Origin of the sequence: Burkholderia sp. MS389 (assembly GCF_016899425.1) — a bacterium.
GTDB classification, from domain to species: domain Bacteria; phylum Pseudomonadota; class Gammaproteobacteria; order Burkholderiales; family Burkholderiaceae; genus Burkholderia; species Burkholderia sola.
Map to the genome: position 1 here is coordinate 3,250,127 of NZ_CP045994.1, position 56,603 is coordinate 3,306,729.

Genomic DNA, 56,603 nt, shown 5'->3' on the forward strand with positions numbered 1-56,603 from the left:
TTCTGGCGCCCGAACCCTTTCACCTCCGTCACCGTGATGCCGGAGACGCCAAGCGCCGACAGCGCCTCGCGCGTCTCATCGAGCTTGAACGGCTTGATGATTGCGGTAATGAGTTTCATGAAGTCCTCTCGCTGGGTTGTCCCGTCGAATAGAGTTGGAATGTTGTAACGGACTCTTCTCAGCAACTCGCATGCCATGTTGGCCCGAACACCGTCTCGAAGGGCTCCGGAACGGGGTCATATCCCGCGGTGTAAGGCGCCGAAGCCCGGCCGAATGGCCAACATCGGCCGGTTTGCTGGCGCGGCGAAAGGATCGTTGCTAGAGTGCACGCACGTCCCGGATCGCCGGGCCATTCACCCATGCGGGCGCCATGCCCGGAATTCGCGCCCCGCGCGCACCATTTCCGGTCATGCGTGCATCATGGGCACGTACGCAACTGAAGATGCACATTTTTTGTGCAAGGAAGGGGAATCACATGAAGCAACCCAGCGACGTTTTCAACGATCTGCAGTCGCGCGTCAGCGATTTGCTGAAAAACTCGCCGGCCAAGGACGTCGAGCGCAACGTGAAGGCCATGCTGTCGCAAGGCTTCTCGAAGCTCGACCTCGTCACGCGCGAGGAATTCGACACCCAAGCACAGGTGCTCGCCCGCACCCGCGTGCGGCTCGAGGAACTCGAAAAGCGCGTCGCGGAACTCGAGCAGAGGCTCGCCGCCCCGCAGGCCTGACGCCCCACCCGGCCGCAAGGTCCGGGCGCGGGCCGCGTCGTGCGGCCTGCGCCCGCCACCCGAAGCCGTTCCGCCCCGCTTCGTCGTCCGTCGTTCTTCGCTGCACCCTCCGCTCTTCGTAGTCCATCGCTCTTCGCAGTCCATCGCTGTTCGTCGTTCGCAACACCTCGTTCTTTCCCCGCGCCACGCCGGCAAGCGCGCACCGATTTCTCCGATTCCCGCGGCATGCGGCCCCGAACGGCCGTCGCCGCCTGTCATGCAGGAGCCTCGCCATGTCGCTCGCCGTGGTGCGCAGTCGCGCGCCCGCTTCCGGCCGCGCGCCGGACGTCACCGTCGAAGTCCATCTCGCCAACGGGTTGCCGTCGTTCTCGATCGTCGGGCTGCCCGATCTCGAAGTCCGCGAAAGCCGCGAGCGCGTACGCGCCGCGCTGCAGAACTGCGGATTCGAATTCCCGGTGCGCCGTATCACCGTCAATCTCGCGCCGGCCGACCTGCCGAAGGAATCCGGCCGCTTCGACCTGCCGATCGCGCTCGGCATCCTCGCCGCGAACGGCCAGATCCCGGCCGACGCGCTGGCCGGCCGCGAATTCGCGGGCGAGCTGTCGCTGACCGGCGCGCTGCGGCCGATGCGCGGCGCGTTCGCGATGGCGTGCGGCGCCGCGCGGGACTGGCGGGCGGACGCATGCGGCGCGGGCGTCGTCGGCGGCGCGGGCCTGAATGCCGGCGCACCGCGCGAGTCCGTCGCGGCATCGCGTCCGCCCGAGCTGTACCTGCCGCTCGACAGCGCCGCCGAGGCCGCGCTCGTGCCGGGCGTGACCGTATTCGGTGCGCGCGACCTGCCCGCGCTGTGCGCGCACCTCGCCGATGCGCCGGACGGACGGCTCACGCCGGTCGCGGCGCCCTGTCTCGACGGCTTGCCGGCGCCCGCCGCGCCCGACCTCGTGGACGTCGTCGGCCAGCGCGGCGCGCGGCGTGCGCTGGAAGTCGCGGCCGCGGGCGGGCATCACATGCTGATGGTCGGCCCACCCGGGGCCGGCAAGTCGATGCTGGCCGCGCGCCTCGCCGGGCTGCTGCCGCCGCTGACCGATGACGAGGCGCTGACCTCGGCCGCGCTGCTGTCCGCGAGCCGGCTCGGCTTCTCGCCCGCGCAGTGGCGCCGCCGGCCGTTCCGTTCGCCGCATCACTCGTCGAGCGCCGCCGCGTTGGTGGGCGGCCGCAATCCGCCGCAGCCGGGCGAAATCACGCTCGCGCACCTCGGCGTACTGTTTCTCGACGAACTGCCGGAATTCGACCGGCACGTGCTGGAAATGCTGCGTGAGCCGCTCGAAGCCGGCCGCATCACGATCTCGCGCGCGGCGCAGCAGGCCGACTTCCCTGCCGCGTGCCAGCTGATCGCCGCGATGAACCCGTGCCCGTGCGGCTGGCACGGCGATCCGTCCGGGCGCTGCCGCTGCTCGCCGGACGTGGCCGCGCGCTATCTGCGCAAGCTGTCGGGGCCGCTGCTCGACCGCATCGACATCCAGATCGACCTGCCCGCGCTGTCGCCGGCCGAACTCGCGACCCGCGCGACGGCGCCCGGCGAGCCGAGCGCGGCGGTCGCCGCCCGCGTCGCACAGGCGCGGGCGCTGCAACTCGAGCGGCAGGGCAAGACGAATCACATGCTGAGCGGCCGCGAAACCGACGACCTGTGCCGGCCGACCGACGAGGGCGAGCGGCTGCTGCGCGAGGCCGGCGAGCGCTTCGGCTGGTCGGCGCGCGCGTATTTCCGCGTGCTGAAAGTCGCTCGGACGATCGCCGACCTGGCCGGCGACCCGCTGCCGACGGCCGCGCAGATCGCCGAGGCGATCCGCTACCGGCGCGCGCTGACGGCACTGTGAGCGCGCGAGGAGGACAAAATCAGGCTGTCAAGACTTGACTTATACACAATTCCACTCATCCGGCCCCGGATCGCGGCTCGCCGCGGCCTTTGCCGGACCGAATTCGTATCCTGTTGTTTTAATTGATTTTTCTCAAACGTCGAACGGGCGACCAAACGAGCCGGAAGGCCGTCCGGCGCGGCTTTGCGGGAAATACGCGCGACTTTTCAACAAAGTTATCCACATGCGCTGTGGATAGTCGAAAAACTCTCGCAAAATCCGGCGATTAGCGTCGAAAGCTGCGAATGAACTTTCAGTTGTCACCGCGTGTCTGAGCGCCCTCGCCGGCCACCGTCAATCGAGTTTGAACGAGCCGAAAAACTGGTCGAGCTGCTCCTGCGCGAGCGGCCCGTCGGCGATCACGACGGCCTGGTACGCGTGCCGGCCGCGCACGGCAAGCCGCGCGACGATCGTCTTGCGCGCGCGATCGCCGCCGGCGGCCGCGCCCGCGATGCGCAGTTCGAGCCCGTTCACCGCGCCGCCGGCGGCGAGCGGCACCGGCACCGACGCCGTCTGCGGCGTGCCTTCGAGGTTGCGCGACAGTCCCGCGCGCAGGAAGTCGAGCGCCGCGCGCCGTGTGTCGTCGCGATCGTCCGGCAACGTCAGCGTGCCGACCGCGAATACCGCGCCGTCGACGTGCGCGGCCTGCATCCGCATCGGCATCGACTTGCCGCCGAGCGCGACCGGCTGCTCCTCGACGGTCGGCTTCGCCGGCAGGTCGATCGTGTAGCCGGCGTCGTTGTGCAGCGTGCGCCAGTCGTACGACGGCGAGCACGCGGCCAGCGCGGCGCTCACGCAGGCGAGCGCGGCGAAGTGCCGCAGCGGGCGAAAAAGGGGGCGCAACGAATCGGTGACGTCCTTCGGCATGGCATGGATCGCGGCAGGCAAAACGGCGATTATCCACCGAACCTGAAACGGGGATGCGCGGCCGCCGCCGATGCACACGCCGCATTCGCGCTAAAATAAGCGCCGAATTTCGACGTCCTTTGCATCGATCCGCGTCATCGACCCCGAGAGCACCAAGATGAACACCACGCCTCCCGCCCGCCGCAGCACCGGCCCCGTTCGCTACCTCGTCGCGGCCGCCGTCGTCGCGGCGATCGCCGTCGCCGGCTTCTTCGCGTTCAACGGCAAGTCCAGCGTGCCGGACGCGACCTTCACGCTGCTGTCGGGCCAGAAGGTCTCGACCGGCGGCGACCTGAAAGGCAAGGTCTATCTCGTGAACTTCTGGGCGACGAGCTGCGCGACCTGCATGCAGGAAATGCCGCAGATGGTCGATACCTACAATCGCTTCAAGGGTCAGGGGCTCGAATTCGTCGCGGTCGCGATGAACTACGATCCGCCGATGTACGTCGCGAACTACGCGCAGACGCGTCAGTTGCCGTTCAAGGTCGCGCTCGACGACGGCAGCGTCGCGAAGCAGTTCGGCAACGTGCAGCTCACGCCGACGACCTTCGTCGTCGACAAGGACGGCAAGATCCTGAAGCGCTACGTCGGCGCGCCGCAATTCGCGGAACTCGACGCGCTGCTCAAGAAGGCGCTCGACGGCAACGCGGCCTGAGCGCCGCACGACAGGACTCGCAGGGCCGCACACCGCGCCCTGCTCCGCGAAACGGACCGCACTGCGGTCCGTTTGCTTTTCAGCGCTCGGTTTCGCCTTTCGCCGACAGCCCGTAGCGCTTCATCTTCTCGTACAGCGTCGCCTTGCCGACGTGCAGCCGGTCGGCCGTCGCGGCGACCGCGCCGCCCGTCTGGTTCAGCGCCTCGGCGATCACCGCGCGCTCGAACTGCTCGATGCGCTCCTTCAGCGTCTGGTCGTTGTCGGCGTCGTCGCCCGCGCCCGTTTCCGGCGGCATGTCGGCCACGCCGAGCACGAAGCGGTCGGCCGCGTTGCGCAGCTCGCGCACGTTGCCCGGCCAGTCGCGCTGCATCAGGCTCGCGCGCTGCCGGTCGGTGAGCACCGGCGCGGGCCGCCCGTAGCGCACGGCCGCATCGAGCATGAAGTGCTCGAACAGCGGCACGATGTCCTCGCGGCGCTCGGCGAGCGGCGGCAGCGCGATCGTCACGACGTTGAGCCGGTACAGCAGGTCGCGCCGGAACGTGCCGGCCGCGACGAGCTCGCTCATGTCGCCCTTCGCGGCTGCGACCACGCGGCAGTTCACGCGGATCGGCTGGTTCGAGCCGAGCCGCTCGAGCACGCCGTCCTGCAGCACGCGCAAGAGCTTCACCTGCAGCGCGAGCGGCATGCTTTCGATTTCGTCGAGGAACAGCGTGCCGCCGGACGCGTATTCGAGCTTGCCGACGCGCCGCTTCGCGGCGCCGGTAAACGCACCGGGCTCGTAGCCGAACATCTCCGATTCGAACATCGGCTCGGGCAGCGCGCCGCAATTCACCGCAATGAACGGCTTGTCGTGGCGCGGCGACAGCTCGTGCAGGCTGCGCGCGATCAGCTCCTTGCCGGCGCCCGTGTCGCCGTTGATCAGCACCGACGCGTCGGTCGGCGCGACGTTCGCGATCAGCTTGCGCACCTGCTCGATCGCGGGGCTGCGGCCGATGATGCGCGGCGCGACGACGTTCTGTCCAGCCAGCTCGCGCCGCAGCGCGTGGTTCTCGAGCACGAGCTCGCGGCGTTCGAGCGCACGGCGCACCGTCTCGATCAGGCGCTCGGCCGCGAACGGCTTTTCGATGAAGTCGTACGCGCCGTCGCGCATCGCCTGCACGGCCATCGAGATGTCGCCGTGCCCGGTGACGAGGATCACCGGCACGTCCGGCACGCGCTCGCGGCACTGCGCGAGCACGTCGAGCCCGCTCGCGCCGGGCAGCCGGATGTCGCTGACGATCGCGCCGGCGGTACCCGCGACGATCGCCTTCTCGGCCGCCTCGGCCGATTCGAAGCCGGCGACGTCGAAGCCCGCCAGTTGAAGGCTCTGCACGCTCGCCCGGCGCACGAGCGCATCGTCCTCGATATAGATCACTTGCAGCCGGTTGGCCATCTTGGTCACTTGCTCCTGACAGGCGCAGCGCTCGCGCGCGGCGCTCGTTGATGCCGGTCGTTCGCCGACCGGGTCTGCGGCCTACGGCGGGCTCGCGCTAATGCGAGCCCGCCGGCTCGGACACGGAGTCCGGATGATGCGTGCGGGCGCGACGCAGCGTCAAGACGAACAGCGCGCCGCCCGACGGGGCGTTGCGTGCGGTCAGCGCGCCGCCCGCGTCGCTCGCGATCGACGACGAGATCGCAAGGCCCAGCCCGAGCCCGCGCCCCATTTCCTTGGTCGTGAAGAACGGCTCGAACAGGCGCGGCAGCAGATCGGGCGCGATGCCGGAGCCGTTGTCGCGCACCTCGACCGCGAGCGTCGCGGCCGACACCGCGATCGTCACCTCGATGGCCGGCGCCGCGACGCCGGCGACCGCGTCGAGCGCGTTGCCGAGCAGGTTGATCAGCACCTGTTCGAGGCGCAGGTCCTCGCAGCGCGCGACGAGTTCCGGATAGTCGCGCGCCAGATCGAGCGACGCGTCCTGCGCGGGCGACACGGTCGCGTCCTGCAGCGTCAGCGTGAGCGCGACGCCGCGCAGGCGCTCGTCGAGCAGCGACAGCACGCTGCGCAGCGCGCGCACGACGAGCGCCTGCTCGTTGCGCGGCTTCGCGCGGCCGACGAACAGCTTCAACTGGTTCGTGATCTTGCCCATCCGCTCGGTGAGCGCGGCGATCGCCTCGAGATTCTCGCGCGCGGCGGCCTGTTCGCCGCGATCGAGCAGCACGCGCGTGTTGTCCGAGAAGCTGCGCAGCGCCGCGAGCGGCTGGTTCAGTTCATGCGTGATGCCGGCCGCCATCTGGCCGAGCGCGGCGAGCTTGCTCGCCTGGATCAGTTCGTCGTGCGCGGCGCGCAGCTCCTGCTCCGCGCGGATCCGGTCGCCGACTTCCTTCTGCAACTGCTCGTTCGCTTCAGACAAATCGGCCGTACGCTCCTCGACGCGCCGGTTCAGCTCCGCGTACGCCTGTTGCAGCAGCGCACGGCCGCGGATCATCTCGCGCACGCGGGCGCGGCGCATCCGCCAGTAGAACGCGAGCAGCGCGACCGACACGAAGCCGAAGCCGGTGACGATCGTCGCGTTGCGCGCATCGGCATCGATCGGCGCGATCGGCGCGAGCGTGACGAGCTGCCAGTCGGGCTCGCCGATCCGACGCTTGCTGGCGAGAAAGCGCGGCGCGCGCCGGCCGGCGCCCAGGCGCACGATTTCCGCATCGGCGCCGAGCGTCTGCTCGACGCGCAGCGGCAGCGGCGTGACCGGTTGCTGCGCGTACTGGCGCGTTTCGTAGATCGATGCGGCCACAGGCCCCGTGAGCGGGCGCAGCGTATGGTACTTCCACGCGGGCACCGACGACAGGAACACGACACCGTGATCGTCCACGACGACGAGCGGCTCGGACGCATCGGCGCCCTGGAACCATTCGAGGTTGAGCTTCACGACGACGACGCCCGCGATCTTGCCGTCGTGCCACACGGGCTGCGAGATGTAGTAGCCGGGATCGCGCGAGATCGTGCCGATACCGAAGAAGCGGCCGACCCGGCCGTTCATCGCGTCGAGGAAATACGGGCGGAAACGGTATTCGATCCCGACGAAGCTGTCGGGCGCGCGCCAGTTGCTGGCGGCGACGCACAGGCCGTCCGCGCCGATCACGTAGGTGACGGTCGCGTGCGCGTGTTCGTTGAGGTCTTCGAGATAGCGGTTGACGCGGGCGGTGTAGTCGCCGCGCTTCGGCTCGGCGAGCAGATCCTGCACGTACGGATGGCTGCCGAGCAGATAAGGCAGCGATTCGTAGCGGTCGAGCGTGCTCTTGAGCGCGTTGGTGGTGCGATCGACGCGCACCGCGGCATTGCGCTGCAGCTCGGCGACGCCGCGCTGCCAGGTGATCGCCCACGTGAGCGCGCATGCCGCGACGAGCGCGGCGGCGAGCACGACGAGGATGAGCAGGCGGCGCGTCACGGTCGAGGCTTCCTGGCGATGCGGATCGCCTATTGTGTCATAGGCCTGCGCATCGATACCCCGGCCGCCGCGGGCCGCACGGCCGGCGGGCGGTGCCGCCGCCTGCTCGTTCATCGGGTCAGACGCCGGCCGTCTTCTCGGTCGGCGCGACTTCGCCGCCGCCCTTCAGCGCCTGGCGCAGCTTGTTGCGGTCGAGCTCCTTCTCCCATGCCGACACGACGACGGTCGCCACGCCGTTGCCGACGATGTTGGTCAGCGCACGGCATTCGCTCATGAAGCGGTCGATGCCGAGGATCAGCACCATGCCCGACAGCGGGATCGTCGGCACGACGGCCAGCGTCGCGGCGAGCGTGATGAAGCCCGCCCCCGTCACGCCGCTCGCGCCCTTCGACGTGAGCATCGCGACGGCCAGCAGCGTGAGCTGCTGCATCCACGTCAGCTCGATGTTGGTCGCCTGCGCGATGAACAGCACGGCCATCGTCATGTAGATGTTGGTGCCGTCGAGGTTGAACGAATAACCGGTGGGCACGACGAGGCCGACGACCGAACGCGAGCAGCCGGCCTTCTCGAGCTTTTCCATCAGCTGCGGCAGTGCGGCTTCCGACGAGCTCGTGCCGAGCACGATCAGCAGCTCTTCCTTGATGTACGACACGAAGCGAATGATCGAGAAGCCGGTGGCGCGCGCGATCCCGCCGAGCACGACCAGCACGAACACGACCGACGTCAGGTAGAACGTGCCGATCAGCTTGAGCAGCGGCACCAGCGAGCCGACACCGTACTTGCCGATCGTGAACGCCATCGCGCCGAACGCGCCGATCGGGGCCAGCTTCGTGACGATGTGCACGATGCCGAACAGCACGCGCGTCAGGCCGTCGATGAAGTCGGTCACGACCTTGCCGCGCTCGCCGAGGTGCGCGAGCACGCTGCCGAACAGCAGCGCGATCAGCAGGATCTGCAGGATTTCACCCTGCGCGAACGCGTCGACCATCGTGTTCGGGATGATGTGCATCAGGAAGTCGACCGTCGACTGCCCGTGCGCCTTCGCCGCGTACGACGCGACGGCCTTGCCGTCGAGCGTCGCCGGATCGATGTTGAAGCCGACGCCCGGACGCAGGATGTGCGTGGCCGCGAGGCCGAGCAGCAGCGCGAAGGTCGACACGATCTCGAAGTACAGCAGCGCCTTGCCGCCGACGCGGCCCACCTTCTTCATGTCCTCCATGCCGGCGATGCCGGTGACGACCGTACAGAAGATGATCGGACCGATCACCATCTTGATCAGCTTGATGAAGCCGTCGCCGAGCGGCTTCATGTCGGTGGCGAGCGCCGGGTAGTAGTGGCCGAGGATCACGCCGACGATGATGGCGAAGATCACCTGCACATAGAGCACTTTGTAGAAGGGTTTCTTCTTCACGATGGTTCCTGCTGAAGTAGATGAGCCGATGGAAACGGCGTCACGCGCGCGGACGAATGTCAGGGGAGTCACTCGCCCGCGCGGCTGCCGTGCCGCAACAAGCGATGCCTCAGGACATCCCGAGGGGGAGGAAGGCAGTGGTCATCGGTTGTCTCCTTGCTTGCTGTAGTAGTTCGGCCGGGGGATGGCCGTGCGCTTTATATCGCAAGGTCGATGCCAGGTTTCCGGAACCCCTCAAGCCGTTGTTTTCATTGTATTTCCCATAATGCGGCAGGCAAGGAAATCCGGTATTCCGGATTTCCGGAAAATATCCGTCCGGCGATCCGGACGGATGCATCGTTTCATCGGATGAATCAATGGTGGACGGCGCGGCTCGCGAGCACGCCCGTCTGCGCATAGAACTCCTGCCGAGCGAACGCGTCGCGCTCGCGGCGTGCGCGTTCGCCGCGATCCGCGAGCGAGCCGACCACGATCCCGACGAACGCGAGCGGCACCGACACCAGCGCCGGGTTGTCGAGGAACACCGGCGCATGCGCATGGTGCAGCACGTCGACCCACACCGACTTCGACAGCACCGTGAGCGCGACCGCCGACACGAGGCCGAGGCCGCCGCCGAGCACCGCGCCGCGCGTGGTCATCCCGCGCCAGAAGATCGACATCGCGAGCACCGGGAAATTGGCGCTCGCGGCCACCGCCGCGACGAGCCCGACCATGAACGCGACGTTCACGTGCTCGAACAGGATCGACAGCGCGATCGCAATGGCCGACAGCCCGATCGTCGCCGCGCGAGAGATGCGCATCTCGAGCCGTTCGTCGGGCTTGCCGCGCGCCCACATCTGCGCATACAGGTCGTGCGAGATCGTCGTCGCGCCGGCGAGCGTCAGCCCCGCGACCACCGCGAGGATCGTCGCGAACGTGACGGCCGCGATGAACCCGTAGAACCAGTTGCCGCCCACCGCCTGCGCGAGCTTCACCGCGACCATGTTCGAGCCGCCGAGCAGGTCGTGCGTCAGGTTGAACGTGCCGTTCGCGCCGAGCCGGAAGAATTCCGGATGCTGCGCGAGCAGCACGATCGCGGAGAAGCCGATCACGAAGGTCAGCAGGTAGAAGTAGCCGATGAATCCGGTCGCGTAGAGCACCGACTTGCGCGCCTCCCTCGCGTTCGGCACCGTGAAGAAGCGCATCAGGATGTGCGGGAAGCCGGCCGTGCCGAACATCAGCGCGATGCCGAGCGACAGCGCGTTGGCCGGGTCGCGGATCAGCTTGCCGGGCCCCATGATCGACAGCGCGCCCGGATGCACGGCCACCGCGCGACGGAACATCGCGTCGATGCTGAAGCCGAATTCGCCGAGCGCGAGCAATGCGAGCAGCGTCGCGCCGCACAGCAGCAGCACGGCCTTGATCACCTGCACCCAGGTGGTCGCGGTCATCCCGCCGAAGAACACGTAGACGACCATCAGCACGCCGACGATCAGCTCGGCCGTGCCGTACGACAGCCCGAACAGCAGCTGGATCAGCTTGCCCGCGCCGACCATCTGCACGACCAGGTACAGCACGACGATCGTCAGCGCGTTCGCCGAGGTCAGCAGCCGGATCGGCCGCTGCGCGAAGCGGTACGCGACGACGTCGACGAACGTGAACTTGCCGAGGTTGCGCAGCGGTTCGGCGATCAGGAACATCACGAACGGCCAGCCGACCAGGAAGCCGATCGAGTAGATCAGCCCGTCGAAGCCGAACATGAATACCATGCCGGACAGCCCGAGGAACGACGCGGCCGACATGTAGTCGCCGGCGATCGCGAGCCCGTTCTGCAACCCGGTGATGCCGCCGCCGGCCGTGTAGAAGTCGCGCGTCGAGCGCGTGCGGCGCGCGGCCCAGCGCGTGAGCGCGAGCGTCGCGAACACGAACGCGAAGAACATCCCGATCGCGACGGGGTTCAGCTCGACCTTGTCGGGCATCGGGCCGGCAACGCCGGTCGCATGGGCGGTGGAGGAAACGAGGGAAACGAGGATGGCCAGCGCGCCGGGCGCGCTCGAAATGCATCGCATGTCGGGCTCCGTCACGAACGTTGCAGGATCGCGTCGACGCGGCGGTCGAACGCACGGTTCGCGCGCAGCACGTAGCACGCGGTCAGGCCGATCGCGACCAGGATGATCGCGACGCCCGCGGCGATCCCGACCGTCGTCGTCGCGCCGCGGTACAGCGGCGCGGCGAGCACGTGCGGCGCGAGCGCGACGAGCAGGATGAAGCCGTAGTACGTGGCGATCATCAGCGCCGTCAGCGTGAAGCTGAAGCGGCGCCGGGCCCGCACGAGCTGCTGGTAGTCGCGGCGCGCCGTGACCGATTCGATGACGGAAAGCTCCATGGTGTCTCCATTTCCGGCTCGTCATGGCGAGCGGTGTTGCGTGGCATGGTCGGCGCGCGTCGACTCACCGCCCGCGCCGCGGCGGAACAAGCGATCTACACGACGCGATCCGCCCGCAGCCGCGCGACGTCCTCCGCCGACATCCCGAGCCAGCCGCCGAGCACCGCGTCCGTATCCGCGCCAAGCACCGGCGGCGCACCGCGCACCGGCAGCCGCGCGCCGTCGAAGCGGTACGGCGGCGCGAGCACGTCGACGCCGCCCGCGACCGGATGCGGCTGCCGCGTGACGAGCCCGGCGCGGGTCGCGCGTTCGGACGTCAGCGCTTCGTGCAATCCGAGCACTTCGCCGCACGGAATGCCCGCCTCGGCGAGCGCCGCCAGCAGCGTCGCGCGCGAGCGGCGCGCGAGTTCGCCGCGAATCTCGGGCAGCAGGCAGGCGCGATTCTCCGAGCGGCCAAGGTTGGTCCTGTAGCGTTCGTCCGCGGCGAGATCGGGCCGCCCGATCGCATCGCAGAAACGCGCGAACTGCGTGTTGTTGCCGACCGTGATCGCGAGCGGGCCGTCGGCCGCGTCGAACACGCCGTACGGCACGATCGACGGATGCGCGTTGCCGTAGCGGGGCGGGTCCTCACCCATCAGCAGCGCGTCGAGCCCGTAGTACGCGGTGATCATCAGCCCGCAGTCGAACAGCGCCATCTCGATGCGCCGCCCGCGCCCGGTCGCGTGGCGCTCGTACAACGCGGCGAGGATCGCCTGCGCCGAATACATGCCGGTGAACAGGTCGACCGCCGCGACGCCGAACTTCAGCGGCGGCTGGCCAGCCTCGCCGTTCAGCGCCATCAGCCCGGCCTCGCCCTGCACGACGAGGTCGTAGCCGGGCCGCGCGGCCTCCGGGCCCGAGCGGTCGTAGCCGGAGATCGCGCAATGCACGAGCCGCGGATTCAGTTCGGCCAGCGCGTCGTAGCCGAGCCCGAGCTTCTCCGCGCCGCCGCACTTGAAGTTGTGGAGCACCACGTCGGCCTGCGCGGCCAGCTCGCGCGCGATGCGCTGGCCGGCTTCCGTCTGCAGGTCGACGCAGATCGACCGTTTGCTGCGATTCACGCTGTTGAAATAGGTGGTCTCGGTGTCGCCGATCCGCAGCCCCCAGTCGCGCGTATCGTCGCCGCGTGCCGGATGCTCGACCTTGATCACTTCCGCGCCGAAATCGGCGAGCACCATCGCGCACCACGGGCCCGCGAGCACGCGCGAGAAATCGAGCACCTTCACGCCGGCCAGCGGCAGCGCGCGCGTGTCGTTCGTCATCGTCGTCTCCTCCATTCGCGTTTTCCGCGCTTATTGTTTCGACAGCGCGATGTAGCGCGCGAGGTGGTGATCCTCGTCGCCGAGCTGATGATCGATCATCACGAGACGCTTCGCGTAATGCGACAGCGGCAGCTCCCACGTCATCCCGATCCCGCCATGCAACTGGATGCTTTCTTCCGCGACCAGCGTGCCGATCCGGCCGATGCTGTATTTCGCCGCCGAGAGCGCGCGCTCGCGCACCGCGCGCGGCGCATCGAGCTGCGCGGCCGCGTTGATCACCGCCGAGCGCGCCTGCTCGACTTCGAGCAGCAGGTCGGCCATCCGGTGCTGCAGCGCCTGGAAGCTGCCGATCGGCAATCCGAACTGCTTGCGCGTGCGCAGGTAGTCGAGCGTGTGCGCCTTTGCGACGTCCATCGCGCCGAGCGCTTCCGCCGACAGCGCGAGCAGCCCGTAGCCGAGCACGCGTTCGAGCAGTTCGGCGCCCGCTTCGCCGTCGAGTGCATCCGGCGCGCCGAGCGCGGCATCGGCCGGCAGCGCGACACGCTCGAAGCGCACTTCGGCCGCGCGACCGCCGTCGATCTTCCTGTAATCGCGCAGCGACACGCCCGGCGCATCGGCCGGCACGACGAACAGGCCGATGCCGGCCGCGTCGTCGTCGTTGCCCGACACGCGCGCGCTGACGACGAAGAACGCCGCCTGCGCGGCCTGGTCGACGACGCCCTTCGCGCCCGTCAGCACCCAGCCGTCGCCCGACCGTTCGGCGCGCGTGCGCACCGTCGTCAGTTCGTAGTGCGAGCCCGGTTCGTCGTGCGCGAATGCGGCGCTCGCGCTGCCGTCGATCAGCGCGGCGAGCCGCTCGCGATGCGCATCGCCGCCGGCGAGCGCCAGCGCACGGCCCGCGAGCAGCGCGCCGAGGAACGGCTCGACGACGAGCCCGCGTCCGAGGCATTCGAACACCACGGCGATGTCGAAGCCCGCGCCGCCGAAGCCGCCGTCGGCTTCGGCAAACAGCGCGCCGACCGTGCCGAGTTCGGCGAAGCGCTGCCACATCGCGCGGTCGAAGCCTTCGGCCGACTGCGCGATGCGGTCGCGCACCGGGAACGCGTACTGTTCGGCGATGAAGCGGTTCAACGTGTCCGCCAGCATCCGGCGGTCTTCTGTGTGCTGGAAATCCATCGTCGCGTCCCTCTTACAGCCCGAGCATCATCTTCGCGATGATGTTCTTCTGGATCTCGTTCGAGCCGCCGAAGATCGACAGCTTGCGGTTGTTGAAATACTGCTGCGCGGCGCTCGCGGCTTCATCGGGGCCGACCGGTTCGCCGGCATAATCAGCGTCGAGCGCGTCGTCGACGAACGGCTGCGCGTACGGCCCCATCGCGCGGCGCATCAGCGCGGTGATCTCCTGGCGGATCTGCGTGCCGCGGATCTTCAGCATCGAACTTTCCGCGCCCGGCACGCCGCCGCCCGCGACCGCGGCCAGCACGCGCAGGTTGGTCGTGCGCATGTTTTCGAGCTCGATCTCGACGCGCGCGACGCGTGCCGCGAAGAACGGATCGTCGGCGAGCGGCCGGCCGTTCTTCGTGACCTTCGCGGCGACCGCGCGCAGCCGGTCGAGGGCCGCGGTCGAGAAGCCGATCCCGGCGATGTTGGTGCGCTCGTACGTGAGCAGGTATTTCGCGTAGGTCCAGCCGCGGTTCTCTTCGCCGACGAGGTTCTCCACGGGCACGCGCACGTCGGTGAAGAACACCTCGTTCACCTCGTGCTCGCCGTCGAGCGTGATGATCGGGCGCACTTCGACGCCCGGCGTGTTCATGTCGATCAGCAGGAAGCTGATGCCTTCCTGCTTGCGCACGTCGGTCGCGGTGCGCACGAGGCAGAAGATCATGTTCGCGTAGTGGCCGAGCGTGGTCCATGTCTTCTGGCCGTTCACGACGTAGTGATCGCCCTGCGCGTCCACACCCCGCACCGCGCTCGTCTTCACCGCCGCGAGGTCGGAACCGGCGCCCGGCTCCGAATAGCCCTGGCACCACCAGTCGGTACCGTCGAGGATGCGCGGCAGCCAGTGGCGCTTCTGCGCTTCGCTGCCGTACTTGATCAGCACTGGGCCGAGCATGTTCACGCCGAACGGCACGATGCGCGGCGCACCGGCGAGCGCGCATTCGTTGTCGAACAGGAACTTCTGCGCGACGCTCCAGCCGGGGCCGCCGTATTCGCGCGGCCAGTGACTCGCGAGCCAGCCGCGCGCGTTGAGGATCGCATGCCATTTGCGCATGTCGTCGCGCGTCAGGTGCAGGCCGCCCTTCACCTTGCGCGCGATGCGCTCCGGCAGTTCGGCTTGCAGGAAGCGCTGCACTTCCGTGCGGAACGCTTCCTCTTCGGGAGTGAAATTAAGGTCCATCGTGGGTCCGTGGCGAATGCGGTGGGCGTTCAGTCGATGCGGTTCAGGCTCGCGAAATCCGCGCCGCGCGCGACGAGATCGACGAGCAGCGGCGACGGCTTCCAGAACAGCGGATCTTCGTTCGCGAACGCGCGGATATCGGCGAGCACGTTCGCGAGGCCGACCGTGTCCGCGTAGTGCATCGGGCCGCCGCGATAGCGCGGAAAGCCGTAGCCGTACAGGAACACCGCGTCGACATCGAGCGGACGCAGCGCGATCTTCTCGTGCACGACGTTCGCGCCTTCGTTGATCATCGCGGCGAGGTAGCGGCGCAGGATCTCGTCATCGGTGAACGTGCGCGGCGTGACGCCCTTCTTCGCACGCTCTGCCGCGACGATCGCGTCGACTTCCGGGTCGGGCGTGCCGACGCGCGCGCCGTCCGGATACAGGTAGTAGCCGCGGCCGGTCTTCTGCCCGAACCAGCCGCGCTCGCACAGCCGGTCGGAAATCTCCACGTAGCGCGCGTTCGGATCGCGCGTCGCCGCGCGGCGCTTGCGGGTCGCCCAGCCGATGTCGCCGCCCGCGAGATCGACCACCTGAAACGGGCCCATCGGGAAGCCGAATTCGCGCACCGCGCGATCGATCTGGTACGGCGACGCGCCGTCTTCCATCAGGGTGTCGGCGGCAGTGCGATAGACGGCGAGGATCCGGTTGCCGATGAAGCCGTCGCACACGCCCGCGCGCACCGGCGTCTTCTTCAGTTGCTTCGCCAGCGCGAACGCGGTCGCGACGACGTCCGCGCTCACGCGCGCCGGCACGACGATCTCGAGCAGCTTCATCACGTTGGCCGGCGAGAAGAAATGCAGGCCGATCACGTCGGCCGGCCGGTCGATGCTCGCGGCCAGTTCGTCGATGTCGAGATACGACGTGTTGGTCGCGAGTACCGCCCCTGGCTTGCACACGCGCGCAAGCTCGGCGAACACGGCCTGCTTCACGGCCATGTCCTCGAACACGGCCTCGATCACGACGTCGGCCTGCGCGAGCGCGTCGTACGACGTACTGCCCTTGAAGCGCGCGAGCCGCGCCGCGTGCGCGGCCGGCGTCATCCGTCCTTTCGCGACGAGGCCGTCGTACACCTTCTCGACGTGCGCACGGCCGCGCTCGAGCGACGCTTCGTCGCGTTCGATCATCGTCACCGGCAGCCCGGCGTCGAGCGCCGCGACCGCGATGCCCGCACCCATCGTGCCGCCGCCGACCACGCCGATCCGTTCGACCGGCCGCGCGCTCGCGCGCCGCGCCTCGGGCGCCTTCGCCGCTTCGCGCTCCGCGAAGAACGCATGCACGAGGCCCGCACGCTGCGGGCTGTCGATGCATTGCAGGAACAGGCTGCGTTCGTACTTCATCCCGGCGTCGAACGACTGCGTGAGCGCGGCCTCGACCGCGTCGACGATCTTCGCCGGCGAGAAGAGCCCGCGCGACTTCTTCGGCAATTCCGCGCGCGCCGCGTCGATCGCGGCCTGCGCGGCCGCGCGGTCGGCCAGGCCCTGCGCGTCGCGCGTGCGGCGCACCGGCGCGCCGAGCGACACGAGTTCCTGCGCATAGGCGAGCCCTTCGGCGAGCGTGTCGTCGCTGTGCGCGATGCGATCGACGAGGCCGAGCACGAGCGCTTCGTCGGCGCTCGCATGGCGGCCCGTCAGCATCAGGTCGAGCGCGGCCTTCGCGCCGATCAGGCGCGGCGCGCGCTGCGTGCCGCCCGCGCCGGGCAGCAGGCCGAGCGTCACTTCGGGCAGCCCGAGCTTCGCGCCGGGCACGGCGAGCCGGTAATGGGCGGCCAGCGCGACTTCGAGGCCGCCGCCGAGCGTCGCGCCGTGCAGCGCGACCACGACCGGCTTGGCACCCGATTCGATCCGCTCGCACACGTCGGGCAGCGACGGCGGCACGGGCGGCTTGCCGAATTCACGGATGTCGGCGCCCGCGATGAAGTTGCGGCCGGCGCCGACGATCAGCACCGCGCGGATCGCGTCGTCGGCCTGCGCGGCGTCGATCGCGTCGGCGAGGCCGCGCCGCACGTCGGCGGACAGCGCGTTGACGGGCGGATGGTCGATCGTGACGACGAGCACCTTGTCGCGCCGTTCGCGCGTGACGGTGCCGGCCATCGGGCTGGCAGGGGAAGCGGTGGCATTCATCGTGTCTCCAGTGGTGCGGTGCGCCGGGCGGCAGGAACCGGTCGGGCCGGCTAGCAGGGCCGGTGCGCGAGCCGGTCCCGGCGGCGCGGGAAACCGTCCGGCATGGTTGCCGGGCATGACTCGATTCTCGATTGATCGAGATTCATTGACAATTCCCGCACGCCTTTACAAGCTGTCAAGTCTGACTTGACACTGAATGCTTCCGGACCGTTTCTGTGCGTTAAACGGGACGGATCAGGAGACACCCGCATGGACCTGAACGCGCTGACGCTGCTCGTCGAGATCCTCGACGCCGGCAATCTCAGCAAAGCCGCGCAGCGACTCAAGATGAGCCGCGCGAACGTCAGCTACCGCTTGAACCAGCTCGAACGCTCGATCGGCCAGCAGCTCGTGCGCCGCACGACGCGGCGCATGGAGCCGACCGAGATCGGGCTGACGCTGTACGAGCACGGCCGGCGCATCCGCAACGAACTGCTCGCCGCGCAGGAATCGGTGACGACGCTCGGCCAGGACCTGCAGGGCCGCGTGCGGCTGTCGGTGCCGAGCGGCTACGGGCAGATGGTGATGTCCGACTGGCTGCTCGCGTTCAAGCGGCTCCATCCGGGCATCGTGCTCGACGTGGTGTTCGAGAATCGCGTGGAAGACCTGATGCGCGACGAAGTCGACATCGCGATCCGCGTGATGTCCGAGCCGCCGCAGAACCTCGTCGCGCGCGACATGGGCGCGGTGCGCTACGTCGCATGCGCGTCGCCCTCGTTCGCGGCCGCGCACGGGATGCCCGCGAGCCTCGGTGCGCTGGCCGCAGCTCCCGTCGTCACCGCGACGGTGCTGGGCCGGCAGTTGCGGATCGCCGCGTATCTCGGCGACGAGCGCCACGAGGTGCTGCTCGAACCGACGCTGATTTCGGAGAACTTCCTGTTCCTGCGCCAGGCGATCCTCGCGGGGATCGGCGTCGGCATCGTGCCCGACTACGTGATGCAGGACGACCTGCGGCACGGCGCCGTCGTCACGTCGCTCGATGCGTACCGGCTGAGCATCTTCGGCACCCACATGTACATGCTCTACATGCCGAACCGCCACCACACGCGCGCGACGTCGACGTTCATAGAGTTCATCCTCGAACAGGCCGGAAAGACCGGCCGGGGCGGGCCCGGCGGGATGCGTCAGGGTTTCCTGTCGGATGACAAGCCGCCGGGCGCACGGCGACAATAGCGCGCCGGGGCGGGCAGCGCCGTTGCGCCCGCACCGATGTCAACGTCAACGCCGCTCTCCTTCGAATTCACTGCTGCCGAGGGTTCCATGTTCGACCGGATTCGTCCGCATTCGCGTCCCTGGACGCTGCTCGCCGCCGTCGCGCTCGTCGCGATGAACGCCGGCTGCACGTCCCCGTCCGCGCCGTCGGGCGCCGTCGTCCCGGTCGCCGCCGCATCGGGCGCGGCCGTCCCGCTGCCCGGCGTTCATGCGCCCGAACTGTCGTCCGGCTGGACCGACAAGCCGGGCTGGACCTCGCAGCACTTCATGATCGCGGCCGCGAACCCGCTCGCGACGCAAGCCGGCTACGACATGCTGAAGGCCGGCGGCACCGCGATCGACGCGGCGATCGCGACGCAGATGGTGCTCGCGCTGGTCGAGCCGCAATCGTCGGGGCTCGGCGGCGGCGCCTTCATGCTGTATTTCGACGGCAAGTCGACGCAGGCGTACGACGGCCGCGAAACCGCACCGGCCGCCGCGACCGACCGGCTGTTCTACGGCCCGACCGGCCAGCCGATGAGCTTTTACGAAGGTGTCGTCGGCGGGCGTTCGGTGGGCACGCCGGGCGTGCTGCGCATGCTCGACGCCGCGCACCGCGCACACGGCAAGCTGCCGTGGCGCCGGCTGTTCCAGCCGGCCATCCGGCTCGCCGAGCGCGGCTTCACGATCAGCCCGCGCCTCGCGATGCTGATCGCGAACGACAAGTACCTGAGCAGCGATCCGGCCGCGCGTGCGTACTTCTACAACAAGGACGGCTCGCCGAAGGCGGCCGGCACGGTGCTGAAGAACCCCGCGCTCGCGACCGTGCTGCGCCAGGTCGCCGACCACGGCGCGAATGCGTTCTACACCGGTGCGATCGCGCGCGACATCGTCGCGAAGGTGCGCAAGCATCCGACCAACCCGGGCCTGCTGTCGCTGCAGGATCTCGCACGCTACAAGGCAAAGGTGCGTGCGCCGCTGTGTACCGATTACCGGCGCTCGGTCGTGTGCGGGATGCCGCCGCCGTCGTCGGGCGGCCTCGCGATCGCGCAGATGCTCGGCATCCTCGAAGCGATGCCCGACTGGCAGCAGATCGGCGCGCAGAAGCCGGTGCGCAACGACGTCGGCTACGAGCCGACACCGTTCGCCGCCCACCTGTTCAGCGAAGCCGGGCGCCTCGCGTATGCGGACCGCGCGCGCTATGTCGCCGATCCCGATTTCGTGCCGCTGCCGGGCGGCAGCTGGGCGAGCCTCACCGACAAGACCTATCTCGCGCAGCGCGCGCACCTGATCGGCGACAGCAGCATGGGCGTCGCGCAGGCCGGCACGCCGCAGGGCGCGGCGCTCGCGATGGCCGACGACCGCAGCCCCGAGCTGCCGTCGACGTCCGACATCGCGATCGTCGACCGCTACGGCCAGGCGCTGTCGATGACGACCAGCATCGAGGATGCGTTCGGTTCGCGGCTGATGGTGCGCGGCTTCATGCTGAACAACCAGCTCACCGATTTCTCGTTCGTGTCGAACGACAACGGCCGGCCGGTCGCGAACCGCGTGCAGCCCGGCAAGCGGCCGCGCTCGGCGATGTCGCCGGAGCTCGTGTTCGACAAGAAGACGAAGCAGGTGACGATGATCGTCGGCTCGGCCGGCGGCCCCGCGATCATCAATCACGTCGCGAAGACGCTGGTCGGCGTGCTCGACTGGGGGATGACGATGCAGCAGGCGATCGCGCTGCCGAACTTCGGGTCGATGAACGGGCCGACGCAGCTCGAACGCGGCCGTGTGTCGGACGCGCTCGCCGACGGGCTGAAGGGCCGCGGACACGACGTACGGGTCGTCGAGATGAACTCGGGGCTGCAGGGGATCCAGCGGCTGAACGTGCAGGGGCAGACGGTGTGGTTCGGCGGCGCGGATCCGCGGCGGGAAGGGGTGGCGATGGGGGATTGAGCGGGCCCGTGCGCGGCGGCGCACCGCGCCGCGCGAACCCATTCCACGGCCCATCTGTGCCGACATACGGACTCGTCTTACGGGCGCTGCGCGCGTCCTGCCTTTCGACCCGGTCTGACCGCGATGTCGCACTTCGCGCCTAATATCGCGTCTCATACCTATCGCCTCAAATTTCGTATTCGTCTGATCGACGGCCTATAAGTCGCTCCGTATAGTCGTCCGCTCAAACCGCAGCCGCCTTATTCGCTCATCCCGTTCGCAACGGCGATGCGCTCCGCTGCAGTCGATGCGTATCGTCGCCATTTCCGGCAGCGTGCGCGAAATTGAACGATCAGGAGTCCGATTCATGTTCCACCCCGTCACCCCACCACCCGACAACGCGCGTGCCCGCTCGCGCATTGCGACGCACCGGCCGCGCCTGTCCGCACTCGCCTTCTCGCTCGTCGCGCTCGCGTCGGGCTACAGCCATGCCGCGCAGCCCGATCTGGTCCTCGACAACCTTGTCGTCAAGGCCGGCGCAACCCCGCCACCCAGCGCAACGGGCGCAGGTTCGATCGCCCTTGGTCCCGGCGCGCAGGCAAAAGGAGAAGACGGCGGTGATTACTCGGCAATCGCGATTGGCGGAGCAGCAATCGCCGACGGGCGATCCACGATCGCCATCGGCGAAGGAACGAACGTTCACGGCGATCGCTCGAGCGCGCTCGGGGTCGGGTCGAACATCAACGCGAACCGCGCGCTCGCACTCGGCGCGGATGCGGTGGTCACCGCGCACGACGCGGTCGCGCTCGGGCAAGGCAGCGTCGCCGACCGAGGCAACACCGTGTCGATCGGCAAAACCGGCAACGAGCGGCAGCTCGTCAATCTTCGCGCCGGTACGAACGACACCGACGCAGTCAACCTGTCGCAGCTCAAGCCGGTCGTCGAGGCGCTCGGCGGCGAAGCCACGATCAACGCGGACGGAAGCGTACGCAGTCCGAACTATACGGTCGACGGCAAGTCGTTCAACGATGTCGGCAGCGCGCTGACGAGTCTGGACGATCGAGCCAAAGCCAACACGCAATCGATCACGATGCTCGACGGCCGCGTCACGAACGTCGAAGGCGACGTCAAATCCATCCGCGTCGATGTCGACGATCTTGGCACGCGCGTCAACAACGGCACCACCGGCCTCGTGCGCCAGGATCCTGCGAGCCTCGCGATCTCGATCGGCGCCGACAAGGGCGGCGCGTCGGTGAGCCTCGCAGGCACGGACGGCACGCGTACGCTGACCGGCCTGTCGAACGGCGTGGGCGACACCGACGCCGTGACGATCGCGCAGTTGAAGGCAACCGGCCTGGTCGACCCGGACGGCAAGCCGCTCAGTGCGCTCGTGTACGACGACCTGTCGCTCGGCCGCGCGACGCTCGGCGGGGTCGGCGGCACGCTGCTCGACAATGTGCGGCCCGGTGCGATCGTCGCGGGCGGCATGCAGGCCGTCAACGGCGGGCAGCTCTTCACGATGCAGCAGCAATTCGACAGCCGCTTCGATTCGCTGAACACGCGCCTGTCGGACATCGAGAAGAACGGCCCCGCCGTTACGCCGCCGGCGGGCAACCATGGCAACGACTTTGCGCAGCTCGGCGACGGCTCGGGCGCGACCGGCTCGAATTCGATGGCGCTCGGCAAGGGCTCGACTGCGTCCGGCGACGATAGCCTTGCGATCGGGAACAACGCGACGGCATCGGGCAACAATTCGGTCGCGCTCGGCAACAACTCCGTCGCCGACCGCGACGACACGGTCTCCGTCGGCGCGCCCGGTCAGGAGCGGCAGATCACCAACGTCAAGGCCGGCACCGCACCTACCGATGCCGTGAACGTGCAACAATTGCGCGACCAGATCGGCAGCGTGCGTAACGACATTGACCACTATCGTCGCGACGCAAGCGGCGGCATCGCGTCCGCCGTCGCCATCGCAAACCTGCCGCAGGCATCGCTGGCAGGCGAAAGCATGGTCTCGATCGCCGGCGGCACTTACAGCGGGCAGTCGGCCGTCGCGTTCGGCCTGTCCACCGCCACGCGCAACGGGCGCTGGGTGGTCAAGGCGTCCGGCTCCACCAATACGCGCGGCACGGTCGCGGTCGGCGCCGGCGCCGGTTATCGCTGGTAAGCCGTCGCCACTCGGCCACCGGTATCACGCGACAAGGGCCGGGCTTCGCTCGACGCGAAGCCCGGCCCTCTTTCCGCCTGCAGCGCAGAGCGACTGCCCGCGTCACGCCCCGTCGCGCCCCCCGACCTATCCCCGCCCCTTCCACGGCACCACCCGCCGCTCGATCCATCGCATCGCGAGATCGAACAGCCACGCGATCGCGCCGATGATCAGGATCCCCATCACGACGATATCCGTGCGCAGGAAGCTCGATGCGTTGAGCACCATCTGCCCGAGCCCGGCCGTCGCGGCGACCATCTCGGCCGCGACGAGCGTCGTCCAGCCGAACCCGATCGCGATCCGCAGCCCGGTGAGGATCTCCGGCAGCGCGGCCGGCAGCACCACATGCCGCACGATCTGCGCGAAGCTGCCGCCGAGCGAATACGCGGCGTTGATCTGCTCGACCGTCGCGGCGCGCACGCCGGCGCGCGCGGCCATCGCGATCGGCGCGAAGCACGCGAGGAAGATCACGACGAGCTTCGCCGTTTCGTCGATGCCGAACCAGATCACGACGAGCGGCAGGTATGCGAGCGGCGGCAGCGGCCGGTAGAACTCCAGCAGCGGATCGAGCACGCCGCGTGCAAGGCGGCTCACGCCCATCAGGATGCCGGCCGGCACGCCGATCGCGGTGGCGAGCAGGAACGCGCCGAACACGCGCGCGGCGCTCCACAGCAAATGCTCGGACAGCGGCAGGCCACCCTGGATGCGGCCATGCCAGGCGTCGACGAATGCCACCCACACGGCTTCCGGCGCGGGCAGGAACAGCGGCGGCAGCCACTGGCGATGCGTGGCGACCCACCACAGCACGGCCAGCGCTGCAACCGTCGCCGCGCTCAAGGCCGCCGTCTTCCCCTCCCCCGGCAACCGGTAGCGGTGCGACGACGGCGCACGACGCGCGGCTGCCTGAGTCCGCGTGCGATCGTCCTGCTCGAAACCTGCGACCGTCCCGCCGGCCGTCCACGAATCCTGCGTGCTCATGCTGTCCTGCCTGTGCAAAGTGCTGATCCGACCGCGTCCGACCGACGCGCCCTGTCGCGCGAGTTCGTGCATCACGCGGCCGCCTCGGCTGCCTCGTCGCGATGCAGATACGCGATCAGCCGCTCGCGCCACGCGATGAATTCCGGTGACGACTTCACCGCGCGCGCATCGCGCGATTCGACGTAGCGCCGCGCGAACGGCAGTTCGAAGGTTTCCGCGATCCGGCCGGGGCCGGGCGTCATCACGACGAGACGCGTCGCGAGGAACAGCGCCTCCTCGACGTCGTGCGTAATGAAAAACACCGTCTTGCCGGTGCGCGCCCATACGTCGAGCACGAGCGCCTGCATCGTGCCGCGCGTCATCGCGTCGAGCGCGCCCATCGGCTCGTCCATCAGCAGCACGCGCGGGTCGCTCGCGAGCGCACGCGCGATGCCGACCCGCTGCTGCATCCCGCCCGACAGCTCGTACACACGCGCATGCGCATGGCGCTCGAGACCGACGAGCGCCAGCATTTCTGTTGCCCGCGCTTCACGCTCGGCTTTCGACACGCGCGCGAAGCGCAACCCGAGCGCGACGTTGTCGAGCACATCGAGCCACGGCAGCAGCGCGTATTTCTGGAACACGACGCCACGATCCGCGCCGGGGCCCGTGACCGGCACGCCGTCGACGCATACGTCGCCGGTCGTCGGCGCGACGAAGCCGGCCATGCAGTTCAGCAGCGTGGTCTTGCCGCACCCGGATGCGCCGAGCGCGACGACGAATTCACCGGCATCGATGCGCAGGTCGACCTGCGCGAGCGCCTGCGCCGTCGGCCTGCCGCGTTCGCCCGGATAGGCGACCGATACCTGACGGACTTCCAGCGTGCTCATGATCGAAGGGCTCCGCGATGAGTGGGCTGAGGGGCCGCGCTCAGCGCGCGGCCTTCTGCACGAATTGCGGATCGACGCCGACCGAATAGTCGGCGAGCACCGTCTGGATCGTGCCTTGCGATTTGAGGAATGCAGCCGTGGCCGCGAGCGACTTCGCGGCGCCCGATTGCGCGCCGCCGCCGAGCCACGTCGGCGAAGCCTGTTCGGCCGCCGTCGGGAACGCGTAGAGGGCGAGGCTGGCCGGCACGTCCTGCGCATTCGCGCCGGACACCTTCGCGACCGCCGCGACCTGCGGCGAGCCGACCTTCCACGCCGCCGCATGCGCGCGGTAGTCGGCGTCAGCCGCCGCGAGCACCTTCACGAAGCGCGCGACGAACTCGGGGTTCTCGCGCGCGAACTTGCGGCTCACGACGAAGCCGTCGAAGGTCGACTTGCCGCTTTCCTTCGCAACCTGGCCGGACGTCGTCAGCACGGTGCCCGACTGCTTGACCTTCGCGAGCACCGGATCCCAGATGTAGGTCGCGTCGATGTCGCCGCGCGCCCACGCAGCCGCGACCTCGGGCGGACGCAGGTTGACGATCTTCACGTCGTTCGGATTGACGCCCGCGGCCTGCAGCGCGACGAGCGTGTGGAAATGCGACGTCGACACGAACGGCACGCCGATCTTCCTGCCCTTCAGCGCCGCGACGTTCGTGACGCCCGAACCGTTGCGCGCGACGAGCGCCTCGGCGTCGTTGATGTTGTCGAGCACCCAGAACAGCGAGATGTCGAGCCCCTGCGACAGGCCGGCCGCGATCGGGCTCGACCCGGCCTCGCCGAGCTGCACGGAGCCGGACGCGAGCGCGCGGATCACGTCGGCGCCGCTGTCGAGCTTGCGGAACCTGACCTTGTAGCCGGTCGCCTTTTCGACTTCACCGCTCGCTTGCGCATAGCGCCACGGCACGACCATGTCCTGGTACGCGATCACGACTTCGCGCGATTCGGCGTGCGCCGCGCCAAGCGCGGCAAAGGCGGTCAGCGCGACGACGGCGCGGCGGATGAAGCTGAAACGGGACATGCGGCTCTCCTTCGGAATGCGGGCATTGCTGCGGGAGAGCCGACTTTACGGGCTTTGCGTGCGGCGGGAGCGAACTTATCCTGCGAAGCTATCGATGATGTTTCAGCTTTGCTTTTCGCGCTGGATTGGATCGCGCGTCCGGTCGGGTGGCGATTGCCGTGCGCATGCGCGGATCATCGCCGCGCCAACGAAAAAACCCGCATCGCTGCGGGCTTTCGGGACTGCTGCTGCAAACGCGACGCTCAGACCACCCCTGCCCCATGCGCCTGCAGGTCGGCATGATAGCTCGACCGCACCATCGCGCCGACCGCCGCGTGCGTGAAGCCCATCTTGTACGCCTCTTCCTCGTACATCTTGAACGTATCCGGATGCACGTACGCCCGCACCGGCAGGTGGTGCTCGGACGGCTGCAGGTACTGGCCGATCGTCAGCATGTCGACGTCGTGCGCGCGCAGGTCGCGCATCACCTGCAGGATTTCCTCTTCGGTTTCGCCGAGGCCGACCATCAGGCCCGACTTCGTCGCGACGTCCGGATGCAGCGCCTTGAAGTCCTTCAAGAGCTTCAGCGAGTGCGCATAGTCCGAACCCGGGCGCGCTTCCTTGTACAGGCGCGGCACCGTTTCGAGGTTGTGGTTCATCACGTCGGGCGGCGCCGCGTTCAGGATCGAGATCGCGCGGTCGAGACGGCCGCGGAAATCCGGCGTCAGGATCTCGATGCGCGTGTCCGGCGACTGCGCACGCGTTTCGCGAATGCACTCGACGAAGTGGGCGGCGCCGCCGTCGCGCAGGTCGTCGCGGTCGACGCTCGTGATCACCACGTACTTGAGCTTGAGCGCGGCGATCGTGCGCGCGAGGTTCTTCGGTTCATCCGCATCGAGCGGATCGGGACGGCCGTGGCCGACGTCGCAGAACGGGCAGCGGCGCGTGCACTTGTCGCCCATGATCATGAACGTCGCGGTGCCCTTGCCGAAGCATTCGCCGATGTTCGGGCAGCTCGCTTCCTCGCACACGGTGTGCAGGTTGTGCTCGCGCAGGATCGTCTTGATCTCGTTGAAGCGCGAGCTGCCGGTGGCCGCCTTCACGCGGATCCACTCGGGCTTCTTCAGCTTTTCGATCGGAATGACCTTGATCGGGATGCGCGCCGTCTTCGCCTGCGCCTTCTGCTTGGCGGTCGGATCGTAGGCCGGGGTCGCGGCCGAATCGGCCGGTGCGGGAGAAGCGGTAACGTCAGTCATTCGATTGTTCCAGTGCGTGCGGCTTGTCGGCGGCCGCGGATGCGCCGTCGAGGTTGGCGATCAGACGGCCCACCAGCGTGTGGGCGACGTCGTTCCAGTCGGCGGCAACCGCGAGGCTCGCCATGTCGACGGTTTCCAGTCCGGCATAGCCGCACGGGTTGATCGCAAGAAACGGGCGCAGATCCATCTTCACGTTCAGGCTCAGCCCGTGATAGCTGCAGCCGTTGCGGATCTTCAGGCCGAGGGCCGCGATTTTCGCGCCCTCGTGCAGGCCGGATGCCACGTAGATCCCCGGCGCGCCCGCCTTGCGGACCGAAGCGAGATTATACGCCGCGAGGGTTTCGATCACGGCCTCCTCGATCTTCGTCACGAGCGTGCGCACCATCAGCTTGCGCCGGCGCAGGTCCAGCAGCAGGTAGACGACGATCTGGCCGGGGCCGTGGTAGGTGATTTGTCCGCCGCGGTCGACCTTGACGAGCGGCACGCCGCTGTCGGCCACCAGCAGGTGCGCCGGGTCGCCGGCCTGGCCGAGCGTGTAGACGGGCGGATGCTCGACCACCCAGATTTCGTCGCCGGTGTCGGCCGTGCGCGTGTCGGTGAACGCGCGCATCGCGTCGAAGCTCGCGTCGTACGCCTCGCGGCCCCGCCATCGCACGGTGACCGGCTGGGCCGGCTGAGCCGGGACTCCGGCGGGCGATGCGGAAACGGCGACAGGCGTGGACACGATGGAAACCGGCGAAACGGACATGGGCGGTAGTTTACCGAAAACCCATGGGTCTCGCCGGCCTGGGGACGGGGACGGATCGCCGGTATCCGTCGGATGAAACGATGGTCAGACGGTACGCCAGCCGTCGTGCAGCAGCGCGTTGACGCGTTCGCGCAGCCGGGACAGCCCGCCGAGCGCGACTTCCCGCGGCGGGCGCGACACCGAGAACGCGACGCACGCGCCCTCGCGGCCTTCCGCGCTGAGCCACAGCCGCTCGCCGCGGCGCAGCTTCAGCGTCTCGCCGTCGGCCAGGAAATAGTCGTCGACGTCGTTGCTGCGCGTCGCCCAGACCGGCCCGCACTGGACGATCAGCCGCGTGCTGCGTTGCACCTTCATCGGTACGGTCTCGCCCGGGGGAATTTCGAAGGTGATGCTTGAAGAGATTTCTTGCATGATCGACTCCGCCAATAAGTGCTTCGATGACTACAATCCTAGTCACTTGAAGGTGTCCGACCAAACGACCAATTTTCACGTCGATGTGAGGAAAATTAGCAAATGGACCTCCGCCAGCTGCCGGCGCTGAACGCGATTCGCGCGTTCGAAGCCGCCGCCCGCCACGAGAACTTCTCGCGCGCCGCCGACGAGCTGTTCGTCACGCACGGCGCGGTCAGCCACCAGGTGCGCGCGCTCGAGGAAGAGCTCGGCGTGCAGCTGTTCACGCGCAACGGCAAGCGGCTGTGCCTGACCGACGCCGGCATGCGCTACGCGCAGCAGATCCGCACCGCGCTGATGGTGATCGCCGACGCGACGCGCGACGTGCGCGCGAGCGACCGCGACCGGCGGCTGGTGGTGTCGATGCTGTCGTCGTTCGCCGCGCGCTTCATCACACCGCGCATCGGCACGTTCATCGAGCGGCATCCGGAAATCGACGTCGAGCTGCAGTCGACCAACTCGCTCACCGATTTCGCGCGCGACGACGTCGATCTGGCGATCCGCTTCGGCTTCGGCAGCTATCCGGGGCTGCACGTGGAGCCGCTGTTCGAGGAGGTGTTCTTTCCGGCGTGCGCGCCGACGCTGAACGGCGGCAAGCTGCCGCAGACGCCCGCCGATCTCGTGCACTACCCGCTGCTGCGCTCGGACGACGAGCTGTGGCGGCCGTGGTTCGACGCGGCCGGGCTCGATACGCTGACCGAGCCCAAGCGGGGGATCCTGTACCAGGATTCGTCGAACCTGCTGCTGGCCGCGATCGAAGGCCAGGGCATCGCGCTGGTGCGCCGCTCGCTCGCGGTGCACGACCTGCTCGACGGGCGCATCGTGCGCCTGTTCGACATCGACGGGCCGAGCCCGTGGCACTATTTTTTCGTGTGTCCGCCGCCGCTCTTGAACACGCCGCGCGTGCAGGCGTTCAGGACCTGGCTGTTCGAGGAAGTGGCCGAATACAAGCGGCTGTGCGACGAGCTGGACGCGCGGCGCGCGGCGGGAAAATGCCCCGCCGAGTGCGCGCTGGAGGGAGGATGGAAAGGGATCAGCGGCCGTTTGCGCTGACCCCGGACGCCGGAACGGGCGCTTAAAGCACGACCTTGACCATCGGATGGCCGGTCAGCGCACGGTAGATGTTGTCGAGCTGTTCCTGGCTCGTCGCGCGCACGGTGATCGTGAGGCCCGTGTAATTGCCGCCGCTCGACGCGCGCTCCTCGATTTTCTCGACGTCGATCTCGTTGTCGTGAACGGCCACGACCTTGAAGATCGTGTCCTTGAACTCGGGGTGCGCCTTGCCCATGATCTTGATCGGGAAATCGCACGGAAACTCCAGCAGCGACTCCTTCCGGGTCTCGATTGCGCCGGTGACCTCGACGGTTTTGGTCGGTTCGCTCATCATTTTCTCCGGGTTAGGTCAAACTGTTCAAACTCGCGTGCCTTCGCACGCTGGTACGCGTCATACAGCGCCGCGAACACGGGGCCCGGCTTGCCGCCCTGCACGGGCAGATCGTCGAGCGACGTCACAGGCAGGATTTCCTTGGTGGCCGACGTCAGCATGATCTCGTCGGCCGAGCGCAGCTCGACCTCGCTGATCTCGCGCGCGACGAACCGGATCCCGCATTCTTCGGCCAGCTGCTCGACCAGCGCGTAGCGGATCCCTTCGAGGATCTTGTTGCTGCGCGGCGGCGCGAACAGCTCGCCGTTCTTCACGATCCACACGTTCGACGACGAGCCTTCGGTCACGTTGTCGTCGCGCAGCTGGATCGTCTCGAACGCATCGCGTTCCGCCGCATGCTGCGCCATCAACACGTTGCCGAGCAGCGAGATCGACTTGATGTCGCAATGCAGCCAGCGGCGATCCTCGGCCGTCACGCAGCGCACGCCCTTCGCGCGCTCCGCTTCGGACGGCAGGCGCAGCGGGCTCGTCATCGCGAACACCGTCGGCACCGCGTTCGCCGGGAACGCATGGCCGCGCTTCGCGACACCGCGCGTCACCTGCAAGTAGACGAGCGCGTTGCCGTCGGCGAGGCCTTCGGCGTTCGCCGCGACGACCCGCTCGATCAGCGCGCGCCAGCCCGCCGCATCGTGCGGGTTGTCGATGCCGATCTTCTTCAGGCTGCGCGCGAGCCGGTCCAGATGCTGTTCGATCCGGAACGGCACGTGCGCGCCGTCGTGCGCATAGACGGGGACGACTTCATACACGCCGTCGCCGAAGATGAACCCGCGGTCGAGCACCGGCACACGGGCTTCGGACAGCGGCACCAGTTCCTCCTGCGCCGAGACGCTGAGGTAGACGATCGGTTCGAATTCGGCTTGGCTCATAGCTTTGACAGATGGGGATGAAGTCGTGAAAACAAAGGCCCGTCGTGCTTACTTCTTCTTGCTGAACATCAGCAGGATCGAGTCCCAGATACGTCCGAAGATACCCGCTTCCGGCACCGCCTGCAGCGCGACGACCGGGAATTCGGACAGCGTCTTGCCGTCGGCGACGATCTTCACGGTGCCGACCTGCTGGCCTGCCGCGAGCGGCGCGATCAGCGGCGCGTTGACGTCGACCTCGGTCTTGACCTTGTCGCCGAGGCCGCGCGGCACGGTCGCCCACTGGTCGCTCTTCACGCCGACCTGCACGGTGTTGTCCTTGCCCTTGTAGACGCGCGGCGTCGAGATCGCCTGGCCGCCCTTGAACAGGCGCACCGAATCGAACGCGCTGTAGCCGTAGTTCAGCATCTTCATGCTGTCCTGCGTACGGTCGCTTTCCTTCTGCTCGCCCATCATCACCGACACGAGGCGGCGCTGGCCGTCGACGCCCGGGATCGCGCGCTTCGCCGATGCGATCAGGCAGTAACCGGCCGCCTGCGTGTGGCCCGTCTTCAGGCCGTCGACCGTCGGGTCGAGCCACAACAGACGGTTGCGGTTGCCCTGGCGGATGTTGTTGTACTTGAATTCCTTCTCCGAGAAGATGCCGTAGTACTGCGGAAAATCGCGGATCAGGTGAGCCGACAGCTTCGCGAGATCGCCGGCCGTCGTGTAGTGGTTCGGGTCGGGCATGCCGTTCACGTCAGCGAAATGCGTGCCCTTCATGCCGAGGCGCGCGGCCTCGTCGTTCATCAGCGTGACGAACTGCCCTTCGCTGCCGCCGACGAGTTCGGCCAGCGCGATCGCAGCGTCATTGCCCGACTGGATGATCATCCCGTACACGAGGTCGTGCACGGACACCGGCTTGTTCGCCTCGATGAACATGCGCGACTCGTCGCGGCCGACGCGGCGCACGGCTTCGCTCGGCGTGACGATCTGCTCCATCGAGATCTTCTTCTTGTCGAGCGCCTCGAACACGAGGTAGGCCGTCATCAGCTTCGTCAGCGACGCCGGCTCGACGCGTTCGTCCGCATTGCCCGATGCGAGCACCGTGTTGCTCGTCGCGTCGACGAGCACCCACGAGCGCGCGTTCACGCCCGGCGGCGGCACCGCGCCCGGCATGTAGGTCGCGGGCGCGCCGGTGAACTGCTCGGCGGCCGGCGCCGCATGCGCGGCCTTGGCCTTGGCGGCCGGCTTCGCCTCGGCGACGACGATCGTCGATGCGAGCGCGACGGGCAGCATCACGCCGAGCGCGACGTTGCGCGCGGCGGTGCTGAAGGCGATGGAGGAAGCGAGGGACTTGAGGCCTTGGGAAGACAGACGCATGATCGATTCAGGCTGATGGCAGAAAGTGCGGTGCGAAACGCGCAGGGTTGAACGGCAAGGCGGCGGGCGTGTCGGGCGCTCGCCCGACACCGTCGGGCGACGCGAAACGCGCCGGTTGGACTCGTGCGGGCGCGTTCGGTTCGCGGCCGTCGCGAGCGGGCGGACAGGCGGCGAAACGAGCGCCGCATGGGCCCAGCCGGGCCGCGGGCAACGCGAAAGCGGCCATTATACGTGGCCGCGAACGGCGTTTTCGCGAACCGGGCAGCGGACGTCCGCAACCCCGTTGCGCGAGCATCGCACGGGAATGCGGCGGGCACGCGTGCTCGAAGCCGCGCGAAAGGCGTGCGCAGGCGGCGTGCAAGCCGGGTTGCGGCGCCATGCAGCAGGCGGGGCGCGGCGCGATGTCGCGTGAAGTTTCGGGAAGGGTCGCGCATCGTCCGGACGGGCGCCGGTGCGCGGTACGGACGCTGGCGCTTGCGCCGACGCCCGCATGCAGGCTAGCGCCACGCGTCGACGACGATGCGCTTCAGCACGTGCAGCTTGCGATGGAGGAAATGCTCGGCGCCGGGGATCACGACGACCGGCAGCTCCTGCGGCCGCGCCCAGTCGTACACCGACGCGATCGGCACCGTGTCGTCGGTTTCGCCGTGGATCACGAGCGTGTTCTCGGGCACGTCGGCCACCTGCCAGCGGCTCGCGGCCGTGCCGACGAACACCATCCGCTCGATCGTCTCGCCCGCGTCGCGCAGGCGCTTCGCGACGTGCGACAGCACGAAGGTGCCGAACGAGAAGCCCGCGAGCACGAGCGGCAGGTCCGCATACGCGGGCTGCGCGCGCATGTGCGCGAGCACCGCGAGAAGATCGTCGGCCTCGCCCGCGCCGTTGTCGTGCACGCCTTCGGTCGCGCCGACGCCACGGAAGTTCGACCGGTAGACGACATAGTTCAGTTGCACGAGCGTGCGCGCGAGCGTCTGCGCGACCTTGTTGTCCATCGTGCCGCCGAACAGCGGATGCGGGTGCGCGACGAGCGCGATGCCGCGCGGCGCGGCGCCGCTTTCGCGCACGGCGTCGGGCAGGTCGACCGCGATTTCGATCTGGCCGATCGGGCCCGCGATCAGCGATTTCTGCGTATGAACGTTCATTCGGCCGGCCCGCTCAGATCTTCAGGCGGTCGACGACGTTGCCGTCGCGCAGGTGCGACTCGACGATCTCGTCGATGTCGGCCTGGTCGACGTACGTGTACCACGTGCCTTCCGGATACACGACCATCACCGGCCCTTCCTCGCAGCGGTCGAGGCAGCCGGCCTTGTTGATGCGCACCTTGCCTGGCCCCGCGAGACCGAGTTCCTTCACGCGCTTTTTCGCGTATTCCTGCATGGTCTGCGCATTGCATTGCGCGCAGCTCGGGCGCTCGGCGCCCGGATCGCGCTGGTTCAGGCAGAAGAAGACGTGGTGCTGGTAGTAGGAATCCATGATGGTGACGAGCGGCCCGGCACGAGGCCGTGCGCAAAGAAGGGCGATGAATTGCCGTTGCGCAAGGCGGCAACGGAGGATGCCGACGATTATAGCGACCGGCGCACGCGGCTGCCCGCGGCACGGCCGCCGCCGCGCGGCCCGGGCTGCCGCGTCAGCGGCGCAGCGCGGCCGGCAGCCACGCGTGCTCGACGCGCTGGCCGAGCCAGATCAGCGCCGCGTAGGGCCAGATCCACGCGAGCCAGCGCGCGAGGCTGTTGAAGTGCACGTAGCGGCCCTGCCGCCACCCCGATAGCGTGAAGTCGAAGAACGGGTTGACCGGCAGCAGGTTCACGAGCGCGACGCCGGCCAGCAGCGCGAGCGCCGCGAGCATCGCGCGCCACGTCGCCGGCACGCGCAACGCGACGAGCGCCGCCGCGAAGCCGAGCTCGATGCCGAGCCGCGCGCCGGGCGTCGCCCACACGACGACGAGGCCGGTAGCCGACTGCATGAACGTTGCGGCCGCCTTCAGCACCAGCGTGGCGACCACCAGCGCGATCAGCAGCCGGATGCGCGGCGCGCGCGGGCGCATCGCGAGCGACGCGATCGCCAGCGCGGCGAACAGCATCAGCCCGCCGAGCACGGCTTCCCACGCGGAATCGGACAGCCAGCCGTCGACCCGCTCGGGCCATTCGCTGACGCGCCACGCGGCCGGCAGCCACGCGAGCAGCGCGTCCTGCATCGACGCGTCGGCGCGCTCCCACAGCGCGGCCGGCCAGTCGCCGATGCCGAACAGGAACGGCGACGGAAACACGATCGCGAACGGCCACAGCGCGGCGAGCAGCAGCGGCGTCGAACCGTCGGCCTCCAGCCACGCGAAGCGCAGCCGGCGCAGCGCGCCGCGGTCGAGCAGCGCGCCGGTGGCCGGCGCGGCGAGCGCCGCGCCCAGCAGCGCGCCGAGCGCGTTGGCGCCAAGGTCGAGATTCGACGCGACGCGCGTCGGCAGGTAGGTCTGCAGCGCCTCCATCGCGCCCGACAGCAGCACGCCGAGCCCGCCCGCGATCAGCGTCGCGGCCACGCCGCGCCAGCGCGGGTGCAGCGCGAGCACGCCGAGCGCGCCGAACGGCAGATAGCCGAGCACGTTCGTGGCCACGTCGAACGCGGTCACGTAGCGCTGCATCGGCGCGAACAGGTAATCGAACGGGCCGATGCCGAGCGACAGCCAGCCTTCGAACGGATACAGCGACGCATAGACGATCAGCGCCGCGTAAGCGGCAAACGCCTGCCGCGCGAGCGGTGACGCGCGATGCGTGCCCGGCACGTTCATCGCGGATGCAATCGCGGATGCAATCGCGGCTGCACGTCGGCCGTCACGGCGTGCCCGCGTACGCCTGCACGCCGACCCACGCGGCGATCTGCGACACGAGTTCGTCGCTGGCCGCCGCGAGCGCACGCGCGCCGCCGGCCGCGTCGGGCGTGCTCGACGGCGCGCGCGCGACGAACGTGCGCTGGCCGAGCACCTTGCCGTCCTGCATCAACGTCGCGCGCGCGGTCACCGCGCCGTGGCTTTGCGACTGCCCATCGAAAACCTGTTCGAATTCGCTCAGGTCGACCTTGAGCGTCGGCGCGCGCACGCCGTCGGCGCCTTCGAGCACCGTCCCGCGCGACGACAGCGCGCCGCGCAGCCGCTGCGTGAGCAGTTGCGCGGGCGGCGCGGTCCAGCGGCTGTCGCGATAGACGGCCACGTGCTGCGCATCGGCATACGCCAGGCGGTACGCGAACTTGTCGGAATCGAGCGCGTCCGGCGCGGCGACGTCGAGCACCTTCAGCGCGGGGCCCGAACCGGTGGTCGTCACCGACGACGCGGGCCCGAGGTCGTAGCGGATATTGGACAGCACCGCGTCGTTGCCGGCGCAGCCGGCCGCCAGTGCGAGCGTCAGCACGCCCAGCGCGGCCGCGGCCGGGCGCAGCGTGCGGTCAAGGATTCGTGGCATGGCGTATTCCTGCATGATGTTTCCGGTTTCGATGGGCGTCATGACCCGGCCGTTTCCGGCTGGACCCTCGATGGGTTTGCGCTTCACTTCCCGGCCGTCGCACCCGGCCAGACGAAGCCCGCCTCGCCGGGCCCCGGGGCCGCGCCGGGCGAGCCGAACAACAGACTGCGCGGGTTGCGGCCAAGTTCACCGGCGACGTCCTTCAATTGCCGCGACGCGTCGCCAACGCTGTCGGCCAGCGCATTGAAGCGCGGCAGCGTGTCGTACTGCACGCGCGCGTTGAGGCCGTTCAGCGCGACGCCGACCTGCTCGGCGGCCGTGCCGGCCTTGTTCAGGTTCGACACGAGCGGCCCGTTCGGCTGCAGCAGCGTGTTCGCCGACGCCATCGCGCGGTTCACCTCGTGCATCGTCTCCGGCAGCGCGGTGACTGCCGGGCCGAGCTGCCTGGTCAGCGTCGCGGCGCCGTCGGCCGCGTGCTGCAGGCTTTCGGCGGTCGCGCGCAACTGCTCGCGCATCTCGGGCGACATCAGCGCGTTCGCGCTCTTCGCGGCCAGTTCGAGCTGCCGCAGCAGCACGTCGCCGCGCTCCTGGATCTGGTCGAACAGGCTCGGCCGCATCGGGATCTGCGCGATCGCCTTCGGCGACGACGGCAGCGGCGCCAGATCGCGCCCCGTATCCTCGAGCTGCACGAACGCGATGCCGGTCACGCCCTGGAAGCCGAGGCTGCCGTAGGTCGACTGCGTGATCGGCGCGTCGTGATCGACGAGAATGCGGATCCGGATCTGGCCCGGATGCGTGCGATCGAAGCCGATCGACTGCACCTTGCCGACGTCGAGGCCGCGAAAGCGCACGGCCGCGTCCGGGAACAGCCCGGTCACGTTGGTGCGCGCGAGCAGGTCGTACGGCACGCGCACGGTGCGGTCGACGTTGAACCAGAACACGGTGCCCGCGATCGCGAGCGTCAGCGCGATCGTGAACAGGCCGGCCCAGAACGCATGTGATTTGTTTTCCATTCGCGGGTTCCTTGCTTCTACAGCTCGACGCTCGACAGCGCCGGTTCGAGGGCCGCCTTCGGCAGCTTCGCGCGCCGCTCGGGCGGCAGCGCCTGCAATGCGCGGCGCCCGCGCAGCCCCAGGAAATATTCGTGGATGAACGGATGGTCGACGTTCGCGGCCTCCTCGACGGGCGCGGCGACCAGCACCTTGCGATCGGCCAGCACCGCGACGCGCGTCGACAGCGCGACCATCGTGTCGAGGTCGTGCGTCACCATCACGACGGTCAGCCCGAGCGTGCGGTGCAGCGTCGCGATCAGCTCGACGAATTCGTCGGACGCCTGCGGATCGAGGCCGGCCGTCGGCTCGTCGAGGAACAGCAGCTCGGGCTCCAGCGCGATCGCGCGCGCGATGCCGACCCGCTTCACCATCCCGCCCGACAGCGCGGCCGGCATCTTCGACGCGTGCTTGCACGGCAGCCCGACCATCTCGAGCTTCAGCATCACGATGTCGTGCAGCAGGTCCGGCGGCACGCGGCCGAGCTCGCGCAGCGGCTGCGCGACGTTGTCGAACACCGTCATCGACGAGAACAGCGCGCCCTGCTGGAACAGCATCCCCGAACGCGTGCGCATCATCCGCGCGGTCGCGTCGTCGATCGTCGCCGTATCCTCGCCGAACACCTTGATCGTGCCCGACGTCGGCCGCTCGAGGCCGAGGATCTGGCGCACGAGCGTCGTCTTGCCGGAGCCCGACCCGCCGACGATCGACACGATCTCGCCGCGCCGCACGTCGAAATCGAGCTTCTGGTGAACGACGTTGCGCCCGTAGCGCTTGGTCAGGTTGCGTACCTCGATCACGAGGTCGCCGGCGTCGGCGGCCGCGTCAGGCCCGGCGCCGATCGCCGCGGCATGCGCGGTCGTGTCGTTCGATGCGTTCATCCGAGCCCCACGTTCTGGAACAGGATCGCGAACACCGCGTCGGCGAGGATCACGACCGTGATCGACGACACGACCGACGTGGTCGTGCCTTCGCCGAGGCTCTGCGAGTTCGCCTTGATCCGGAAGCCGAAATGGCACGCGACCAGTGCGATCAGCATGCCGAACACGACGCCCTTGCCGACGCCGATGTACAGGTTCGCGATCGGCACGACGCCCGGCAGCGAGCGCACGAAATAGTTGATGTCGATGCCGAGCACCAGCTTCGCGGCGAGCGCGCCGCCCGTCAGCGCGATGATGTTGGTCCACATCACGAGCAGCGGCATCGCGACGCCGAGCGCGAGCACGCGCGGCAGGATCAGCCGCAGCCCGTGCGGGATGCCCATCACGCGCATCGCGTCGAGCTCCTCGGTCACGCGCATCACGCCGATCTGCGCGGTGATCGCCGAGCCCGAGCGGCCCGCGACGAGGATCGCCGACAGCACGGGACCGAGCTCGCGGATCACCGACAGCCCGAGAATGTTCACGATATAGCGGTTCGCGCCGAACATCTGCAACTGCTGCGCGGACAGGTAGCTGAGCACGATGCCGATCAGGAACGCGACGAGCGCGGTGATCGGCAGCGCCTGCGCGCCGGCGCTGTAGATGTTCGCCGAGGTCTCCTTCCACGGCATCGTCCGCGGGCGGCGCAGCACCGACAGCGCGTCGAGGATCACGCGGCCGAACATCGCGATGCCACCCTGCAGGTGTTCGCCGAACGCGAAGATCGCCAGGCCGAGCCGCGTGACGGGATCGAACCGCACGATGCGCTCGGGCGCCTCGCGCTGGCTGTCGAGCCGTTCGATGCGCTCGAAGATCGTGCGCTGCGTGGCGCTCAGCGCGACGCCGGCCGGCAGCTTGCGGCCCCACACGCGCCACAGCGCCTGGCCGCCGACGTGGTCGAGCCGCTCGATGCCGGACAGATCCCATTCGCTCACGCGCCCGCTGGCGAGGGTCGCGATGCGGCGCGCCACGGCGCCGCGGTTGCGCGCGAGCGACAGCGCGGTCCACTGGCCGGTCAGGCGCACCGTCTGGCCCTGGCCGCCGGCGTCGACCGACAGGCCGGGAGGAGTCTCGAAGTCCAAGGGCGGGTTGTTTGCAAAAGGATGACAGCGGCCATTGTAGCGAACCGCCCGGCGCCGCGACGTGAGGATTACGGCCGGCATGCCCGGCCGCGGCGCCGGGCCGGGCATGCCGGCCGGGACCGGCCCGAAGCCGCCGCGGGCCTCGGCCAGCGGCCGGCGTCGCGACCTTTCATTGTTCCGTCACGTTTCCTTTCGATACTCTCACGCGCCGCACCTCAGGCCGTCGGCGCGCCGCGCCGCCATTCGTGCGTACCTCGCGTTTCATAAAACAGAACACCGAACAGGACAACCGATGCGTCTCCCCCCGCTTTCCCGCCGCCACGTGCCGGCCGCCGCCGCGCTCGCCAGCCTCGCCTTCGTCCTCGCCGGCTGCGGCGGCGACGACGTCACCGCCACGCCGCCGTCGCAGCCCGAGGCCCAGGCGCCCGTCGGCACGACGGCCACGCTCGCGCTGCTCGAGACGACCGACCTGCACACCAACGTGCTGTCGTACGACTATTTCAAGCTCGCCGCCGACAATTCGCTCGGCTTCGAGCGCGTGTCGACGCTGATCGCGCAGGCGCGCAAGCAGTACCCGAACACGCTGCTGCTCGACAACGGCGACACGATCCAGGGCACCGCGCTGTCGGACTACCAGGCGCTGGTTAAGCCGGTCGGCTGCGACCAGACGCTCGCGATCTACAAGGTGATGAACGCCGCGAAATTCGACGGCGGCGGGATCGGCAACCACGAGTTCAACTACGGGCTGCCGTACCTGTCGCAGGTGACCGGCAACACGTTCGAGGTCGACGGCCTGCCCGCGCCCGCCCAGCAGAAGAAGTGCGCGGGCCCGAACTTCCCGCAGGTGCTCGCGAACGTGATCAGCGCGAAGACCAATGCGCCGCTGTTCACGCCGTACACGATCCTGACGCGCACGGTGACGGCCACGACGCCGGACGGCAAGACGGTCAGCGCGCCCGTGAAGATCGGCATCATCGGCTTCACGCCGCCCGCGATCATGAACTGGGACAAGCGCTGGCTCGACGGCAAGGTCTATACGACCGGGCTGAAGGAAGCGGCCGAGAAGTACATTCCGGAGATGCGCGCGAAGGGCGCCGATCTCGTCGTCGCGATCTCGCACGGCGGCCTCGACAATTCCGCGTACTCGCCGACGATGGAAAACGGCAGCTGGTGGCTGTCGAAGGTGTCCGGCATCGACGCGATGCTGATCGGCCACTCGCACCAGGTGTTTCCGGACGCGAACAGCACCGTCGCGCAGTTCAACCTGCCGGGCGTCGACAAGGTCAAGGGCACCGTCAACGGCGTGCCGACCGTGATGGCCAACTACTGGGGCAAGCACCTCGGCGTGATCAAGCTTGGCCTTAAGTTCGACGGCAAGACGTGGATCGTCGACAAGTCGCTAACGACCGTCGAGGCGCGGCCGATCCAGAACGCCGACAAGAGCTACGTCGCGGCCGACCCGTCGGTCTCCGCCGCGATCGCGGCCGAGCACCAGGCGACGATCGACTACGTGAAGACGCCGATCGGCTCGACCGACTACCGGATGAACTCGTACTTCGCGGACGTCGGCGATCCGGGCGCGATCCAGATCGTCAACGAGGCGCAGGCCGACTACGTGAAGACCTACGTGCAGGCGAACCTGCCGCAGTACGCGTCGCTGCCGGTGCTGTCGGTCAGCGCGCCGTTCAAGAGCGGCTTCGGCGGCGGCACCGACTACACCGACGTCGCGCCGGGCGCGCTCGCGATCAACAACGCGGCCGACCTGTACCTGTATCCGAACACCGTGTACGCGGTGAAGGTGAGCGGCGCCGACGTGAAGAACTGGCTCGAGACGGCCGCGAAGCGCTTCAACACGATCGACCCGACCAAGGCCACCGTGCAGCCGCTCGTCAGCACCTTCCCCGGCTACAACTTCGACATGTTCACGTCGGCCGATCTCGCGTATGAAATCGACGTCACGCAGCCGGTCGGCAGCCGGATCCGGAACCTGACGTACAAGGGCGCGCCGATCGACCCGAACGCGCAGTTCATCGTCGCGACCAACAACTACCGCGCGAGCGGCGGCGGCAATTTCCCGGGCCTCGACGGCAGCAAGACGATCTTCGCGTCGCCCGACGCGAACCGCGACGTGCTGATCGCGTTCATCAAGAAGCGCGGCGCGATCACGCGCGCGGCCGACGGCGCGCAGCGCAGCTGGCGCTTCACGAAGCTCGCGAGCTCGGTCGCGCACGTGCGGTTCGCGTCCGCGCCGAACCGCCTCGGCGACGCGGCGGCGGCCGGCCTGACCGGCATCACGCAGGTCGCGGCCGACGACGGCTCGGGCAAGAACCTCGCGACCTACGAGATCGACCTCACGCAATGAGACACACGATGCAACCGATCCGGACGATGCGGCCCGCCGAAACCGGCTTCGCCGCCGCCGCGCGGCGCGTGCTGCGCGCGAAACTCCCGCCCGCCGCGCTGCTCGCGACGGCGGCCGTGACCGTCGCGGCCGTCGTCGCGGCGACCGGCCTGCGCGGCGCCGGCCCCGCGCCGAGCGCCGCGCAGCTCGACGAATGGCAGGCGATGGTCACGCAGGCGACCGAGCCGCATGCGCTGGCGCAGTTGCGCACGCTCGCGCGCCGCGGCTCGGGCGCCGCGCAGGCGGCGCTCGGCATCGCGCTCGTCGATGCGCATGAACCGGGGCTGCGCGACGAGGGGCGCGGCTGGCTGGAAACGGCCGCGGCGGCGGACAAGGCCGACACGGCCGACGCGCCGGCTGCGCGGCGCGCGCAGCTCGCGCTCGGCAAGGCGTTGCTGCTCGGCAGCGGCGATCTCCCGAAAGACTATGCGCGCGCCCGGACGCTGCTCGGTGCAGCGGCCTCGGACGGCGACCCGGCCGCCGCGTATTACCTCGGGCTGATCTACCGCAGCGGCTACGGCATCGCGGCCGACCCGGTGCAAGCCGCGCACTGGTTCGACATCGCGTCGCGCGCGGACATCCCGGCCGCCGACTTCATGCTCGCGAACGCGTACCGCGACGGCAGCGGCGTGCCGCGCGACGACGCGCGCGCGCTCGCGCTGTATCGCCGCGCCGCCGAGCACGAGCTGCCGGAAGCCGTGCAGACGCTCGCGATGGCCTATCGCAACGGCGAACTCGGGCTTCGGCCCGATGCGGACGAATTCCACGCGCAGTGGATCGAGACCGCGCACGCGCTGAAGCACCCGGTGGTTGCGCCGTGACGGCCGTTCGGCCGGGGGGCGCGTGGGCGTGACCCGGCCGAACGGTGATTGCTTCGCATGCGTCATCCTCGCACCGCGCATTGGTATCGATCCCCGCAACCGGAATCGGCCTGCGCGACGGCAGTGGCGCACCAACCGTTCGACCGGTGAAGGATCGTCTGTTCATCCGGTACGCCACTTAAGCAGCCGGGAAACATAGGGCTCAAGGTAGAACAGGCCCGCGAGTATGGTTCCAATGCTGAGCGTGGTGCTCCATCTCTTGCATGACCAGCGTCTATACGCCAGTACATTGACGACGCAGAAAAACAAGGCAGGCCCCAGCAAGTACGCCAGAAACAATACTCCCTGCCACCATGAGGTCGGGCACTTGTCGATCTCGTAACAACCGCGAGCCGGTGTGCCTGCAAGTTTCGGCCAATTGATATGGCTGTAAACGTAGAGGTAAAGCCAAGTTAACAGCAAACCACCAAGCCCCCCCAAAAGCACAATCGCAAACCGCTTCACTTGATCTCCCAAAACAAGACTGAATTCGATTTCCCGAGATCGGAATAGCTGAGACTTGGGAAGACATTCGCTCCTTGCCGAAACGACACCATCCCGATATATCGCCCTATCGTCGACGCCGCACCCCAGAAACCATTCATCGTCATTCGAGAGCCATTCCAAAGATCAATGTGACCGCCGCTCGCATTCAATTCCGACTCGCCTGCACGCGCCCAGTAACCATCGAACATCACAATACCAGTACGCCCTTTTATTTTCGCCTCCCAGTCCGCTCCGGTAATCACCTCCGCCCTTCCGAGACCGGCAAATGGCTGCAGGTTGAGCCACGAGCCGAGTTCATTGGCGCGCGTGGCCGTTGCCTTTCCATTCAACAGAATTCGCCCAATACTACGTTGACCGCCGAGAGGCCTGACGAGCCTCGATGAAAATGACTTCATGTCGACACCAACACGGTGCAAGGCGACACTTATACGAATAGCGCACTGATTCGTATAGGCCGGATCGTTGTATGGATTCCCTGATGGATAGGCATCCCACAACGATTTGAATGTCACCGCGTGAAGCTGTACTACCTTGGTGGATCGAGGGATCGTATTCGCTCTCACCGTTATCGGTCTGTTGGGCATGGCGTCCAGTCTGGGTGGGCGAGCGCATCTTCGCCCCAATAGATCGTATAACTGCCAGCGGGCTCGGTACCGATGCGTGGCAGTTGGCCATTCGTACCGACACGCCCCGCATACGTGCGTCCGTCGGTCATTTCGATCAAATAGGGATAGCTTTGCGGCAACGTCGTGCCGATGCCGACACGTACCTGTTCGTCGTAATCGAGCGTGATATCCGCTCTCGCCGTCGCAACCGGCGCTTCGTCCTCGGGCGTTGGAGTGTGTCTATTCTCCAGAAGCTCAGTCGCCTCATGCGAAGTCAGGATCATCCTCATGCCCCGCTCGGCATAGAACACCGGCGGCGGATTGCACCCGCATGCATTGATATCCCCACTCAACGCCCATCCCTGACCATTCGGTGCCCTGCCAGGCAAGCGCGGACCTTTCGGCGCGACAAACCCAACCTGCTCGCAAGCCGTGCAGTAGGTTTTCATGTAGAGCGTGGCGATCTGCACACGCGGCGGCGGATTGGAACACGTGACGTATTCCAGTCCCTCGGTGATCGTCGCGCTGCCGCCCCGATCACCCTTGGCGAGGAAATAGCGAATCATGCGGCGCCACCTCGGCTCATCGCGCCCGAGCAACGCTCATCTGCGAAAGTACCGGGCGCCGCACATTCGACGACGGTCGGCCTGCCAGCCGCATACCGGCCGCCACTAGCCATCAACCGGCCGACAACAGCCAACGAAGACTCGAGTAACCATTGCTGGCCATCATTCATCCGGATTCCCTCTCGTCGCTATCAGCGCAAATCTCATCGCACCAAAATGCACGACCGGCACAAGGAAATCCATCATACGAATTCGAAATCCCGATCAATCGATATCGGTCGACGACGTTTCGTCAATCGATCAACCGGAATGTCGGCGCTACATTGATTCCAGCTCATATGCACGCGACTACCTGCGTGCCACTTCTCCCGATTCGGTACGAGCACATTCGCGCGAAGCGTCGCACATCAATCGGCCCCTGCCGCCCGAGGAAATGACCGTCGCCCCACTTGCCGACGCGCCCACGCCCCCTGTCGCTACAATAGGCGCCATGAACGCCCCCACCTCCTCCGACACGCCCGATTCCGGCGACGCGCACATCGCGCGCAACCGGCTCGAGGCGCACCTGGACGCCGCGCCGCGTGCGTGGCCGCTCGACATCGTCGCCGCCACCGGCTCGACCAACGCCGACGTCGCGACGCGGCTCAAGGCGCTGCCGCGCAAGGCGAACGCGCTGCCCGCGCCGCTCGTACGCGTCGCGTTCGAACAGACGGCCGGCCGCGGCCGGCAGGGCCGCCCGTGGTTCGCGCAGCCCGGCAATGCGCTGCTGTGCTCGGTCGGCTGCATCGTGCCGCGCGCCGTCGATGCGCTCGGCGGCCTCAGCATCGCGATCGGCGTCGCGCTCGCCGAAGGGCTGGCCACGCTGCCGCTCGACGCCCGCATGCGCGTCGCGCTCAAATGGCCGAACGACCTGCTGCTGACGGCCGACGACGACGGCGCGCCGCGCATCGTCGGCAAGCTCGCCGGGATCCTGATCGAAACCGTCTGGACCACCGCCGACGCCACCGCCGTCGTGATCGGCTTCGGCATCAACGTGCGCGGCGCAGAAGCCGTCGCCGCGCAGGTCGACGCGCTGCGCGCGCGCGAAGCCACGCTCGCGAGCGGGCTACCGCCCGCCGCGCTGTCGATCGCGTGCGCGTCGGCGAACCTCACCGATACGCTCGCCGCGTCGCTGAACGCGCTCACGCCCGCGCTCGCGCAGTTCGGCACCGACGGCCTCGCACCGTTCCTGCCACGCTGGCACGCACTGCACGCGTACGCGGGCCGCGAAGTCGTGCTGCTCGAACAGGGCGTCGAACGCGCGCGCGGCATCGCGACGGGCATCGACACGACCGGGCAGCTGCTGCTCGACACGCCGAGCGGCGTACAAACGATCGCAGCCGGCGACGTATCGCTGCGCGAAGCGCAATGAGCGAACCGCACCTGCTGATCGACGCCGGCAACAGCCGGATCAAGTGGGCGCTCACCGACGCGCGGCGCACGCTCGTCGACACGGGTGCGTTCGGCCACACGCGCGACGGCGGCGCCGATCCCGACTGGTCGATGCTGCCGCGACCGCGCGGCGCGTGGATCTCGAACGTCGCGGGCGCCGACGTGGCCGCACGGCTCGACGCGCTGCTCGACGCGCGCTGGCCGGGCGTGCCGCGCACGACGATCCGCTCGCGCCCCGCGCAATGCGGCGTGACGAACGGCTATACGACGCCCGACCAACTCGGCAGCGACCGGTGGGCCGGCCTAATCGGCGCGCATGCGGCGTTTCCGGGCGAGCATCTGCTGATCGCGACGTTCGGCACCGCGACGACGCTCGAGGCACTGCGCGCGGACGGCCGCTTCACCGGCGGCCTGATCGCGCCGGGCTGGGCGCTGATGATGCGCGCGCTCGGCACGCACACCGCGCAGTTGCCGACGCTGACCACCGATATCGCCAGCGGCCTGCTTGCGGGCGCGCAGGCCGAACCGTTCCAGGTCGATACGCCGCGCTCGTTGTCGGCCGGCTGCCTGTACGCACAGGCCGGGCTGATCGAACGCGCGTGGCGCGATCTCGTCGCCGCGTGGCAGGCGCCGGTGCGGCTCGTGCTGGCCGGCGGTGCGGCGGACGACGTCGCGCGTGCGCTGACGGTCCCGCATACGCGGCATGACACGCTGATCCTGTCCGGGCTCGCGCTGATCGCAACGGACGCGGCCGGCCCGGCGACGGCGCAGGATTGATGTAAAGGCGCCGGCATCCCGGCGGCGCGTGGCGACGCAGACCGAAGCGGGCCCACGTCACGCCGACGATGCAATACGCGCGGTGCCGCACCAGCGGCCCGCACGCATGGTCGACAGAAGCCATGAAAGAAGCCGGCCATGCGGCCGGCTCGACTGAACGACGTCAACCACGTCGATGACGACAAGGAGTTTCGACGATGCTGCGCTGGCTGATCGCTGTTCTCTTTCTCGCCAACATGCTCGCGTTCGTGGTGGCGCGCGGCGTGTTCGGGCCGCTGCCGGCGGCCGGCCCGCGCGAGCCCGGCGTGCTGTCGCGGCAGGTGCAGCCCGACGCATTGCGCGTGACCCCGCTCGCGCGGGCAACCGACCAGCCCGTCGTCGGCGGCCCGATCGCCGCGCCGGCCGTCACGACCGCACCGCTCGCGGCATCGACCCCGTGACGGCGCCGGGCCGCGCTCAGGACTGTTGCGCGCGCACCTTCTTCAGCAACGCAGTGGTCGAGCGGTCGTGCTCGAACGGAATCGCGAGCGCCCGGCCGCCCCAGCCGCGCACGAGCGCGGATTCCGGCAGCGCGTCCATGTCGTAATCGCCGCCCTTCACGAGGATGTCCGGACGGACGGCCTCGATCAGCGACACGGGCGTCTTTTCCCCGAACGTCACGACCCAGTCGACGCTTTCCAGCGCCGCCAGCAATGCCGCACGATCCTCTTCGCGGTTGATCGGCCGGTCGTCGCCCTTGCCGAGCATGCGCACCGACGCATCGCTGTTCACGCCGACGATCAGGCACGCGCCGAGCGCTTTCGCATCGGCGAGATACGTGACGTGACCGCGATGCAGGATGTCGAACACGCCGTTGGTGAACACGACGGGCGACGGCAGCGACGCGCGCAGTGCAACGAGGGCATCACGGGTGATCAGCTTGCGTTCGAAGGTGGCGGACATGATGGAGATCGGACGGAATGAACGACGGCGCGCGCGACGGCGGCGCCCGATAAAAAGCCCGCCGGACCGGCCGGGCGGGCTTCATGCAACGAACGCGACACGGTGTGCCGTGAGCCGCGCGCGAATCGGGTGCGAATCGGACCCGACTTGCGCCGGCGGCGCCGGCCAGCCTCAGGCCGGCTGCGCGGCCGACGACGGGCCGCTTTCGGCCTGCAGGCGACCGGTGACTTCCTTGCGGTAGCGGTTCAGTTCCTGCGCGGTCGCGAACGTGCGCTCGAACAGGATCGACAGGTTGTGCAGGATCCGCTCGACGACCTTCTTCTCCCACTCGCCGTCGAAACGGATCTGCTCGTCGAGCCAGCGCTCGAGCCATTCCGGATCGGGCAGGCGCGACTGCACGGTGTCGCGCGGGAACAGCGCCTGGTTCACGTGCAGGTTGGTCGGGTGCAGCGGCTTCTCGGTGCGGCGCGCCGACGCCATCAGCACGCCGATCTTCGCGAATGCGGCGCGGGCGACGTCGCCGCAGTTGTTCAGCGCTTTCTTCATATAGCGCAGGTACGCGCCGCCGTGACGCGCTTCATCGCGCGAAATCGTTTCGTAGATCTGCTTGATGACGGGCTCGGTGTGCCAGTCGGCCGCGCAACGGTACCAGTGGTTCAGGCGGATTTCGCCGCAGAAGTGCAGCATCAGCGTCTCGAGCGGCGGCGCCGGATCGAACTGGAAGCGCACCGCGTGCAGTTCCTCTTCGGTCGGCACCATCTCCGGCTTGAAGCGGCGCAGGTATTCCATCAGCACGAGCGAATGCTTCTGCTCCTCGAAGAACCACACGCTCATGAACGCGGAAAAATCGCTGTCGTGCTGGTTGTCGCGCAGGAACATCTCCGTCGCGGGCAGCGCCGACCATTCGGTGATCGCGTTCATCTTGATCGTCTTCGCCTGCTCGTCGGTGAGCAGCGAAGCGTCGAACTTGTCCCACGGAATGTCCTTCTCCATGTCCCAGCGGACAGCTTCGAGCGACCTGTAAAGTTCCGGATAAAGCATGGTGTTCATGATGGTCCCACCCCTGTTCTGCGCAATGCGACTTCTCTAAACGTGACTGTTGCCGCGCAAGCGCGCCACGCGCGCTTTTTGCAGCCAAGACTGTAATTTTACGCGGGAAACCGGCCCGCCGGACGTCGATTCCTCGTCCGGCAGCCAGGCGGCCGCGTTGCCGCCGTTGGGCATGCCGCAACCCGCTCCGTTCGGACGAAGCCGGCCGCGCTTGCCTGAGTGGGGGCCGGCGCTGGCCGGCTCGTTGGCGCGCCCGTCCCCTGCCCCAGGCGGGTTCCCCGAAAGGTCCCCGTGCGGATGCCGGATCGGCGGGCTGCTCGATATGGTGTATACGGCGGCGGCCATGATAGCACGCGTGCATGACGGTTCCGAGACGCCCGGCCGGTCGCGCGCCGCCTACCTCGGTGCGGCGATCGGTCGCGGCCCACCGTCGCGAAAACGCAACCTTACAGTGCGCCTTCGCGTGTCAGACCCGTATTTCGCCGGTCGCGAGGCCGTCTTCCGGCGGCGTGCCGGCCGCCGGCGCGCTGCCGCCGTCCGCCCCGGCAATCCAGCCGGCGAGCGTCTCCCGCTGGGCCCGGCCGTCGCGGTAGCCGAGCTCGATCAGCTCGCGCGTGAACGCTTCCTCGAACAGCAGGTAGCTGGCGAACGATGCGCCGGTCGGCTGGCTGCCGCCGATCGCGCCGAGCAGCCCGCGCATCGTCGCCGGCATCTGCTTCAGGTGTTTCGCGGCGATCAGCTCGATGCGCTCGGACGGCGCGATCGCGAGCACGTCGACGTGCCGCCAGCCGCTGTCGATCTCGACCTGGTGCGGCAGGTGCTCGATCATCTGGTTGATGTGCTCGATCCGTTCGATGTCCGAGCCGATCGAGTCGAGAAACACGCTCGCGAGCACCTGCTGGCCGATCTGCGCGAGCGTCGGGTAGCCACGGGCCCGTCCCGTGCCGTTCGCGGCCGGGATCTCGGGCCGCGGATCGGCCGCACCGACGACGACGATCCGGTCCGCGCCGAAGTGGATCGCCGGCGACAGCGGCGCGATCTGCCGGATCGAGCCGTCGCCGAAGTACTCGACCTGTCCGTCGAGCACGAGCGGCACGGCGGGAAACACGAACGGAATGGCCGACGACGCGAGCAGGTGCGACGCCGACAGGTCGACGAGCCGCGCGGTGCGCTGCGCGCGCCGCCACGCCTGGATCGGCTCGGCGGCCTGGTAGAACGTGAGGTGCCGGCCGCTCGAATAGCTGAGCGCGGTGACCGCGAGCGCGTGCAGCAGACGCGCCTCGAGCATCTGCTCGATCCGGTGGAAGCTCAGCTCGCGCTGCAGCAGGTGCGCAAGCGGCGTGTTGTCGAGCAGCCCGCGCGGCGAGCGGCGGGCCGCCCAGCCGAACGTCATCGTCGCGAGCCAGCGCGCGCCGGCGCCCGCGATGCCGAGCCAGTCGGTGCGATACACGTAATCGGCGCGCAGCGGCTCCCAGAATTCGAGCAGGCGCCGCACGCCGTGGGAAAAGTCGTCCGCGTGGCTCGCGATCGACGTCGCGTTGATCGCGCCGGCCGACGAACCGCAGATCACCGCGAACGGCACCGTATGCCGCTGCGGATCGGCCTCGCGCGCGATTTCGGCCAGCGCCTTCAGCACGCCGACCTGGTATGCGGCGCGCGCGCCGCCTCCCATCAGAACGAGCGCGAGTCGCATGATCGACCGCCTAGCTGCGCCGCATCACGTCGAGCGCTTCGGCGGACGCGTTTCGGGCGACGAAGCGGCCGCCGCGCGCGCCGCGGCCGAACCGGACGGCTTCGCGCGCTTCGCGGCGGGCTTGCGCGGCGCGGCCGCGGCGGACTTCGTCGCGGGCCCGGGCCCGGGCGCGGCGGCGGCCTCCGGCGGCGCGGCGTCCGGCGCCGCAGGCTGCATGCCCGGTTGCGCCATCGCGAGGCTCGCGAGCTGGTTGAATTGCGTCTGCAGCAGGTTCCACCAGCCGGACGGGTCGAACGGCTGCTGCGCGGGGTCGTCTTCCGCCGCATCGGCCGCATCGGCCGCGGGCGCGGCCTCGCCCGCCGACGCGGGTTTCGCGGCCTGCGCGGCGGCCACGGCCGCTTCCTCGGCCGCCGACATCGAGCTTTGCGCGAACGCGCCGAACGCGCGCAGCGTCGCGAGCGTCGCGCGCTGCACCTCGAGCGCCTGGATCGCGGACTGCAGCATCCCGAGATTGAGCTTCAGCCACTGCTCGACCGCGCGCAGATCGGTGATCCGCTTGTCGAGTTCCTCGACGTTCGTGAGCGGCGACATCATGTCGGACATGCTCGACAGCGACGGCGGCAGCCCGTGCGTGGCGCCCGGAAACGGCGCCATCCCGCCGAACGGCGACATCCGCATCATGTCCCACATCCGGTCCATCATGTCGGCGGGCTGGAACCCGGCAAAGCCGGCGAAAGGGTTGGCGCCGGAGGCATCGGTCGTCATACGGGCATCCTGGTTGACTGGGGGAACGAGGCGGCCGCCGTGCGTCGCGCAGCCGCGCGTGATTCGATCATAGCGCGCACGTCAGAACGGCGCGTCGCCGGGGAACGCGGGCGGGCGCCGTTCGCGCAGCGAGCGGATGCCTTCCTGCACGTCGGGCCCCGAAAAACCCATGAATTCGAGCGCGAGCGACGTATCGAAGGTCGGCCCGGCCGTGCGCAGCCAGTTGTTCAGCGCGTACTTGGTCCAGCGGATCGCCGACTGCGAACCGTGCGCGAGCCGCTCGGCCACTTCGTATGCCTTCGGCAGCAGGTCGGCCGGCGCGACCGCGAGCGAGACCAGCCCGATCCGCTCGGCCTCCTCGCCGCTCACGGGCTCGCACAGCATCAGGTAGTACTTCGCCTTCGCCATCCCGCACAGCAGCGGCCACACGATCGCCGCGTGGTCGCCGGCCGCGACGCCGAGCCGCGTATGGCCGTCGATGATGCGCGCATCCTTCGCGGCGATCGAGATGTCGGCGAGCAGCCCGGCGACGAGCCCCGCGCCGACGGCCGGCCCGTGCATCGCCGACACGATCGGCTTGCTGCAGTTGATCACGTTGTAGACGAGGTCGCGCGCCTCGCGCCACACGCGGGCGCGCACGTCGAAATCGTTCGCCATGTCCTCGACGAGCGCGAGATCGCCGCCCGCCGAAAAGCCCTTGCCTTCGCCGCGGATCACCGCGACGCGCGTGTCGGGATCGCGATCGACGTCGCGCCAGATGTCGGCGAGTTCGCGATGCATGCGCGCGTTCGCGGTCGCGAGGCCGCTGCGGTTCGCGCCCTCGCCGCTCATCACGATGTCGAGCACGCCATGGTCGCGGCGCGTCACCTTCAGTGCTTCGTAACCGCCGTACGCGGCGAGATCGGCCATCTGCTGCTCCTTGTTCGAGGTGCTCGAACGCTTGAATCGAGTGTAGCCAAGCCCGCGCGGTCAAACATCGGGCGAAACCCGGCGCGCGGGCCGAAGCCGGGGTTCGCCGTCGCGTCGCGTTGCGTTACGTACCGCGCCGCTTATGCCGCGCCGTCGGGCGGGGAAACCGACTGCTCGATCGCGCCGAAGATCGACTTGCCGGCCGCGTCGAACATCTCGATGCGCACGGTGTCGCCATGGCGCATGAACTCGGTCTGCGGCGCGCCGTGCTCGATCGTCTCGAGGCAGCGCTTCTCGGCGATGCAGCAGTAGCCGCGCTTCGCGTCCTTGTTCGATACCGTACCGGAGCCGACGATCGAGCCGGCGCGCAGGTTGCGCGTCTTAGCCGCGTGCGCGATCAACTGGCCGAAGTGGAACACCATGTCGGTGCCGGCGTCGGGCTGGCCGACCTTCTTGCCGTTCCAGTGGACGATCATCGGGCGGTGCACGCGGCCCTCGCGCCATTCGTCGCCGAGCTCGTCGGGCGTGACGGCGACCGGCGCGAACGCGGTGGCCGGCTTGCTCTGGAAGAAGCCGAAGCCCTTCGCGAGTTCGGCCGGAATCAGGTTGCGCAGCGACACGTCGTTCACGAGCGTGACGAGCCGCACGGCCTTCAGCGCGTCGTCGGGCGACGCGCTCATCGGCACGTCGCCGGTGATCACCGCGACTTCCGCCTCGAAATCGATGCCCCATTCCTCGGACGGGCATACGACGTCGTCGCGCGGCCCCAGGAAATCGTCGCTGCCGCCCTGGTACATCAGCGGGTCGGTCCAGAATTCGGGCGGCATCTCCGCGCCGCGCGCGCGGCGCACGAGCTCGACGTGGTTCACGTACGCGGAGCCGTCGGCCCACTGGAACGCGCGCGGCAGCGGCGCCATGCAGTTGGCCGGATCGAACGCGAAGGAATTGCGCGCGCGGCCGTGGTTCAGCGCGTCGTACAGGTCGCGCAGCTGCGGCGCGTAGAACGCCCAGTCGTCGAGGACACGCTGCAGCGTCGGCGCGATCGCGTCGGCGATCGCCGCGGTGTGCAGGTCGCGCGACACGACGATCAGCTGGCCGTCGCGCGTGCCGTCCTTCAGCGAAGCAAGTTTCATAGGGAGGATCTGCCGTTGTAGTGACGATGGAGGGAATCTATTTTACGATGGTGAATCCCTGCGGCGCGCCATGATCGCGCACGCCGTTTTCGCCCCGTTTCCTGTCGCATTTTCGCGCACCCGTTGCCCATGCCCGCCAGCCCGCTCCCCGACGACGATCTCGTCGACTCCGATACCGACGACGCCGCTTCCGGCGAACACGGCGAGAAGGTCCGTTCCGGCATCCAGTCGATCGAGGTCGGCTTCCGCCTGCTCGACGTGCTGACGAGGGAGCCGCGCGCGATGATGCTGCGCGATCTCGCGCAGCGCGCGGGCATGAGCCCGGCGAAGGCGCACCGCTACCTGGTCAGCTTCTCGCGGCTCGGCGTCGTGTCGCAGGACCCCGTCTCGGGCCGCTACGAGCTCGGCGGCTTCGCGCTGCAGATGGGCCTCGCGCGGCTCGCACGCGTCGACGGCGTGAAGCTCGCGCGGATCGCGCTGACCGAATTCCGCGACCGTCTCGACCAGACGGTCGGCATCGCGGTATGGGGCAACCAGGGGCCGACGATCGTGCACTGGATGGAATCGAGCCATCCGGCGAAGGCGTCGCTGAAGCTCGGCGACGTGATGCCGCTGCTCGGCTCCGCGACGGGCCTGCTATTCGCCGCGTACCTGCCGCGCAGCAAGACCGCCGCGATGCTCGAGCGCGAACTCGCCGATACGCGCCGCTCGCCGCACCACGGCGGCCCGCGCACGCTCGACGAAGTCGACGCGGTGCTCGCCGACGTGCGCGAGCACCAGGCCGCGCGCGTCGAAGGGATGCTGCTGCCGACGATCCATGCGTTCTGCATGCCCGTGTTCGACGCAGTCGGCGAACTGGCGCTCGCGATCGTCGCGCTCGGCCAGGAAGGCTCGTTCGACATCGCGTGGGGCGGCGAGATCGACACCGCGCTGCGCGCATGCGCGCAGAAACTGTCTTACGAACTCGGCTATAGTCCCGACGCACGCGACGCCTGACACATCCGGTTCACGCGACGTCACGCCTCGCGAACGGGCAGCGCATCCGGCGGTCCGATTCCTGTGGCGCGCGCCGCGCGCCCGACGTCACCCACGCGCCCGACCCTGTTCCGATGCCCAACCAGCCTGCCGACCTTCGCCCGAGTCACGCCCTGCCCCGCCGCTGGCTGCGCGTGGGCGTCGCGCTGGTCGCCGTACTGGTACTGCACGCGCTTGCCGGATTCTGGCTGATGCGCAACCGCGAATCGTTCACGCCGCCGCCGTCCGCTGAGATCCCCGTGCAGATCGAACTGCTGAAACCGCAGCCGATCGAGCGCCAGCCTGCGCCACCGGAACCGAAGCCGGTCGAACGTCCGGCCGCACCCAAGGCTGCCGCGCCGGAGGCCGCCCCGCCGAAACCCGCGCCGTCGCACGAGCCGGTCCTCACCTCCACGCAAACGGCCGAGCACGGCGAACCGCCGGCGGCCGCCGCATCCGCGGCGAGCGGCGCATCGGGGGCTTCGGGCACGCAAGCCGCGTCGGCCGCGGGCACCAGCGCCGCGACGCCGGGGCCTGCCACGAGCGGCGTGAAGTTCGCCGCGCCGCCATCCGGCGACCTGCAATACGACACGTTCTACAACGGCATGCAGAACATGATCGGCACGATCCACTGGCGCACCGACGGGCACACGTACGACCTGTCGGTGTCGATGCCGGTGCCGTTCGTCGGCCCGTTCACCTATCGCAGCGAAGGCCGCATCGACGCGTTCGGCGTCGCGCCCGACCGTTACGTCGAGAAGCGCGGCAAGCGGCCGGAAGACATCGCGATCTTCAACCGCGAGATCCGGCAGGTGGTGTTCACGCGCACGCCGAACAACGCGCCGCTGCCCGACGGCGTGCAGGACCGCTTCAGCATGCTGATGCAGTTGTCGGGGCTGCTGCGCGGCAATCCCGCCGCCTACAAGCCTGGCGTCACGCAGCAGTTCTTCGTGATCGACAACAACAGTGGCGAGACCTGGCCGATCACCGTGATCGGCGACGAGCAGGTGCAGACGCAGGCCGGCATCGTCGGCGCGCGCCACTTCATGCGCCTGCCGCGCCGCGACGGCGACACGCGCCGCATCGACATGTGGCTCGCGCCGTCGCTCGGCTGGCTGCCCGCGCGGCTCGTGCAGACCGAGCCGAACGGTGCGCAGATCGAGCTGCTGTGGCACGGCCGCCTCGCCGCACCGAACGTGCCTGCCGATGCAGCGCCCGGCGGCGCAACGAACGCGCCCACCGCGGCGTCGACGCCCCATGCATCGCCTGCGCCGCCTGCGGAACCGGCGCCATCGACACCGCCCGCGACGATGCAACCACCGGCGGCGTCGACTGTCACACAGTGATAAACGCACATGAATCGGCAATTTCGACCGATTACAGTTTTTCCGGAAATGGCCGATGACATTCTTTAACAACTATTTCAGTCCACCGGCTCACAATGAGAAACGTTTGATAGACATCGGCTTCTAACCGATACACCCCACGCAAACGGGAGAACGGGGTGTGCAGCGCAAGCCCCTTGAAACCGGCAAGGCTTGCCCCACCTAGGGGACAACAAGGCCAGATGCCACTGCGAAGAGGAGTGCCGCCATGCAAATGATCTACAACAGCCCCAATTACTGCGTCGTCGAATTTGCGCCGCAGGCCGGCCATCACCTGATGAATGCCGGCGGATACGAAATCGTCGACAAGAACGCGCAGCGCGAAATCTTCATCGACGGCGAACTTGCCGAACGATTCCGCGCGCACGTGAAGCAGCTGATCGAGGATGAACCGTCGCTCGACGAGGTCGACGAATTCCTCGGACAATTCGACAGCCTGATGATGATGCCCGTCGTGCTGCACTGACGACTCGCGGCCCGGCGCGTCACGCGGCCGGGCCATTCGCCGCGCATCGATGCGGCGCCGCGTGCACTCCGATCCTGCCCCCGTCCGGCTCGCCGGCGGGGGCTTTCCTTTGGCGGCCCGTCCGGCCCATGCGGCGAGGGCCGACGACCGCTTGACGCACCGGCTACAATGACGGTTTTCCCGTCTTCGCCGATTTTCCGCCCATGTCCGCGACTCCTCTCGCCGCTTCCGTCCCGCTCGACGCGCGCTACACGCGCGGCGCCGCCCTGCCCGCGCTGCTGAAATCGCGCATCCTGATCCTCGACGGCGCGATGGGCACGATGATCCAGCGCTACAAGCTCGACGAAGCCGCGTATCGCGGCGAGCGCTTCAAGGATTTCCCGCGCGACATCAAGGGCAACAACGAGCTGCTGTCGCTCACGCAGCCGCAGATCATCCGCGAGATCCACGACCAGTACTTCGCGGCCGGCGCCGACATCGTCGAAACCAACACGTTCGGCGCGACGACCGTCGCCCAGGCCGACTACGGGATGGAAGCGCTCGTCGTCGAGATGAACGTCGAATCGGCGAAGCTTGCGCGCGAATCGGCCGCGAAATACGCGACGCCGACCAAGCCGCGCTTCGTCGCGGGCGCGATCGGACCGACGCCGAAGACGGCCAGCATCTCGCCGGACGTCAACGATCCGGGCGCACGCAACGTCACGTTCGACGAGCTGCGCACGTCGTACTACCAGCAGGCGAAGGCGCTGCTCGACGGCGGCGTCGACCTGTTCCTCGTCGAGACGATCTTCGACACGCTGAACGCGAAAGCCGCGCTGTTCGCGCTCGACGAACTGTTCGAGAACACCGGCGAGCGCCTGCCGATCATGATCTCGGGCACCGTCACCGATGCGTCGGGCCGGATCCTGTCGGGCCAGACGGTCGAGGCGTTCTGGAATTCGCTGCGTCACGCGAAGCCGCTCACGTTCGGGCTGAACTGCGCGCTCGGCGCGGCGCTGATGCGCCCGTACATCGCCGAGCTCGCGAAGCTGTGCGACACCTACGTGTCGTGCTACCCGAACGCGGGCCTGCCGAACCCGATGAGCGACACCGGTTTCGACGAAACGCCCGACGTCACGTCGGGCCTCTTGAAGGAATTCGCGCAGGCCGGGCTCGTGAACCTCGCGGGCGGCTGCTGCGGCACGACGCCCGAGCACATCGCCGAGATCGCGAAGGCGCTCGCCGACGTGAAGCCGCGCCGCTGGCCGAACCAGTACAGCGACAACGCCTGACCGACCGCCCCACGTCCATCATCAAAAGAATTCGCACCGCCATGACCGATCACATGATGCGCCTTGCCGGCCTCGAGCCGTTCAACGTCACGCCCGGGACGCTCTTCATCAACGTCGGCGAACGCACCAACGTCACCGGCTCGAAGGCGTTCGCACGGATGATCCTCAACGGCCAGTTCGACGAGGCGCTCGCCGTCGCGCGCCAGCAGGTCGAGAACGGCGCGCAGGTGATCGACATCAACATGGACGAGGCGATGCTCGACTCGAAGGCGGCGATGGTGCGCTTCCTGAACCTGATCGCGTCGGAGCCGGACATCGCGCGCGTGCCGATCATGATCGACTCGTCGAAGTGGGACGTGATCGAGGCCGGCCTCAAGTGCGTGCAGGGCAAGGCGATCGTGAACTCGATCTCGCTGAAGGAAGGCGAGGACGCGTTTCGCCACCACGCGAACCTGATCCGCCGCTACGGCGCGGCCGCGGTCGTGATGGCGTTCGACGAAACCGGCCAGGCCGATACGTACGCGCGCAAGACCGAGATCTGCAAGCGCTCGTACGACTTCCTCGTGAACGAAGTCGGCTTCCCGCCGGAAGACATCATCTTCGACCCGAACATCTTCGCGGTCGCGACCGGCATCGAGGAGCACAACAACTACGCGGTCGACTTCATCGAGGCGACCCGCTGGATCAAGCAGAACCT

General features: G+C 68.6%; 52 protein-coding genes (2 of these 52 running past the window's edge). 17 read left to right on the forward strand and 35 right to left on the reverse strand.

Annotated features, from left to right (window positions below):
- Positions 1-119, reverse strand: partial view of a P-II family nitrogen regulator gene (locus tag GJG85_RS15140; RefSeq protein ID WP_006398175.1) — the 5' portion only. Its footprint begins 220 nt before the window's first position; only the first 119 of its 339 coding nucleotides appear in the window; the start codon lies at positions 117-119; its stop codon lies off the left edge, out of view.
- Between the two features lie 356 nt (positions 120-475).
- Here GJG85_RS15140 and GJG85_RS15145 point away from each other — a divergent pair, with 356 nt between their 5' ends.
- Positions 476-727: an accessory factor UbiK family protein gene (locus tag GJG85_RS15145; protein WP_050014749.1), complete on the forward strand. Its 252-nt coding sequence runs from the start codon at positions 476-478 to the stop codon at positions 725-727.
- Positions 728-999: 272 nt separating this feature from the next.
- Positions 1,000-2,604, forward strand: coding sequence for a YifB family Mg chelatase-like AAA ATPase (locus tag GJG85_RS15150; RefSeq protein WP_089488846.1), 1,605 nt, complete (start codon positions 1,000-1,002; stop codon positions 2,602-2,604).
- A gap of 333 nt (positions 2,605-2,937) precedes the next feature.
- Here the strand turns inward: GJG85_RS15150 and GJG85_RS15155 are convergent, their stop codons facing one another.
- Complete coding sequence (locus GJG85_RS15155) at positions 2,938-3,510, reverse strand: hypothetical protein (RefSeq protein ID WP_050014746.1); 573 nt, start codon at positions 3,508-3,510, stop codon at positions 2,938-2,940.
- 157 nt (positions 3,511-3,667) lie between these two features.
- Here GJG85_RS15155 and GJG85_RS15160 point away from each other — a divergent pair, with 157 nt between their 5' ends.
- Positions 3,668-4,204, forward strand: coding sequence for a TlpA disulfide reductase family protein (locus GJG85_RS15160; RefSeq protein ID WP_050014745.1), 537 nt, complete (start codon positions 3,668-3,670; stop codon positions 4,202-4,204).
- Between the two features lie 79 nt (positions 4,205-4,283).
- On the opposite strand, the gene GJG85_RS15165 is transcribed toward GJG85_RS15160, so the two are convergent.
- From GJG85_RS15165 to GJG85_RS15205, 9 genes are all read right to left on the reverse strand, one after another.
- Positions 4,284-5,636 carry a sigma-54 dependent transcriptional regulator gene (locus GJG85_RS15165; RefSeq protein ID WP_050014744.1) on the reverse strand — a complete coding sequence of 451 codons (1,353 nt, stop codon included), beginning with the start codon at positions 5,634-5,636 and terminating at the stop codon, positions 4,284-4,286.
- 97 nt (positions 5,637-5,733) lie between these two features.
- Positions 5,734-7,743, reverse strand: a complete 2,010-nt coding sequence (locus tag GJG85_RS15170) for an ATP-binding protein (RefSeq protein ID WP_050014743.1) — start codon at positions 7,741-7,743, stop codon at positions 5,734-5,736.
- Between the two features lie 4 nt (positions 7,744-7,747).
- Positions 7,748-9,040: a dicarboxylate/amino acid:cation symporter gene (locus GJG85_RS15175; RefSeq protein ID WP_050014741.1), complete on the reverse strand. Its 1,293-nt coding sequence runs from the start codon at positions 9,038-9,040 to the stop codon at positions 7,748-7,750.
- A 353-nt stretch (positions 9,041-9,393) separates the two neighbouring features.
- Positions 9,394-11,088, reverse strand: coding sequence for a cation acetate symporter (locus GJG85_RS15180; protein ID WP_050014739.1), 1,695 nt, complete (start codon positions 11,086-11,088; stop codon positions 9,394-9,396).
- Positions 11,089-11,099: 11 nt separating this feature from the next.
- A complete protein-coding gene (locus tag GJG85_RS15185; RefSeq protein WP_014895931.1) occupies positions 11,100-11,405 on the reverse strand; it encodes a DUF485 domain-containing protein in 306 nt (101 codons plus the stop codon).
- A gap of 95 nt (positions 11,406-11,500) precedes the next feature.
- A complete protein-coding gene (locus tag GJG85_RS15190; RefSeq protein ID WP_204383429.1) occupies positions 11,501-12,706 on the reverse strand; it encodes a CaiB/BaiF CoA-transferase family protein in 1,206 nt (401 codons plus the stop codon).
- Positions 12,707-12,736: 30 nt separating this feature from the next.
- On the reverse strand, positions 12,737-13,882 hold the full coding sequence (locus GJG85_RS15195; RefSeq protein ID WP_089488847.1) for an acyl-CoA dehydrogenase family protein: 1,146 nt from the start codon (positions 13,880-13,882) through the stop codon (positions 12,737-12,739).
- A 13-nt stretch (positions 13,883-13,895) separates the two neighbouring features.
- Positions 13,896-15,104 carry an acyl-CoA dehydrogenase family protein gene (locus tag GJG85_RS15200; protein ID WP_050014732.1) on the reverse strand — a complete coding sequence of 403 codons (1,209 nt, stop codon included), beginning with the start codon at positions 15,102-15,104 and terminating at the stop codon, positions 13,896-13,898.
- A 29-nt stretch (positions 15,105-15,133) separates the two neighbouring features.
- Positions 15,134-17,269 (reverse strand): 3-hydroxyacyl-CoA dehydrogenase NAD-binding domain-containing protein, encoded by a 2,136-nt coding sequence (locus tag GJG85_RS15205; RefSeq protein WP_089488849.1) that lies wholly within the window; start codon positions 17,267-17,269, stop codon positions 15,134-15,136.
- 249 nt (positions 17,270-17,518) lie between these two features.
- Between GJG85_RS15205 and GJG85_RS15210 the strand changes: the two genes are divergently transcribed.
- The 3 genes from GJG85_RS15210 (at position 17,519) to GJG85_RS15220 (ending at position 22,589) form a co-directional block, all read left to right on the forward strand.
- Positions 17,519-18,481 carry a LysR family transcriptional regulator gene (locus tag GJG85_RS15210; RefSeq protein WP_050014728.1) on the forward strand — a complete coding sequence of 321 codons (963 nt, stop codon included), beginning with the start codon at positions 17,519-17,521 and terminating at the stop codon, positions 18,479-18,481.
- 87 nt (positions 18,482-18,568) lie between these two features.
- Positions 18,569-20,443 carry a gamma-glutamyltransferase gene (gene ggt / locus GJG85_RS15215; protein WP_204383431.1) on the forward strand — a complete coding sequence of 625 codons (1,875 nt, stop codon included), beginning with the start codon at positions 18,569-18,571 and terminating at the stop codon, positions 20,441-20,443.
- Positions 20,444-20,789: 346 nt separating this feature from the next.
- Positions 20,790-22,589, forward strand: coding sequence for a YadA family autotransporter adhesin (locus tag GJG85_RS15220; RefSeq protein WP_124630928.1), 1,800 nt, complete (start codon positions 20,790-20,792; stop codon positions 22,587-22,589).
- A 126-nt stretch (positions 22,590-22,715) separates the two neighbouring features.
- On the opposite strand, the gene GJG85_RS15225 is transcribed toward GJG85_RS15220, so the two are convergent.
- The 6 genes from GJG85_RS15225 to GJG85_RS15250 all read right to left on the reverse strand — a co-directional run bounded on the left by GJG85_RS15225 (position 22,716) and on the right by GJG85_RS15250 (position 27,926).
- Complete coding sequence (locus GJG85_RS15225) at positions 22,716-23,678, reverse strand: ABC transporter permease subunit (RefSeq protein WP_050014726.1); 963 nt, start codon at positions 23,676-23,678, stop codon at positions 22,716-22,718.
- A complete protein-coding gene (locus GJG85_RS15230; protein ID WP_050014724.1) occupies positions 23,678-24,475 on the reverse strand; it encodes an ATP-binding cassette domain-containing protein in 798 nt (265 codons plus the stop codon). The genes GJG85_RS15225 and GJG85_RS15230 overlap by 1 nt, the downstream gene beginning before the upstream one ends.
- Before the next feature lie 40 nt (positions 24,476-24,515).
- Entirely contained in the window at positions 24,516-25,532 is a 1,017-nt protein-coding gene (gene tauA / locus GJG85_RS15235) for a taurine ABC transporter substrate-binding protein (RefSeq protein ID WP_050014722.1), read from the reverse strand.
- A gap of 242 nt (positions 25,533-25,774) precedes the next feature.
- Positions 25,775-26,767 carry a lipoyl synthase gene (lipA, locus tag GJG85_RS15240; RefSeq protein ID WP_012329293.1) on the reverse strand — a complete coding sequence of 331 codons (993 nt, stop codon included), beginning with the start codon at positions 26,765-26,767 and terminating at the stop codon, positions 25,775-25,777.
- Positions 26,760-27,515: a lipoyl(octanoyl) transferase LipB gene (lipB, locus tag GJG85_RS15245; protein WP_050018153.1), complete on the reverse strand. Its 756-nt coding sequence runs from the start codon at positions 27,513-27,515 to the stop codon at positions 26,760-26,762. Before lipB ends, lipA begins: the two co-directional genes overlap by 8 nt.
- An 84-nt stretch (positions 27,516-27,599) precedes the next feature.
- On the reverse strand, positions 27,600-27,926 hold the full coding sequence (locus tag GJG85_RS15250; protein WP_050018167.1) for a DUF2917 domain-containing protein: 327 nt from the start codon (positions 27,924-27,926) through the stop codon (positions 27,600-27,602).
- Between the two features lie 102 nt (positions 27,927-28,028).
- Here GJG85_RS15250 and GJG85_RS15255 point away from each other — a divergent pair, with 102 nt between their 5' ends.
- Positions 28,029-29,018, forward strand: a complete 990-nt coding sequence (locus GJG85_RS15255; protein ID WP_006485238.1) for a transcriptional regulator GcvA — start codon at positions 28,029-28,031, stop codon at positions 29,016-29,018.
- 22 nt (positions 29,019-29,040) lie between these two features.
- On the opposite strand, the gene GJG85_RS15260 is transcribed toward GJG85_RS15255, so the two are convergent.
- From GJG85_RS15260 to GJG85_RS15305, 10 genes are all read right to left on the reverse strand, one after another.
- Positions 29,041-29,349: a YbeD family protein gene (locus GJG85_RS15260; protein ID WP_011546305.1), complete on the reverse strand. Its 309-nt coding sequence runs from the start codon at positions 29,347-29,349 to the stop codon at positions 29,041-29,043.
- Positions 29,349-30,275: a D-amino acid aminotransferase gene (locus GJG85_RS15265; protein WP_050018154.1), complete on the reverse strand. Its 927-nt coding sequence runs from the start codon at positions 30,273-30,275 to the stop codon at positions 29,349-29,351. Before GJG85_RS15265 ends, GJG85_RS15260 begins: the two co-directional genes overlap by 1 nt.
- Positions 30,276-30,323: 48 nt before the next feature.
- Complete coding sequence (locus tag GJG85_RS15270; RefSeq protein WP_050018155.1) at positions 30,324-31,634, reverse strand: D-alanyl-D-alanine carboxypeptidase family protein; 1,311 nt, start codon at positions 31,632-31,634, stop codon at positions 30,324-30,326.
- Positions 31,635-32,131: 497 nt separating this feature from the next.
- Positions 32,132-32,776 (reverse strand): alpha/beta hydrolase, encoded by a 645-nt coding sequence (locus tag GJG85_RS15275; RefSeq protein WP_050018156.1) that lies wholly within the window; start codon positions 32,774-32,776, stop codon positions 32,132-32,134.
- A 13-nt stretch (positions 32,777-32,789) separates the two neighbouring features.
- On the reverse strand, positions 32,790-33,107 hold the full coding sequence (locus GJG85_RS15280) for a ferredoxin (protein WP_050018157.1): 318 nt from the start codon (positions 33,105-33,107) through the stop codon (positions 32,790-32,792).
- Positions 33,108-33,261: 154 nt separating this feature from the next.
- Complete coding sequence (locus GJG85_RS15285) at positions 33,262-34,413, reverse strand: VanZ family protein (protein ID WP_089488852.1); 1,152 nt, start codon at positions 34,411-34,413, stop codon at positions 33,262-33,264.
- Between the two features lie 43 nt (positions 34,414-34,456).
- Entirely contained in the window at positions 34,457-35,080 is a 624-nt protein-coding gene (locus GJG85_RS15290) for an ABC-type transport auxiliary lipoprotein family protein (protein ID WP_204383433.1), read from the reverse strand.
- A gap of 83 nt (positions 35,081-35,163) precedes the next feature.
- Positions 35,164-36,093 (reverse strand): MlaD family protein, encoded by a 930-nt coding sequence (locus GJG85_RS15295; RefSeq protein ID WP_089488853.1) that lies wholly within the window; start codon positions 36,091-36,093, stop codon positions 35,164-35,166.
- Between the two features lie 17 nt (positions 36,094-36,110).
- Positions 36,111-37,010 carry an ABC transporter ATP-binding protein gene (locus tag GJG85_RS15300; RefSeq protein WP_050018160.1) on the reverse strand — a complete coding sequence of 300 codons (900 nt, stop codon included), beginning with the start codon at positions 37,008-37,010 and terminating at the stop codon, positions 36,111-36,113.
- Positions 37,007-38,239, reverse strand: a complete 1,233-nt coding sequence (locus GJG85_RS15305; RefSeq protein ID WP_235356330.1) for an ABC transporter permease — start codon at positions 38,237-38,239, stop codon at positions 37,007-37,009. The genes GJG85_RS15300 and GJG85_RS15305 overlap by 4 nt, the downstream gene beginning before the upstream one ends.
- Positions 38,240-38,423: 184 nt before the next feature.
- Between GJG85_RS15305 and GJG85_RS15310 the strand changes: the two genes are divergently transcribed.
- Together GJG85_RS15310 and GJG85_RS15315 are read left to right on the forward strand one after the other, a co-directional pair.
- Complete coding sequence (locus GJG85_RS15310) at positions 38,424-40,493, forward strand: bifunctional 2',3'-cyclic-nucleotide 2'-phosphodiesterase/3'-nucleotidase (RefSeq protein ID WP_050018162.1); 2,070 nt, start codon at positions 38,424-38,426, stop codon at positions 40,491-40,493.
- An 8-nt stretch (positions 40,494-40,501) separates the two neighbouring features.
- Positions 40,502-41,353, forward strand: a complete 852-nt coding sequence (locus tag GJG85_RS15315) for a tetratricopeptide repeat protein (protein WP_050018163.1) — start codon at positions 40,502-40,504, stop codon at positions 41,351-41,353.
- Positions 41,354-41,853: 500 nt separating this feature from the next.
- On the opposite strand, the gene GJG85_RS15320 is transcribed toward GJG85_RS15315, so the two are convergent.
- Entirely contained in the window at positions 41,854-42,483 is a 630-nt protein-coding gene (locus GJG85_RS15320; protein ID WP_080334426.1) for a type VI secretion system amidase effector protein Tae4, read from the reverse strand.
- The gene (locus GJG85_RS15325) at positions 42,465-43,070 is read right to left on the reverse strand and encodes a hypothetical protein (RefSeq protein ID WP_235356331.1); all 606 of its coding nucleotides are present in this window, start codon (positions 43,068-43,070) and stop codon (positions 42,465-42,467) included. Before GJG85_RS15325 ends, GJG85_RS15320 begins: the two co-directional genes overlap by 19 nt.
- A 490-nt stretch (positions 43,071-43,560) precedes the next feature.
- Here GJG85_RS15325 and GJG85_RS15330 point away from each other — a divergent pair, with 490 nt between their 5' ends.
- From GJG85_RS15330 to GJG85_RS15340, 3 genes are all read left to right on the forward strand, one after another.
- Positions 43,561-44,481 carry a biotin--[acetyl-CoA-carboxylase] ligase gene (locus GJG85_RS15330; RefSeq protein ID WP_050018164.1) on the forward strand — a complete coding sequence of 307 codons (921 nt, stop codon included), beginning with the start codon at positions 43,561-43,563 and terminating at the stop codon, positions 44,479-44,481.
- Positions 44,478-45,278 (forward strand): type III pantothenate kinase, encoded by an 801-nt coding sequence (locus tag GJG85_RS15335; RefSeq protein ID WP_050018165.1) that lies wholly within the window; start codon positions 44,478-44,480, stop codon positions 45,276-45,278. The genes GJG85_RS15330 and GJG85_RS15335 overlap by 4 nt, the downstream gene beginning before the upstream one ends.
- Before the next feature lie 197 nt (positions 45,279-45,475).
- On the forward strand, positions 45,476-45,718 hold the full coding sequence (locus GJG85_RS15340) for a hypothetical protein (protein ID WP_050018166.1): 243 nt from the start codon (positions 45,476-45,478) through the stop codon (positions 45,716-45,718).
- Positions 45,719-45,734: 16 nt separating this feature from the next.
- On the opposite strand, the gene rfaE2 is transcribed toward GJG85_RS15340, so the two are convergent.
- From rfaE2 to GJG85_RS15370, 6 genes are all read right to left on the reverse strand, one after another.
- The gene (gene rfaE2 / locus GJG85_RS15345; protein WP_012329309.1) at positions 45,735-46,220 is read right to left on the reverse strand and encodes a D-glycero-beta-D-manno-heptose 1-phosphate adenylyltransferase; all 486 of its coding nucleotides are present in this window, start codon (positions 46,218-46,220) and stop codon (positions 45,735-45,737) included.
- A 171-nt stretch (positions 46,221-46,391) separates the two neighbouring features.
- A complete protein-coding gene (locus tag GJG85_RS15350; RefSeq protein WP_011353352.1) occupies positions 46,392-47,270 on the reverse strand; it encodes a diiron oxygenase in 879 nt (292 codons plus the stop codon).
- 466 nt (positions 47,271-47,736) lie between these two features.
- Positions 47,737-48,963: a patatin-like phospholipase family protein gene (locus GJG85_RS15355; RefSeq protein ID WP_050017804.1), complete on the reverse strand. Its 1,227-nt coding sequence runs from the start codon at positions 48,961-48,963 to the stop codon at positions 47,737-47,739.
- Positions 48,964-48,987: 24 nt separating this feature from the next.
- Entirely contained in the window at positions 48,988-49,728 is a 741-nt protein-coding gene (locus GJG85_RS15360; protein WP_204383435.1) for a PhaM family polyhydroxyalkanoate granule multifunctional regulatory protein, read from the reverse strand.
- A gap of 81 nt (positions 49,729-49,809) precedes the next feature.
- A complete protein-coding gene (locus GJG85_RS15365) occupies positions 49,810-50,637 on the reverse strand; it encodes an enoyl-CoA hydratase/isomerase family protein (protein ID WP_089488857.1) in 828 nt (275 codons plus the stop codon).
- 140 nt (positions 50,638-50,777) lie between these two features.
- Entirely contained in the window at positions 50,778-51,770 is a 993-nt protein-coding gene (locus GJG85_RS15370) for a fumarylacetoacetate hydrolase family protein (protein ID WP_050017801.1), read from the reverse strand.
- Positions 51,771-51,899: 129 nt separating this feature from the next.
- On the opposite strand from GJG85_RS15370, the gene GJG85_RS15375 reads away from it, so the two are divergent.
- The 5 genes from GJG85_RS15375 to metH form a co-directional block, all read left to right on the forward strand.
- Positions 51,900-52,766 (forward strand): IclR family transcriptional regulator, encoded by an 867-nt coding sequence (locus GJG85_RS15375; protein WP_204383437.1) that lies wholly within the window; start codon positions 51,900-51,902, stop codon positions 52,764-52,766.
- A gap of 113 nt (positions 52,767-52,879) precedes the next feature.
- Complete coding sequence (locus GJG85_RS15380; RefSeq protein WP_050017799.1) at positions 52,880-54,130, forward strand: DUF3108 domain-containing protein; 1,251 nt, start codon at positions 52,880-52,882, stop codon at positions 54,128-54,130.
- 247 nt (positions 54,131-54,377) lie between these two features.
- The gene (locus GJG85_RS15385; RefSeq protein ID WP_006477667.1) at positions 54,378-54,635 is read left to right on the forward strand and encodes a DUF3567 domain-containing protein; all 258 of its coding nucleotides are present in this window, start codon (positions 54,378-54,380) and stop codon (positions 54,633-54,635) included.
- A gap of 203 nt (positions 54,636-54,838) precedes the next feature.
- The gene (locus tag GJG85_RS15390) at positions 54,839-55,906 is read left to right on the forward strand and encodes a homocysteine S-methyltransferase family protein (protein ID WP_050017798.1); all 1,068 of its coding nucleotides are present in this window, start codon (positions 54,839-54,841) and stop codon (positions 55,904-55,906) included.
- Positions 55,907-55,947: 41 nt separating this feature from the next.
- Positions 55,948-56,603, forward strand: partial view of a methionine synthase gene (metH, locus tag GJG85_RS15395; protein ID WP_050017797.1) — the 5' end (the start) only. 2,062 nt of this gene lie beyond the right edge of the window; 656 of the gene's 2,718 nt are visible here — the first part of the coding sequence; the start codon lies at positions 55,948-55,950; the stop codon falls past the right edge of the window.

Coding starts and splice junctions, on each gene's coding strand:
- GJG85_RS15290 (WP_204383433.1), bottom strand. CDS start 35,080: ATGCCACGAATCCTTGACCGCACGCTGCGCCCGGCCGCGGCCGCGCTG.
- GJG85_RS15230 (WP_050014724.1), bottom strand. CDS start 24,475: ATGAGCACGCTGGAAGTCCGTCAGGTATCGGTCGCCTATCCGGGCGAA.
- GJG85_RS15210 (WP_050014728.1), top strand. CDS start 17,519: ATGGACCTGAACGCGCTGACGCTGCTCGTCGAGATCCTCGACGCCGGC.
- GJG85_RS15200 (WP_050014732.1), bottom strand. CDS start 15,104: ATGGACCTTAATTTCACTCCCGAAGAGGAAGCGTTCCGCACGGAAGTG.
- GJG85_RS15330 (WP_050018164.1), top strand. CDS start 43,561: ATGAACGCCCCCACCTCCTCCGACACGCCCGATTCCGGCGACGCGCAC.
- GJG85_RS15285 (WP_089488852.1), bottom strand. CDS start 34,413: ATGAACGTGCCGGGCACGCATCGCGCGTCACCGCTCGCGCGGCAGGCG.
- GJG85_RS15145 (WP_050014749.1), top strand. CDS start 476: ATGAAGCAACCCAGCGACGTTTTCAACGATCTGCAGTCGCGCGTCAGC.
- GJG85_RS15295 (WP_089488853.1), bottom strand. CDS start 36,093: ATGGAAAACAAATCACATGCGTTCTGGGCCGGCCTGTTCACGATCGCG.
- ggt (WP_204383431.1), top strand. CDS start 18,569: ATGTTCGACCGGATTCGTCCGCATTCGCGTCCCTGGACGCTGCTCGCC.
- GJG85_RS15305 (WP_235356330.1), bottom strand. CDS start 38,239: ATGCCCGGCCCGGCGCCGCGGCCGGGCATGCCGGCCGTAATCCTCACG.
- GJG85_RS15270 (WP_050018155.1), bottom strand. CDS start 31,634: ATGCGTCTGTCTTCCCAAGGCCTCAAGTCCCTCGCTTCCTCCATCGCC.
- lipA (WP_012329293.1), bottom strand. CDS start 26,767: ATGACTGACGTTACCGCTTCTCCCGCACCGGCCGATTCGGCCGCGACC.
- GJG85_RS15375 (WP_204383437.1), top strand. CDS start 51,900: ATGCCCGCCAGCCCGCTCCCCGACGACGATCTCGTCGACTCCGATACC.
- GJG85_RS15195 (WP_089488847.1), bottom strand. CDS start 13,882: ATGGATTTCCAGCACACAGAAGACCGCCGGATGCTGGCGGACACGTTG.
- GJG85_RS15260 (WP_011546305.1), bottom strand. CDS start 29,349: ATGAGCGAACCGACCAAAACCGTCGAGGTCACCGGCGCAATCGAGACC.
- GJG85_RS15265 (WP_050018154.1), bottom strand. CDS start 30,275: ATGAGCCAAGCCGAATTCGAACCGATCGTCTACCTCAGCGTCTCGGCG.
- GJG85_RS15355 (WP_050017804.1), bottom strand. CDS start 48,963: ATGCGACTCGCGCTCGTTCTGATGGGAGGCGGCGCGCGCGCCGCATAC.
- rfaE2 (WP_012329309.1), bottom strand. CDS start 46,220: ATGTCCGCCACCTTCGAACGCAAGCTGATCACCCGTGATGCCCTCGTT.
- GJG85_RS15320 (WP_080334426.1), bottom strand. CDS start 42,483: ATGCCCAACAGACCGATAACGGTGAGAGCGAATACGATCCCTCGATCC.
- GJG85_RS15390 (WP_050017798.1), top strand. CDS start 54,839: ATGTCCGCGACTCCTCTCGCCGCTTCCGTCCCGCTCGACGCGCGCTAC.
- tauA (WP_050014722.1), bottom strand. CDS start 25,532: ATGTCCCGTTTCAGCTTCATCCGCCGCGCCGTCGTCGCGCTGACCGCC.
- GJG85_RS15185 (WP_014895931.1), bottom strand. CDS start 11,405: ATGGAGCTTTCCGTCATCGAATCGGTCACGGCGCGCCGCGACTACCAG.
- GJG85_RS15370 (WP_050017801.1), bottom strand. CDS start 51,770: ATGAAACTTGCTTCGCTGAAGGACGGCACGCGCGACGGCCAGCTGATC.
- GJG85_RS15180 (WP_050014739.1), bottom strand. CDS start 11,088: ATGCGATGCATTTCGAGCGCGCCCGGCGCGCTGGCCATCCTCGTTTCC.
- GJG85_RS15190 (WP_204383429.1), bottom strand. CDS start 12,706: ATGACGAACGACACGCGCGCGCTGCCGCTGGCCGGCGTGAAGGTGCTC.
- GJG85_RS15155 (WP_050014746.1), bottom strand. CDS start 3,510: ATGCCGAAGGACGTCACCGATTCGTTGCGCCCCCTTTTTCGCCCGCTG.
- GJG85_RS15385 (WP_006477667.1), top strand. CDS start 54,378: ATGCAAATGATCTACAACAGCCCCAATTACTGCGTCGTCGAATTTGCG.
- GJG85_RS15380 (WP_050017799.1), top strand. CDS start 52,880: ATGCCCAACCAGCCTGCCGACCTTCGCCCGAGTCACGCCCTGCCCCGC.
- GJG85_RS15225 (WP_050014726.1), bottom strand. CDS start 23,678: ATGCACGAACTCGCGCGACAGGGCGCGTCGGTCGGACGCGGTCGGATC.
- GJG85_RS15340 (WP_050018166.1), top strand. CDS start 45,476: ATGCTGCGCTGGCTGATCGCTGTTCTCTTTCTCGCCAACATGCTCGCG.
- GJG85_RS15170 (WP_050014743.1), bottom strand. CDS start 7,743: ATGAACGAGCAGGCGGCGGCACCGCCCGCCGGCCGTGCGGCCCGCGGC.
- GJG85_RS15205 (WP_089488849.1), bottom strand. CDS start 17,269: ATGAATGCCACCGCTTCCCCTGCCAGCCCGATGGCCGGCACCGTCACG.
- GJG85_RS15165 (WP_050014744.1), bottom strand. CDS start 5,636: ATGGCCAACCGGCTGCAAGTGATCTATATCGAGGACGATGCGCTCGTG.
- GJG85_RS15280 (WP_050018157.1), bottom strand. CDS start 33,107: ATGGATTCCTACTACCAGCACCACGTCTTCTTCTGCCTGAACCAGCGC.
- GJG85_RS15275 (WP_050018156.1), bottom strand. CDS start 32,776: ATGAACGTTCATACGCAGAAATCGCTGATCGCGGGCCCGATCGGCCAG.
- GJG85_RS15360 (WP_204383435.1), bottom strand. CDS start 49,728: ATGACGACCGATGCCTCCGGCGCCAACCCTTTCGCCGGCTTTGCCGGG.
- GJG85_RS15315 (WP_050018163.1), top strand. CDS start 40,502: ATGCAACCGATCCGGACGATGCGGCCCGCCGAAACCGGCTTCGCCGCC.
- GJG85_RS15310 (WP_050018162.1), top strand. CDS start 38,424: ATGCGTCTCCCCCCGCTTTCCCGCCGCCACGTGCCGGCCGCCGCCGCG.
- GJG85_RS15160 (WP_050014745.1), top strand. CDS start 3,668: ATGAACACCACGCCTCCCGCCCGCCGCAGCACCGGCCCCGTTCGCTAC.
- GJG85_RS15220 (WP_124630928.1), top strand. CDS start 20,790: ATGTTCCACCCCGTCACCCCACCACCCGACAACGCGCGTGCCCGCTCG.
- GJG85_RS15255 (WP_006485238.1), top strand. CDS start 28,029: ATGGACCTCCGCCAGCTGCCGGCGCTGAACGCGATTCGCGCGTTCGAA.
- GJG85_RS15150 (WP_089488846.1), top strand. CDS start 1,000: ATGTCGCTCGCCGTGGTGCGCAGTCGCGCGCCCGCTTCCGGCCGCGCG.
- GJG85_RS15300 (WP_050018160.1), bottom strand. CDS start 37,010: ATGAACGCATCGAACGACACGACCGCGCATGCCGCGGCGATCGGCGCC.
- GJG85_RS15365 (WP_089488857.1), bottom strand. CDS start 50,637: ATGGCCGATCTCGCCGCGTACGGCGGTTACGAAGCACTGAAGGTGACG.
- GJG85_RS15250 (WP_050018167.1), bottom strand. CDS start 27,926: ATGCAAGAAATCTCTTCAAGCATCACCTTCGAAATTCCCCCGGGCGAG.
- GJG85_RS15325 (WP_235356331.1), bottom strand. CDS start 43,070: ATGATTCGCTATTTCCTCGCCAAGGGTGATCGGGGCGGCAGCGCGACG.
- GJG85_RS15350 (WP_011353352.1), bottom strand. CDS start 47,270: ATGAACACCATGCTTTATCCGGAACTTTACAGGTCGCTCGAAGCTGTC.
- lipB (WP_050018153.1), bottom strand. CDS start 27,515: ATGTCCGTTTCGCCGGTTTCCATCGTGTCCACGCCTGTCGCCGTTTCC.
- GJG85_RS15335 (WP_050018165.1), top strand. CDS start 44,478: ATGAGCGAACCGCACCTGCTGATCGACGCCGGCAACAGCCGGATCAAG.